The sequence below is a fragment of the Streptomyces sp. NPDC005799 genome (assembly GCF_040630525.1).
In the GTDB taxonomy this organism is placed as follows: Bacteria; Actinomycetota; Actinomycetes; order Streptomycetales; family Streptomycetaceae; genus Streptomyces; species Streptomyces griseorubiginosus_B.
In genome coordinates, this window is record NZ_JBEXXQ010000058.1 from 1 (window position 1) to 54607 (window position 54607).

The 54607-nt window shown below is 72.7% G+C and carries 58 protein-coding genes and 2 pseudogenes (1 of these 60 cut by a window edge); 34 read left to right on the top strand and 26 right to left on the bottom strand.

What is annotated here, in order from left to right:
- Positions 1-45: 45 nt before the first annotated feature.
- The 3 genes from ABZ453_RS40395 to ABZ453_RS40405 form a co-directional block, all read right to left on the bottom strand.
- Positions 46-216, bottom strand: a complete 171-nt coding sequence (locus tag ABZ453_RS40395) for a hypothetical protein (protein ID WP_359023314.1) — start codon at positions 214-216, stop codon at positions 46-48.
- 20 nt (positions 217-236) lie between these two features.
- A complete protein-coding gene (locus ABZ453_RS40400; protein ID WP_359023316.1) occupies positions 237-716 on the bottom strand; it encodes an amidohydrolase family protein in 480 nt (159 codons plus the stop codon).
- Between the two features lie 67 nt (positions 717-783).
- Positions 784-2025: an MFS transporter gene (locus ABZ453_RS40405; RefSeq protein WP_359023318.1), complete on the bottom strand. Its 1242-nt coding sequence runs from the start codon at positions 2023-2025 to the stop codon at positions 784-786.
- 142 nt (positions 2026-2167) lie between these two features.
- Here ABZ453_RS40405 and ABZ453_RS40410 point away from each other — a divergent pair, with 142 nt between their 5' ends.
- Complete coding sequence (locus ABZ453_RS40410; protein ID WP_359023319.1) at positions 2168-3088, top strand: LysR family transcriptional regulator; 921 nt, start codon at positions 2168-2170, stop codon at positions 3086-3088.
- Positions 3089-3092: 4 nt separating this feature from the next.
- On the opposite strand, the gene ABZ453_RS40415 is transcribed toward ABZ453_RS40410, so the two are convergent.
- Positions 3093-3512, bottom strand: coding sequence for a CoA transferase (locus ABZ453_RS40415; protein WP_359023321.1), 420 nt, complete (start codon positions 3510-3512; stop codon positions 3093-3095).
- Between the two features lie 326 nt (positions 3513-3838).
- On the opposite strand from ABZ453_RS40415, the gene ABZ453_RS40420 reads away from it, so the two are divergent.
- The 4 genes and pseudogenes from ABZ453_RS40420 to ABZ453_RS40435 all read left to right on the top strand — a co-directional run bounded on the left by ABZ453_RS40420 (position 3839) and on the right by ABZ453_RS40435 (position 5455).
- A complete protein-coding gene (locus ABZ453_RS40420; protein WP_359023323.1) occupies positions 3839-4087 on the top strand; it encodes a hypothetical protein in 249 nt (82 codons plus the stop codon).
- On the top strand, positions 4084-4626 hold the full coding sequence (locus tag ABZ453_RS40425) for a DoxX family protein (RefSeq protein WP_359023324.1): 543 nt from the start codon (positions 4084-4086) through the stop codon (positions 4624-4626). The genes ABZ453_RS40420 and ABZ453_RS40425 overlap by 4 nt, the downstream gene beginning before the upstream one ends.
- Positions 4627-4667: 41 nt before the next feature.
- Positions 4668-5059: pseudogene (locus tag ABZ453_RS40430) on the top strand (NAD(P)-binding domain-containing protein).
- 9 nt (positions 5060-5068) lie between these two features.
- Positions 5069-5455, top strand: a complete 387-nt coding sequence (locus ABZ453_RS40435; RefSeq protein WP_359023326.1) for an NAD-binding protein — start codon at positions 5069-5071, stop codon at positions 5453-5455.
- An 87-nt stretch (positions 5456-5542) separates the two neighbouring features.
- On the opposite strand, the gene ABZ453_RS40440 is transcribed toward ABZ453_RS40435, so the two are convergent.
- Positions 5543-6754 (bottom strand): MFS transporter, encoded by a 1212-nt coding sequence (locus tag ABZ453_RS40440; RefSeq protein ID WP_359023328.1) that lies wholly within the window; start codon positions 6752-6754, stop codon positions 5543-5545.
- Between the two features lie 178 nt (positions 6755-6932).
- Complete coding sequence (locus ABZ453_RS40445; protein WP_208785055.1) at positions 6933-7391, bottom strand: MarR family transcriptional regulator; 459 nt, start codon at positions 7389-7391, stop codon at positions 6933-6935.
- Between the two features lie 88 nt (positions 7392-7479).
- On the opposite strand from ABZ453_RS40445, the gene ABZ453_RS40450 reads away from it, so the two are divergent.
- The gene (locus ABZ453_RS40450) at positions 7480-8034 is read left to right on the top strand and encodes a 2'-5' RNA ligase family protein (RefSeq protein ID WP_359023330.1); all 555 of its coding nucleotides are present in this window, start codon (positions 7480-7482) and stop codon (positions 8032-8034) included.
- Here the strand turns inward: ABZ453_RS40450 and ABZ453_RS40455 are convergent.
- Both ABZ453_RS40455 and ABZ453_RS40460 read right to left on the bottom strand, forming a co-directional pair.
- Positions 8031-9053: a helix-turn-helix domain-containing protein gene (locus ABZ453_RS40455; protein WP_359023332.1), complete on the bottom strand. Its 1023-nt coding sequence runs from the start codon at positions 9051-9053 to the stop codon at positions 8031-8033. The genes ABZ453_RS40450 and ABZ453_RS40455 overlap by 4 nt on opposite strands.
- Before the next feature lie 362 nt (positions 9054-9415).
- Positions 9416-10387, bottom strand: a complete 972-nt coding sequence (locus ABZ453_RS40460; protein ID WP_359023334.1) for an alpha/beta hydrolase — start codon at positions 10385-10387, stop codon at positions 9416-9418.
- A gap of 110 nt (positions 10388-10497) precedes the next feature.
- On the opposite strand from ABZ453_RS40460, the pseudogene ABZ453_RS40465 reads away from it, so the two are divergent.
- Positions 10498-10725, top strand: a pseudogene (locus ABZ453_RS40465) (hypothetical protein); the annotation flags it as partial.
- Here the strand turns inward: ABZ453_RS40465 and ABZ453_RS40470 are convergent.
- A complete protein-coding gene (locus ABZ453_RS40470) occupies positions 10722-11489 on the bottom strand; it encodes an FkbM family methyltransferase (protein WP_359023336.1) in 768 nt (255 codons plus the stop codon). The pseudogene ABZ453_RS40465 and the gene ABZ453_RS40470 overlap by 4 nt on opposite strands.
- Positions 11490-11604: 115 nt before the next feature.
- Here ABZ453_RS40470 and ABZ453_RS40475 point away from each other — a divergent pair, with 115 nt between their 5' ends.
- On the top strand, positions 11605-12486 hold the full coding sequence (locus tag ABZ453_RS40475; RefSeq protein ID WP_359023338.1) for an LLM class F420-dependent oxidoreductase: 882 nt from the start codon (positions 11605-11607) through the stop codon (positions 12484-12486).
- A gap of 2 nt (positions 12487-12488) precedes the next feature.
- Here the strand turns inward: ABZ453_RS40475 and ABZ453_RS40480 are convergent, their stop codons facing one another.
- Positions 12489-12680, bottom strand: coding sequence for a hypothetical protein (locus ABZ453_RS40480; RefSeq protein ID WP_208785045.1), 192 nt, complete (start codon positions 12678-12680; stop codon positions 12489-12491).
- A gap of 119 nt (positions 12681-12799) precedes the next feature.
- Between ABZ453_RS40480 and ABZ453_RS40485 the strand changes: the two genes are divergently transcribed.
- Positions 12800-13705, top strand: a complete 906-nt coding sequence (locus ABZ453_RS40485; RefSeq protein WP_359023341.1) for a LysR family transcriptional regulator — start codon at positions 12800-12802, stop codon at positions 13703-13705.
- 53 nt (positions 13706-13758) lie between these two features.
- Here the strand turns inward: ABZ453_RS40485 and ABZ453_RS40490 are convergent, their stop codons facing one another.
- Positions 13759-14322 (bottom strand): NAD(P)H-dependent oxidoreductase, encoded by a 564-nt coding sequence (locus tag ABZ453_RS40490; RefSeq protein WP_359023343.1) that lies wholly within the window; start codon positions 14320-14322, stop codon positions 13759-13761.
- Between the two features lie 100 nt (positions 14323-14422).
- Between ABZ453_RS40490 and ABZ453_RS40495 the strand changes: the two genes are divergently transcribed.
- Entirely contained in the window at positions 14423-15103 is a 681-nt protein-coding gene (locus ABZ453_RS40495) for a helix-turn-helix domain-containing protein (protein ID WP_359023345.1), read from the top strand.
- 370 nt (positions 15104-15473) lie between these two features.
- On the opposite strand, the gene ABZ453_RS40500 is transcribed toward ABZ453_RS40495, so the two are convergent.
- Together ABZ453_RS40500 and ABZ453_RS40505 are read right to left on the bottom strand one after the other, a co-directional pair.
- A complete protein-coding gene (locus ABZ453_RS40500) occupies positions 15474-16604 on the bottom strand; it encodes an NAD(P)/FAD-dependent oxidoreductase (RefSeq protein WP_359023347.1) in 1131 nt (376 codons plus the stop codon).
- The gene (locus tag ABZ453_RS40505) at positions 16601-17293 is read right to left on the bottom strand and encodes a TetR/AcrR family transcriptional regulator (RefSeq protein WP_359023349.1); all 693 of its coding nucleotides are present in this window, start codon (positions 17291-17293) and stop codon (positions 16601-16603) included. Before ABZ453_RS40505 ends, ABZ453_RS40500 begins: the two co-directional genes overlap by 4 nt.
- A gap of 118 nt (positions 17294-17411) precedes the next feature.
- On the opposite strand from ABZ453_RS40505, the gene ABZ453_RS40510 reads away from it, so the two are divergent.
- Genes ABZ453_RS40510 through ABZ453_RS40520 form a run of 3 tightly spaced genes read left to right on the top strand, consistent with a single transcriptional unit; the run spans position 17412 to position 21121 of the window.
- Entirely contained in the window at positions 17412-18458 is a 1047-nt protein-coding gene (locus tag ABZ453_RS40510; protein ID WP_359023441.1) for a LacI family DNA-binding transcriptional regulator, read from the top strand.
- A gap of 17 nt (positions 18459-18475) precedes the next feature.
- Positions 18476-19654, top strand: a complete 1179-nt coding sequence (locus ABZ453_RS40515; RefSeq protein WP_359023351.1) for a 4-hydroxybenzoate 3-monooxygenase — start codon at positions 18476-18478, stop codon at positions 19652-19654.
- Between the two features lie 30 nt (positions 19655-19684).
- Positions 19685-21121 (top strand): benzaldehyde dehydrogenase, encoded by a 1437-nt coding sequence (locus ABZ453_RS40520; RefSeq protein WP_208785394.1) that lies wholly within the window; start codon positions 19685-19687, stop codon positions 21119-21121.
- A gap of 624 nt (positions 21122-21745) precedes the next feature.
- On the opposite strand, the gene ABZ453_RS40525 is transcribed toward ABZ453_RS40520, so the two are convergent.
- Positions 21746-21949, bottom strand: coding sequence for a hypothetical protein (locus tag ABZ453_RS40525; protein ID WP_359023353.1), 204 nt, complete (start codon positions 21947-21949; stop codon positions 21746-21748).
- Positions 21950-22139: 190 nt separating this feature from the next.
- On the bottom strand, positions 22140-22526 hold the full coding sequence (trxA, locus tag ABZ453_RS40530) for a thioredoxin (protein WP_359023355.1): 387 nt from the start codon (positions 22524-22526) through the stop codon (positions 22140-22142).
- Positions 22527-22647: 121 nt separating this feature from the next.
- Here trxA and ABZ453_RS40535 point away from each other — a divergent pair, with 121 nt between their 5' ends.
- Entirely contained in the window at positions 22648-24081 is a 1434-nt protein-coding gene (locus ABZ453_RS40535; protein ID WP_359023357.1) for an NAD(P)/FAD-dependent oxidoreductase, read from the top strand.
- A 28-nt stretch (positions 24082-24109) separates the two neighbouring features.
- On the opposite strand, the gene ABZ453_RS40540 is transcribed toward ABZ453_RS40535, so the two are convergent.
- The gene (locus ABZ453_RS40540) at positions 24110-24754 is read right to left on the bottom strand and encodes a peptide deformylase (protein ID WP_359023359.1); all 645 of its coding nucleotides are present in this window, start codon (positions 24752-24754) and stop codon (positions 24110-24112) included.
- 146 nt (positions 24755-24900) lie between these two features.
- Here ABZ453_RS40540 and ABZ453_RS40545 point away from each other — a divergent pair, with 146 nt between their 5' ends.
- A complete protein-coding gene (locus ABZ453_RS40545; protein ID WP_359023361.1) occupies positions 24901-26301 on the top strand; it encodes a PepSY domain-containing protein in 1401 nt (466 codons plus the stop codon).
- 44 nt (positions 26302-26345) lie between these two features.
- Here ABZ453_RS40545 and ABZ453_RS40550 read toward each other — a convergent pair whose 3' ends face one another.
- Together ABZ453_RS40550 and ABZ453_RS40555 are read right to left on the bottom strand one after the other, a co-directional pair.
- Positions 26346-26789 carry a MarR family transcriptional regulator gene (locus tag ABZ453_RS40550; protein WP_359023363.1) on the bottom strand — a complete coding sequence of 148 codons (444 nt, stop codon included), beginning with the start codon at positions 26787-26789 and terminating at the stop codon, positions 26346-26348.
- Positions 26786-27277, bottom strand: a complete 492-nt coding sequence (locus ABZ453_RS40555) for a MarR family transcriptional regulator (RefSeq protein ID WP_359023365.1) — start codon at positions 27275-27277, stop codon at positions 26786-26788. Before ABZ453_RS40555 ends, ABZ453_RS40550 begins: the two co-directional genes overlap by 4 nt.
- Before the next feature lie 75 nt (positions 27278-27352).
- On the opposite strand from ABZ453_RS40555, the gene ABZ453_RS40560 reads away from it, so the two are divergent.
- Positions 27353-28318 carry a pirin family protein gene (locus ABZ453_RS40560; RefSeq protein WP_359023367.1) on the top strand — a complete coding sequence of 322 codons (966 nt, stop codon included), beginning with the start codon at positions 27353-27355 and terminating at the stop codon, positions 28316-28318.
- Positions 28319-28709: 391 nt separating this feature from the next.
- Here the strand turns inward: ABZ453_RS40560 and ABZ453_RS40565 are convergent, their stop codons facing one another.
- The 5 genes from ABZ453_RS40565 to ABZ453_RS40585 form a co-directional block, all read right to left on the bottom strand.
- Positions 28710-29918: an ABC transporter substrate-binding protein gene (locus tag ABZ453_RS40565; RefSeq protein WP_359023368.1), complete on the bottom strand. Its 1209-nt coding sequence runs from the start codon at positions 29916-29918 to the stop codon at positions 28710-28712.
- 25 nt (positions 29919-29943) lie between these two features.
- Positions 29944-32466: an ATP-binding cassette domain-containing protein gene (locus ABZ453_RS40570; RefSeq protein WP_359023370.1), complete on the bottom strand. Its 2523-nt coding sequence runs from the start codon at positions 32464-32466 to the stop codon at positions 29944-29946.
- A 12-nt stretch (positions 32467-32478) separates the two neighbouring features.
- On the bottom strand, positions 32479-33348 hold the full coding sequence (locus ABZ453_RS40575; protein ID WP_359023372.1) for a branched-chain amino acid ABC transporter permease: 870 nt from the start codon (positions 33346-33348) through the stop codon (positions 32479-32481).
- A gap of 163 nt (positions 33349-33511) precedes the next feature.
- A complete protein-coding gene (locus ABZ453_RS40580; protein WP_359023374.1) occupies positions 33512-34855 on the bottom strand; it encodes an FAD-dependent oxidoreductase in 1344 nt (447 codons plus the stop codon).
- A 162-nt stretch (positions 34856-35017) separates the two neighbouring features.
- Entirely contained in the window at positions 35018-36085 is a 1068-nt protein-coding gene (locus ABZ453_RS40585) for an NAD(P)-dependent alcohol dehydrogenase (protein ID WP_359023376.1), read from the bottom strand.
- A gap of 61 nt (positions 36086-36146) precedes the next feature.
- Between ABZ453_RS40585 and ABZ453_RS40590 the strand changes: the two genes are divergently transcribed.
- The 17 genes from ABZ453_RS40590 to ABZ453_RS40670 all read left to right on the top strand — a co-directional run bounded on the left by ABZ453_RS40590 (position 36147) and on the right by ABZ453_RS40670 (position 51431).
- A complete protein-coding gene (locus ABZ453_RS40590; protein ID WP_359023378.1) occupies positions 36147-36941 on the top strand; it encodes an SDR family NAD(P)-dependent oxidoreductase in 795 nt (264 codons plus the stop codon).
- Between the two features lie 118 nt (positions 36942-37059).
- Positions 37060-38196, top strand: a complete 1137-nt coding sequence (locus ABZ453_RS40595) for an acyl-CoA dehydrogenase family protein (protein ID WP_359023380.1) — start codon at positions 37060-37062, stop codon at positions 38194-38196.
- A gap of 92 nt (positions 38197-38288) precedes the next feature.
- The gene (locus tag ABZ453_RS40600; RefSeq protein WP_133049409.1) at positions 38289-39077 is read left to right on the top strand and encodes an enoyl-CoA hydratase/isomerase family protein; all 789 of its coding nucleotides are present in this window, start codon (positions 38289-38291) and stop codon (positions 39075-39077) included.
- On the top strand, positions 39062-39433 hold the full coding sequence (locus ABZ453_RS40605; protein WP_359023383.1) for an OB-fold domain-containing protein: 372 nt from the start codon (positions 39062-39064) through the stop codon (positions 39431-39433). The genes ABZ453_RS40600 and ABZ453_RS40605 overlap by 16 nt, the downstream gene beginning before the upstream one ends.
- Positions 39430-40578: a thiolase family protein gene (locus tag ABZ453_RS40610; RefSeq protein ID WP_359023385.1), complete on the top strand. Its 1149-nt coding sequence runs from the start codon at positions 39430-39432 to the stop codon at positions 40576-40578. The genes ABZ453_RS40605 and ABZ453_RS40610 overlap by 4 nt, the downstream gene beginning before the upstream one ends.
- 10 nt (positions 40579-40588) lie before the next feature.
- Positions 40589-41800 (top strand): acyl-CoA dehydrogenase family protein, encoded by a 1212-nt coding sequence (locus tag ABZ453_RS40615; RefSeq protein WP_359023387.1) that lies wholly within the window; start codon positions 40589-40591, stop codon positions 41798-41800.
- Positions 41797-42768 (top strand): phosphotransferase family protein, encoded by a 972-nt coding sequence (locus ABZ453_RS40620; protein ID WP_359023389.1) that lies wholly within the window; start codon positions 41797-41799, stop codon positions 42766-42768. Before ABZ453_RS40615 ends, ABZ453_RS40620 begins: the two co-directional genes overlap by 4 nt.
- A 12-nt stretch (positions 42769-42780) precedes the next feature.
- Complete coding sequence (locus ABZ453_RS40625; RefSeq protein ID WP_359023391.1) at positions 42781-43995, top strand: acyl-CoA dehydrogenase family protein; 1215 nt, start codon at positions 42781-42783, stop codon at positions 43993-43995.
- The gene (locus ABZ453_RS40630; RefSeq protein ID WP_359023393.1) at positions 43992-44768 is read left to right on the top strand and encodes an SDR family oxidoreductase; all 777 of its coding nucleotides are present in this window, start codon (positions 43992-43994) and stop codon (positions 44766-44768) included. The genes ABZ453_RS40625 and ABZ453_RS40630 overlap by 4 nt, the downstream gene beginning before the upstream one ends.
- Positions 44765-45532 carry an SDR family oxidoreductase gene (locus ABZ453_RS40635; RefSeq protein ID WP_359023395.1) on the top strand — a complete coding sequence of 256 codons (768 nt, stop codon included), beginning with the start codon at positions 44765-44767 and terminating at the stop codon, positions 45530-45532. Before ABZ453_RS40630 ends, ABZ453_RS40635 begins: the two co-directional genes overlap by 4 nt.
- Entirely contained in the window at positions 45529-46368 is an 840-nt protein-coding gene (locus tag ABZ453_RS40640; RefSeq protein WP_359023397.1) for an enoyl-CoA hydratase-related protein, read from the top strand. Before ABZ453_RS40635 ends, ABZ453_RS40640 begins: the two co-directional genes overlap by 4 nt.
- Before the next feature lie 616 nt (positions 46369-46984).
- Positions 46985-47611 (top strand): TetR/AcrR family transcriptional regulator, encoded by a 627-nt coding sequence (locus tag ABZ453_RS40645; protein ID WP_208785009.1) that lies wholly within the window; start codon positions 46985-46987, stop codon positions 47609-47611.
- A 98-nt stretch (positions 47612-47709) separates the two neighbouring features.
- A complete protein-coding gene (locus ABZ453_RS40650) occupies positions 47710-48060 on the top strand; it encodes a nuclear transport factor 2 family protein (protein ID WP_359023399.1) in 351 nt (116 codons plus the stop codon).
- Positions 48057-48437: a hypothetical protein gene (locus ABZ453_RS40655; RefSeq protein ID WP_359023401.1), complete on the top strand. Its 381-nt coding sequence runs from the start codon at positions 48057-48059 to the stop codon at positions 48435-48437. Before ABZ453_RS40650 ends, ABZ453_RS40655 begins: the two co-directional genes overlap by 4 nt.
- A gap of 9 nt (positions 48438-48446) precedes the next feature.
- The gene (locus tag ABZ453_RS40660; protein ID WP_359023403.1) at positions 48447-48767 is read left to right on the top strand and encodes an EthD family reductase; all 321 of its coding nucleotides are present in this window, start codon (positions 48447-48449) and stop codon (positions 48765-48767) included.
- Between the two features lie 82 nt (positions 48768-48849).
- Positions 48850-50382, top strand: a complete 1533-nt coding sequence (locus ABZ453_RS40665) for a class I adenylate-forming enzyme family protein (protein WP_359023404.1) — start codon at positions 48850-48852, stop codon at positions 50380-50382.
- Positions 50379-51431, top strand: coding sequence for an MBL fold metallo-hydrolase (locus ABZ453_RS40670; RefSeq protein WP_359023406.1), 1053 nt, complete (start codon positions 50379-50381; stop codon positions 51429-51431). The genes ABZ453_RS40665 and ABZ453_RS40670 overlap by 4 nt, the downstream gene beginning before the upstream one ends.
- 9 nt (positions 51432-51440) lie before the next feature.
- Here ABZ453_RS40670 and ABZ453_RS40675 read toward each other — a convergent pair whose 3' ends face one another.
- The 3 genes from ABZ453_RS40675 to ABZ453_RS40685 all read right to left on the bottom strand — a co-directional run bounded on the left by ABZ453_RS40675 (position 51441) and on the right by ABZ453_RS40685 (position 54395).
- A complete protein-coding gene (locus tag ABZ453_RS40675) occupies positions 51441-52190 on the bottom strand; it encodes a glucose 1-dehydrogenase (protein WP_359023408.1) in 750 nt (249 codons plus the stop codon).
- Positions 52191-52225: 35 nt separating this feature from the next.
- A complete protein-coding gene (locus ABZ453_RS40680) occupies positions 52226-53059 on the bottom strand; it encodes an SDR family NAD(P)-dependent oxidoreductase (protein WP_359023410.1) in 834 nt (277 codons plus the stop codon).
- 97 nt (positions 53060-53156) lie between these two features.
- Positions 53157-54395 (bottom strand): SpoIIE family protein phosphatase, encoded by a 1239-nt coding sequence (locus tag ABZ453_RS40685; RefSeq protein ID WP_359023412.1) that lies wholly within the window; start codon positions 54393-54395, stop codon positions 53157-53159.
- 199 nt (positions 54396-54594) lie between these two features.
- Between ABZ453_RS40685 and ABZ453_RS40690 the strand changes: the two genes are divergently transcribed.
- Positions 54595-54607: the 5' end (the start) of a 4-hydroxybenzoate 3-monooxygenase gene (locus ABZ453_RS40690; RefSeq protein ID WP_359023414.1), read on the top strand. The gene runs 1208 nt beyond the window's last position; the window shows 13 of its 1221 coding nt (coding positions 1-13); its start codon is at positions 54595-54597; the stop codon falls past the right edge of the window.

Sequence of the window (54607 nt, forward strand, 5' to 3'; positions counted from 1 at the left end):
GCACGTTCTTCGAACCTCAAGCCGTCCCCCAAGCCGCCTGAAACATCACCAATCAACCGCCCCGCCCCTTGACGAAAGAGATAGGGGCACCCCCCATGACGTGAACGCGCCCGCCGCCACCCGTACCCGCTCGGTGAGTTGGGTGAAGAAGAGCCGCAGCGGGCCGTCGACGATCGCCTCGGCGTCACCGAAGCGGTCGGCCGCGCTCAGCACCATCCGGGGGATGGTAGGCCAGTTCATGCCGGTATCAGCCGCGACAGGTTGCCGTCCATGATCTTCGCCTGGTCGCTCTCGCTGAGGCCCTGGATGGAGTCGACGTAGGAGGTCGGCTGGGCCAGGCCCTCGGGGTGCGGGTAGTCGGACCCGAACAGGATGCGGTCCACGCCCATGAGGTCGGCGAGTCCGCCCAGGTCCTCCTCGTGGAACGGGCTGACGTGAATGCTGTTCTTCAGCGACTCGTACGCGGCGAAGGTGTTGGCGAACTCGGTGTCCCCGCCGCCGTCGTCCGATATCTGTCGTGCCGTCAGAACGGTTGCCTTGTTGGGTACTTGTTCCGTCGTGCCGTCGAGTTCGGCCTCACGGTAGATCACCACGCCGCGCCGTTCCAGAGCGGCCAGGCAGTTCTCGGCGACGCCCCGGTCGACCAGCCGGTTCCCGGTGAGGCCGATGATCTCGACGCCGGTGGCGGGGGTGAGTTCGGTGACGGTGACGGGCATTCGCAGGCGGCCCTTCTCTCGAGTCCCGTCAGTCCTCTTCTCCTCGCCGGAGAATGACGTTTTCGGATCAGAGTACTCCGTCCGCGCGCAGCGGCGCCATCTCCGGGGCGGGCTCGATGCGACGGGGGAGGAGCAGCGGTGTGGCCAGGGCGAGGACGCCCGCGATCGCGATCGCCGTGCGAGGGCCGGTGAAGCCGGCCAGCACACCCCACAGGGCCGTCATCCCGGCGGTCGTGGCCTTGGTGGTGACCGACCACGCGGACAGCGTGCGCGCGGCCAGGGCGGAGTCGGTCTGCCGCAGCCGGAGCGTGGAGTACACCGGATTGAAGACGGCGCACGACGTGATCACCCCGAGTTCCACGACCATGACGAGTACCAGTCCCACCGTGCCGGGCCGGACGAAGGCCAGGCCGATCGGCCAGCACGCCCGCAGCCGTCCGGACGCGAGCAGCACCCGCCTCTCCCCGAAGCGCGGCACGAGCCTGCGGGCCAGCCGCGAGCCGATGAGGCCGCCCACGCTGGGCACGGAGAAGGCCAGGCCGTACTGCCAGGCCGTGAACCCCAGATCGCCGACCATCAGCACGGCCAGCAGCGGAAGCGACACCATGATCATGGCGTTGTAGAGCACCGTGTTGCAGAACAGCGGCCGCAGCACCGGATGCGCGAGGATGTACCGCCAGCCTTCGAGGAGACCGCCCGCCCGCGCGGTGTCCGTCCGTGCCGGATGCGTCTCCGTACCGCCGATCGCCCGGATCCCGACGGCCGACAGCAGGAAGCTGACCGCGTTGACCAGGGTGGTCGTCACCGGCCCGAACACGCCCATGGCGGCCCCGCCCAGCGGCGGCCCCAGGATCGTCGCGGTCCACTGTGTCGCCTCGAACCGCGCGTTCGCGGCCAGCAGGTCCTCCGGCGGCAGCAGCGACTTGAGGAAGGCCCCACTGGCCGCGGTGAAGCCGATGTCGGCGGCACTGACCACGATCGACACAACCAGGAGTTGTACGAAGGTGAGGGCGCCGAGTGCGAAAGCGGCCGGAATGGTCAGCAACGCCGCACAGCGGACCAGGTCCATGGCCATCATCACGGGCCGCTTGCGCCGGAACTCCATCCACGGCCCCAGCGGTGTCGCCACCGCAGCCCCGACCGCGAGCCCGGCGGCCGACAGCACCGCCACCTCCATCGCCCCGGCGTGCAGCACGATCACCGCGATCAGCGAAAACGCGTCGAAGGCGAGCCACGTTCCGAGCGCGCTGACGGCGTAAGCCCCCCACAGCCACTCGAACCGCCGCCCCAGCGAACGTCCGCCCCGCATGCCCGTCCCCCGTCCCGCGCCCATCCCGACCGGCGACATCAAAGCCGCTCGGCGGGCGCTGGGGCAAACAACCGACACGCTTGCCCCGCGACAACCACGCGTTGTGGGAAACCGCTCGACCGGACGCGGTAGAAAGGGGGCCGTGGATCTCGACGCAGTACGCACCTTCGTGGCCGTCGCGGACGCCGGACGGTTCCGGGAAGCCGCCCTCGCCCTGTCCGTCACCCAACAGGCCGTCTCCAAGCGGGTCGCCGCGCTGGAGAAGGACCTCGGGGCACGTCTGTTCACCCGCACGGCCCGCGGGGCGCAGCTCACCGTCGACGGGCAGGTCTTCCTGCCGCACGCCCGCGAGCTGCTGCGGGCCGAGGAACAGGCGGCGTCCTCCGTCCGCCCCGGCCGCCGCGCCCTGCGCGTCGACGTCATCGGCCGCCGGCTCGCCCCGGCCGACCTGGTACGGGACTTCCATCGCGCCCACCCCGAGACGGCCCTGGACGTCGTGACGCTCTTCGACGCGGAGGCGGCGGTCGCGGCGGTGCGCGCGGGCACCGTCGACGCGTCCTTCCGCGCCCTCACCCTCCCCGCCCGGCAGCTGCCCGAGGGCATCGAGGCGGCCCGCGTCCACGACGAGCCGCTCCAGCTCCTCACCGGTCCCGGGCACGCGCTCGCCGCCGCCCGCGCCATCACCCCCGCTCAGCTCGCCGGGCACCGGATCTGGATGCCCGGCAACGTCGCCGGCACCGAGTGGGCCGCCTTCTACGACGACCTCGCCGCCGCCTTCGGCTTCACCATCGAGGTCACCGGCCCCGACTTCGGCACCGAGCCCCTCCTCGACACCATCGCCGACTCCCCGCACCTGGCGACCTTCGTCGGCGTCCAGACCCGCATGGTCTGGCCGGCCGACCACGATCTGCGCCGCATCCCCCTGCGCGACCCCACACCGGTCTACCCGCACTCACTGGTCTGGCGCGCCGACAACCCCCACCCGGCGCTCGCCGCGCTCCGCGCCCACCTCGGCACCGCCCGGCGCGACGCGCACAGCTGGACCCCCAAGTGGGCCCGCTGACGGGCTACGTCACCGCCCCCGCCGCCTTCAGCGCCAGGATCCGCTCCCAGCCCAGGCCCAGCTCCATCAGCACCTCCTCGGTCTGCGCCGCGAACTCCGGAGCCGGTCCCACCTCGGGCGCCGTGACGTGGAACTGCACCGGGCTCGCGACCAGTTCGAGCTCCCCGGCCCGCACGATGTACTCGTTCGCCCGCACCTGGGCGTCGGCGGCGACCTGCCGGGAGTCCTGTACGGGGACCCAGGGCCCGGCGAGCGTCGCGAACCGCTCGCTCCACTCGGCCAGCGTGCGGGTCGCGAAGACCTCGCGCAGGATCTTGACGGCCTCCTCACCGATCCCGCACGGCGCGTCGACCTCGCCTACGCGGCCCTGGCCCGACTGCTCGCCTCCCGCCCGACCGGAGCCGGCGTCTTCTTGATGGCTCACTCGGCGGGCAGTGAACTGGCCGTGCGGATGGCCGCGGACAGTGGGGTCTGCGATCGTGTGAGTCGTTGCGTGGACGCGAAATCCTCGGCCTAGAGATCGCCGGCACCGGACGCCACCACCACCCGCGCTCCGTCGCCTTCCTGGACTCGGAGAGCAGGACCTGAACCGGGCCCGCACCCGACTGCGTGAAGCGCTCTGGGGCGCGGGCCACTTGTACCCACCGGAGGTCTTCGCCGGAGCGAGCATCGCCGCCGCCTCCCTACGAGTCCGCGGCACGCGAATGGCGGTACGAGTTCCCGGAGTTGGCGGCGCGCGTACGGATCCCCGTGCGCTACCGCCTCGGCGACCACGAGGAAGTGTGGAGCCCCGGCCCCGAGGCGCCGGCCGACATCGCCTCCCTTTTCACGGCATCCCCTCGCACGCGCATTAACGAACAAGCCGACAGCGGGCACAATCTGAGCCTCGGGCATTCGGCCCGGGCCTATCACCTGAACGTGCTGTCGTTCGTCGAGGAGTGCGCGGTGACCCGAGAGGCCGACATCGCCGCGCCCCCACGAGAGGGGAGAGCGGAATGAACCAGACGGATGTGGTCGCGACTCTGCTGCGCCTGGTCCTGGGCGTCGTCATGATCGCGCACGGTCTCAACCACTGGCGCGGCGGCGGCCGTATCGCCGGCACCGCCCGCTGGTTCACCGGCCTGGGCCTGCGCCACGGCGTGCTCCAGGCCTGGATGAGCGTGGTCACCGAGATCGGCGCCGGCGTCCTCCTGCTGGCCGGCCTGCTCACCCCGCTGGCCTGCGCGGCCGTCATCTCGGTGATGTTGGTCGCCGGCCTCCTCGCCCACCGCCCCAACGGCTTCTTCGTCTTCAAGGAGGGTTACGAGTACGTCCTGACCCTCGCCGTCGTCTCCCTGGCGCTGGCCGTGCTCGGCCCGGGCGGCGCCTCCCTCGACGAGGCCGCCGGCATCGACGTGTCCGGATGGGCGGGCTTCGGGATCGCGCTCGGCGTGGCCGTCGTGGCGACCGGCGGTCTGCTCGCCACGTTCTGGCGCCCCCAGCGGCCCGTGCCGGAACCGGCGCCGAGTCCCGAACCCCTTGAGCAGGAGGCCAGTTGACGCGTGTCCGTTTCATCGGCCTGGGCAGCCAGGGCGCTCCCATGGCCCGCCGGATCATCGACGCGGGCTACGAGACGACCCTGTGGGCCCGCCACCCCGCCACCCTCGTCCCCTTCGCCGGCACCCCGGCCAGGCGGGCCGCCTCCCCTGCGGACCTGGCCGTGGCCAGTGACCTGGTCTGCGTCTGTGTCGTCGACGACGCGGACGTCGAGGAGGTCATCACCGGTGAACGCGGTGTCCTCGCCGGGCTGCGCAAGGGCGGGGTGATCGCCGTGCACAGCACCGTCCACCCGACACCTGCCGCCGCCTCGCCGACCGCGCCCGCACCCACGGCGTCTCCCTCATCGACGCCCCGGTCAGCGGCGGCGGCCCCGCGGCGGCCGAGGGCAGGCTGGTGGTGATGGCGGGGGGCGAGCCCGGAACGGTGGCCTAGTGCCGGCCGGTGTTCGCGACCTACGGCAACCCGGTCGTCCACATGGGGCCGCTCGGCACCGGACAGCTCGCGAAACTCCTCAACAACGGGCTGTTCACGGCCAATCTGGCCACGGCCGCCGACACCCTCGCCCTGGGCCGCGACCTCGCGATCGCCCCGGCCGCCCTCGCCCAGGTCCTCGCGCACGGCAGCGCCGGCAGCTTCGCCCTGAACCGCGTCGCTGCCGCCGGCCGCACCCTCGACCGTCTCGCCGCCCACGCCGGACCCCTGCTGCGCAAGGACGTCCGACTGGTCACCGACGTCGCCGAGGCGGCCGGTGCCGAGCCGGACGTGGTCACGTCGGCCGCGACCGCCGCGCTCGCCCTGATGAACAGGCACCAGCCGACGCCCGGTTGAGGCCTCCACGGCGTTCCTTCGCGAGCCGGCCCGTGACGCGGGGCCGCCAGGTGTCAGTGCCGGGCCGTGACATGAGGCCGCCAGACGTCAGTGCCGTGCCGCGGCCGACACGCTCTCGGGTACGGCGGACGAGGCGACGACCCGCCCGGCAGGCCGTCGGCGGCGGTCCAGGAACGCCGCCAGGACGGAGAGCAGCAGCGCGCTGCCGGCGAGAAGCGCGCCGATCCAGTTCGGGGAGGTGTAGCCGAGCCCGCCCGCGATGGCGACGCCGCCCAGCCAGGCGGCCAGCGCGTTGCCGAGGTTGAAGGCACCGATGTTGGCGGCGGACGCCAGGGTCGGTGCGGCCGCGGCCTGGTCCAGCACCCACTTCTGCAGCGGTGGCACGGTGGCGAACCCGAGAGCGCCGATCAGCGCCAGCGTCAGCGCGGCCGGTACCTTGTCGTGGGCCGTGACCGTGAACAGCAGCAAGGCCAGGGACAGTGCGCCCAGCGCGGTGAACAGCATCGGCATCAGCGCCCGGTCGGCGAACCGGCCGCCCACCAGGTTGCCCAGGAACATCCCCCCGCCGAACAGCACCAGCAGCCAGGTGACGGCGCCGGACGAGTAGCCGGCGACCTCGGTCATCATCGGCGTGATGTAGGTGATCGCGGCGAACACGCTCCCGAAGCCGAGCACCGTCATCGCCATCGCCAGCCAGACCTGGACGTTGCGGAAGGCGACGAACTCGGTGCGCAGGGTGTGGGTCTCGGGCCGGCCCGTCTCCGGCACCAGCCTGGCCACACCGAGAAGGCCCACGACGCCGAGCGCGGCGACGCCGGCGAAGGTGACCCGCCAGCCGGCGGCCTGTCCGACGTACGTCCCCAGCGGGACGCCCACGATGTTGGCGACCGTCAGACCCGTGAACATCAGCGAGATCGCCGAGGCCTTCTTCTCCGGTGCGACCAGCCCGGCCGCCACCACCGATCCGATGCCGAAGAACGCGCCGTGCGCGAGCGAGGCGATCACCCGGCCGAGCAGCATCACCGCGAAGACGGGCGCGAGCGCCGACAGGACGTTGCCCACGACGAACACGCCCATCAGGAACATCAGCATCTTCTTGCGGGAGACCCTGGTGCCCAGGACGGTCAGCACGGGCGCGCCCAGGACCACGCCCAGCGCGTAACCGGAGACCAGCCATCCGGCGGTGGGGATGGAGACCCCGAAGTCACCCGCGACCTGGGGCAGCACGCCCATGATCACGAACTCGGTGGTGCCGATCCCGAAGGCCCCGATGGCCAGGGCCAGAAGGGCGAGAGGCATGGGAGGAACCTTCCAGAAGATTGCTTGTTGCGCTTACGAGCGTCGACAATAGTTGCATGCGCGGGATAAACGCAAGCGCAGAGAATGTCGGGTGCCGATAACACGCGTGTGCATGTATCTGTCCAGGGGAAAGCCCCCGCGACGAGCGTGCTCACGGGGGCTGGGGGGCTCGGGGCTGTCAGACGGGCACGCGCAGGGTCTCGACCGCCTTCACCAGCGGGGCGAGCTCCGGATTCCGGGCGGCCTCGTCGAGGGCCTCGCGCAGGGCCGCCTCGTTGGTGGGGCGGGCCTCCTCCAGCAGCTTCAGGCCGGCCTCGGTGACATTGGTATAGATGCCGCGCCGGTCGGTGGGGCACAGGTAGCGCGTCAGTAGCCCGCGGTCCTCCAGACGGGTGACCAGCCGGGTCGTGGCGCTCTGGCTCAGCACGACCGCGTCGGCGACCTGCTTCATCTGCAGATGGCCGCCCTCGCCGTCGTGCTGCCGGCTCAGCACGTCCAGCAGCGAGTACTCCCGCACGCTCAGATCGTGCCCGGCCTGAAGCGCGCGCTCGATGTGCGCCTCGATCCTGCCGTGCAGCAGCGAGAGGGCGCACCAGCCCTGGGCGAGAGCCGTGAGCGCGGGGTCGGTGGCGGTCATGGCCCCAAGGATAAGTCACCGGTGAAATTACCGGCGGGAGCATGTAGGGCGCGCGTGCAAGCGGCTCCTGCCTGCTACACATCGTGCCGTGGCGGACACTCCCCAGGGATTCCAGGCAGGACAGACGGCCCTCGTCGTACGGGTCCCCGAGGCCGAACCGGCGGTCGGGACCTGGCGCGAACGCCTCGACCCGACCTCCCGGACGGGAGTCCCGGCCCATGTCACCGTGCTCTTCCCCTTCCTGCACGCGGACACCGTCGACGACGCGGTCCGCGCCGCCCTCGAGGAGGTGATCGGCCGGCACCGGCCCTTCCACGTGCGGTTCGGGCGGTCCGGCCGCTTTCCCGGGCTGCTCTACCTCGCTCCCGAGCCCGACGCCCCCTTCCGCCGCCTCACCGAGGAGATCGCCGAGCGCTGGCCGGAAGCGCCTCCGTACGGCGGAAAGTACGAGCCGGTCCCGCACCTGACCGTCGCCCAGACGCACGACGAGAGTGTTCTGGCCGAAGTGGAGGCCGAGTTGGCCGTCCACCTTCCCGTCGCGGCTCGCGTGGCCTCGGTCGACCTCGTGGTCTTCGACGGCAGGGGGTGGCGGCAGCGGGCGGCCTTCGCGCTGGGGCGCCCCGACGCGCCGGGTGACGCCTAAGGCCTCGCCAAGTGGCGCATGGTCAGGGCCAGTTGCAGTCTGAGACGGCCCTGCGGGGTGCGCAGGGGCCAGCCCAGCAGGTGTTCGGCCTGGGTGAGGCGGTCCTGGAGCGTCGAATGGTGCACGTTGATCTCGGCGGCCGCCGCCCGCTGGCTCGCCGTGGCGGCCACGGCGTGCAGGGTGGTCAGCAGACCGGGCACCGCGGCCGCCGCCGCTTCGACGGCACGCACATCGGGCGGCGGTTCGGCACCGGGTACGACCAGATCCGCGAGCAGCGCGATACCGCCCAGCTCATCGGCGTACACCACGCGGGGACCGGGATCGAGCGGGGTGCCGTCGGCCGTGAACCGCAGCGCCGTGCGGGCGGCGGCCGAGGAGGCCGGCAGCTCGAGCACGGGAACGGCCGGTCCGACCCCGAGGCGACCGCCGGGCAGCTCCGACTCCGCGGGACGCCCGCCCCCGGGGGTGACCAGGACGCGGGGCGGCCCGTCACCCGGAGCGACAGCCCGCAGTCGTACGGCGGGATCGGCGGGGTCGACGCCCAGGCGGCGAGCCGCGTGCAGCCGCGTCGGCTCCACGACCGTGCCGTCCAGCAGCGTCTCGATCAGCGCGGGATCATCGGCGGCGGACGCGGGCGCGCGACCCCGGGTACGGTCCAGGACGAGTCGCACCGCGCCCGCCGCCCGTTCCAGGATCACCGCGTCCACCACGCTGGGCACGGTCCCGGCCCGTTCCAGCCACAGGGCGGGGACACCGCCGGGCTCCAGTGCCGCACATGGCCAGTCGGGGTCCGGCTTGGTCTCCGAGTCCTTGCGCGTACCGTCCGGCTCGACCCGCACCCGCACGTGCCGTGCCGCGTCGACCAGCCGCGCCGGGCACCCGGCCAGCACCGCCGCCCCACGCACCAGGGCCTCCAACCCGGCCCTGCTCTCGGCCAGCCGGTCGAAGTAGGAGATGACCTGCACCGCGGCCCCGGCATCCGGGTCCACCGCGGTCAGCCGTCCCGCCAGCTCTTTCATACGCACATGGTGCGCCATCGGAGCGCCGGGTGGGACCCTCGGGACGGCGCTCATGCTCGGTGCGGGCGGCAGGTCACCCGCCGTCGGCCCGTCGCGCGCCCGGCACGGCAATCGAGGACGGAGCCGTGCGCGGGGGATCTGCCGTGCGTGTGTCGGCGGTTGTCCTGGGGTCGCGGCCACCGTGCGTGTGCCCGCCGTCGTCCCGGGGTGGCAGCCACCTCGTCAGTGCATGCCGTCGCCCCGGGGTGGCAGCCACCGTGCCAGGGTCAGCCGCTGCCCCGGGGCGCAGCCATCTCGCCGGTGCCGGCCGCCGCCCCGGAACCAGCGCCGCCCCGCCGCCCCGCCGCGCCGTCCCGGCTCCGTCAGCCGATGAGCCTGCGCAGCCAGTTCACATGGGCCGCTCGGGACGCCTGGGACAGGGACGCCTGGGGGGCGAAGCCGTCGAAACCGTGGAAGCCGCCCGGCCAGACGTGCAGTTCGGCGACGCCGCCCGCCTGCCAGATGCGGGAGGCGTAGGCGACGACCTCATCACGGAAGGTCTCCGCGGAGCCGACGTCCAGGAAGGCCGGCGGCAGGTCGGTGAGGTCCTCGGCGCGGGCGGGCGCGGCGTACGGGGAGACGTCCGGGCCGCCGCGCGCGGCGCCGAGCAGGGCCGTCCAGCCGGTCTCGTTGGCCGTGCGGTCCCAGACGCCGAGGCCCGCCATCTGGTGGCTGGAGGGAGTGTCATTGCGGTCGTCGAGCATCGGGCACATCAGCACCTGCCCGATCGGCCGGGGGCCCTTGCGGTCGCGGGTGAGCAGGGCGAGCGCCGCGCTGAGCCCGCCGCCTGCGCTGGCTCCGGCGATCACGATCCGTTCGGGATCGGCGCCGAGTTCGGCCGCGTGCTCGGCCGTCCAGACCAGTCCGGCGTACACGTCCTCGATCGGTGCCGGGTGCGGATGCTCCGGCGCCAGCCGGTACTCGACCGACACGACGACCGCGTCCAGCTCCTTCGCCCAGGCGAGCGGCACGTCCACGCCGACCCGGTTGTTGCCGATGATCATGCCGCCGCCGTGCACGTGGTAGACGAGCGGGCGCGGCCCGGCCGTCGGCTCGGCGGCCGGGCGGCAGATGAGCAGCGAGATGTCCGGCGCGTTCTCCGGCCCGGGCACGGTGCGGTCCTCGACCTCGAAGAAGCCGTCCGCCGTGAGGTCGAGCTGGGCGAGCATCTCGATGCCCGGTCCCTGGCGGACGGTGTCGATCTCGTCCAGCGTGAGCCCGGGCGAGATCATGTCCTTGATCAGCTCCAGTGCTCCGGCGAGCTCGGGGTCGAACGGGGGCGGCACCAGGGTCATGGCTTTCTCCTCACGCGGGGCGCGGCGGCTCGTGTCCGACATGATCGGGCCACCGGTCGCCGTCCGGACCGCCGCCGTCCGGCGGAACCTGCCCGCCAGGCGGCGGGTCCTTCTGCCTCTTCGGGGCCTTCCTGATCTGGACCGCCTGGAAGCTCGTGCAGGACGCCCGCAAGGAGGAGCACGAGGAGGACGTCTTCACCGGGAACGCCTTCGCCCTGATGGGACTGCGCCGGCTCCACTTCCTGATCGACGGACTGCTCAAGCGCCTCCTGGCGGTCACGACCTGCACCTGCCTGCGCGCCTCCGAGGGACGACAGGCACAGGAGTCCGTCGCCTAACGGGCCCTCTTCGCCCGCATCATCACACAGTCGAACTCGACCACCCGGCCCGTGGCGGGGTCCCGGGAGACCGAGTACAGGCCGGTCGTCTCGAAGCCGGCGGCCTCGTACGCGGCCACGGACTCGTCCATCCGCGGGCTGCCCTCGTACAGCCGCAGCAGGGCGACCTCGGACAGCAGGCCCACGAACTCCGCGATCCGGTCCCCGGCGCCCGTGAAGACCTCCAGGTCGTAGCCCTGGGTGTCCATCTTCAGGAACGGGCGCGGATCGTCGATGCCGTCGAGGGCCTCGTCCAGCACGTCGGCCAGGCGGCGGACGCGGACCTCCTCGGTGCGGGTCTCGGTGAAGCGCTCGTAGCGGGCGCGGCCGTAATCGCTGGGCGGCAGCAGCGAGTTCATGGTGTCCCACCCGGTGTGGACGGCCGTGACGCTCTCCTCGCGGCCCAGGGCGAGCCGGTGCACCCGCCACTCGGGGTCACCGGCCGCCGCCTCGGCCAGCCGCTCGAAGGCGGCGGAGGCGGGCTCGAAGGAGACGATCCGGCCGGTGTAGCCGAGCTCGCGCAGTTCCCTGCCGTACTGACCGGTGTTGGCGCCGACGTCGAACACGCAGTTGACGTCGTACAGGTCCAGCATCTCGCCGACGTGCTGATGGCACAGGAACTCGGAGGCCAGCGACTGCAGATCGCGCCCGGTCTCGTCCGTCGCCCCCGCCCGTACGCCCGACTCGGGCAGCAGGTCGCGCAGTCGTTCGTAAAGGGTCCGCATTCGATCATCCTCGCAGAGACGATCGGACGCGCGCGGCCCCGGTACTTGACTTCGAGAGCGCTCGAAGATCTAGCGTCACCGATGACGTCGAAGACGCGGGCGAACGGAGAACGACATGCGGGTGGGCGTGCACATCAACCGGTTCGACCACGGCGCCGGTGCGCCCGCGCTCGGCGCCGAACTCGCCGCCGCGGGCGCCGCGGCCGAGGCGGCCGGGGTCAGCTGGCTGTCGGTGATGGACCACTACTTCCAGATGGAGTTCAACGGCGGCGCCGAGAACCCGATGCTGGAGGCCTACACGACCCTCGGCTATCTCGCCGCCCGCACCTCCACCCTCCGGCTCGGCGCGCTGGTCACCGGAGTGACCTACCGCCACCCCGGTCTGCTGGCCAAGATCGCCACGACCCTCGACGTGCTGTCCGGCGGACGCGCCACCCTCGGTATCGGGGCCGCCTGGTACGACCGGGAGCACGCCGGGCTCGGCGTGCCCTTCCCGCCGCTGGCCGAACGCTTCGAGCGGCTGGAGGAGGCGCTGCGGATCTGTCTGCAGATGTGGGACCCCGAGAACAACGGCCCCTTCGAGGGCCGGTACCACCGCCTGGCCGAGACCCTGTGCGTCCCGGCGCCGGTCGGCAGCCCCCACCCCGAGATCATGATCGGCGGGGGAGGGGAGAAGAAGACCCTGCGTCTGGTCGCCCGGTACGGCGACGCCTGCAACCTCTTCACGACCTCACCGGAGGAGGTCCGGCACAAGCTGGAGGTGCTGCGCGCCCACTGCGACAGCGAGGGCCGCGACTACGACGCCGTCCGCAAGACCGTCACGTACGGCGGCGAGCCCGCGACCGACGGCGACCTCGACGCGTTCCTGCGGGACATCGGCGGCTACACCGGACTCGGCATCGACACGGTGATCCTCGCCCCGCGCCGGGGCGAGACGGCGGCATGGATGGAGCGGTTCGTCGCACCGCTCGTGCCGCGCCTAGCCGAACTGGACTGACCTCACGCGGGCCGGCTGCGGGAGACGATACGCGTCCCGCAGCCGTCGACCGTCCGGACCTGCAGCGAACCGCACGCGCAACGCGTCCACAGAGTGGTCCCGGCCGCCGTGACGTGCCGGGAGACCACCTGGAAGGGCTCGGCGCCGTCGGGCCAGCCGCAGTGCGGGCAGGCGGTACCGGTGGTGCTGGTCATGGCTGTGTGCTCCTCGTACGTGGTGACAGGCGGACCGTCGCGACACAGCCAAGGGTGCGGCGAGGAATCCGTTCACGTCCAGGTTGACTTTCCGGACGTCACCTTGAAGCGTGGGCTTCATGATTGACCTGCGCCGGCTCCATGTCCTGCGGGCGGTCGCGCACTACGGCACGGTCACCGCCGCCGCCCAGGCCCTCCACTTCACCCCGTCCGCGGCCTCCCAGCAGATCCGTCAGCTCGCCCGCGACCTGGGCGTCGACCTGCTCCAGCCGCAGGGGCGCGGGGTACGACTGACCCCGGCCGCCGAGAGTCTGCTCGCGCACGCCGACGCGATCCAGGCCCGCTGGGAGCAGGCCGAGTTCGATCTGCGGGCCGACCACGGTGACCCGGCCGGGCCGCTGCGTGTGAGCGGGTTGTCGGTGGCCGCCTCGGTGCTGCTCGCCCCGATGGCGGCCCGGCTCCAGAAACGGCATCCCCGGCTCTCCGTCCGCATCCGGGAGGCGGGCGTGCCGGAGAGCTTCGACCTGCTCTTCGAGGGGGAGGCGGACCTGGCGATCGTCGAGGCCACCCCGCACAACCCGCCGCTGGGCGACGCCCGCTTCGACCAGCGGGCGCTGCTGGACGACCCGTTCGACCTCGTCGTACCGGACGGGCACGAGTTGGCCGGGCGGGCGCGGGTCGATCTCGCGGACGCGGCGCGGGAGGCCTGGATCGCGCCCATGCCGGAGAGTCCCTGCCGTACGCATGTGATGTCCGCGTGCGGCGAGGCCGGGTTCAACCCCGACGTGGTTCACCTGGCCCAGGACTGGAACGTCACGGCCCACCTGGTCGCGGGCGGGCTCGGCGTGGCATTGATCCCGCGCATGGCGCAGCTCACCCCGCGGCTGCCGATCACGCGCGTGCGCTGCGCGGGCAACCCGCACCGCAAACTGCTGACCTGCACCCGCCGGGGCGGCCGGGAGCGGCCCGCGGTGGCGGCCGCCCTCGGGGAGCTGCGCGATCTGGCGGCGACGGCGGTGGCCTGACGCATGGAAGGGCCGCGGCCTCTCGGCCACGGCCCTTCCGTGCGGGGCCTGGGTCAGGCGGCGACGGCCTCGCCCGCGTGGCCGTGCAGACGGGCGACGACCTCGGTCAGCTGGGCGGCGACCTCGGCGTCGTCGGCCGGGTGGGTCTCGGCGAAGCGGGTCAGCGAGCCGGGGATGGACAGCTTGAGGTCCTCGATGACCTTGCCGCCGGCGATGCCGACGGCCTTGCGGGCCTCGTCCTGCGCCCACACGCCGCCGTACTGGCCGAACGCGGTGCCGACGACGGCGACCGGCTTGCCACCGAAGGCGCTCGCGCCGTAGGGGCGGGACAGCCAGTCGATGGCGTTCTTCAGGACGGCCGGGATGGTGCCGTTGTACTCGGGGGAGAAGAGCAGGAACGCGTCGGCGGCCTGGGCTGCGGCACGCAGACGGGCGGCGGCGGCCGGGACGTCGCCCTCGACGTCGATGTCCTCGTTGTAGAACGGGATCTCGGACAGGCCCTCGAAGATCTCGACGTCCGCGCCCTCGGGCGCGAACTTGACGGCCGCCTCGGCGAGCTGGCGGTTGGTCGAACCGGCGCGAAGGCTGCCGACGAGCGCGAGGATGCGGACAGACATGGGGGACTCCAAAGTGCTGAAACATTGCCGTTACGATCCGGACCGAGGTCCGTTTTATTTTCTAGCACCATAACCGGACCGCGGTCCAGTTTTCTTCCCGATGCTTTACGCTGTCTTCATGTCCGCCTCCCTGCCGCCGTTCCCGACGCCGCAAGAGCCCGTCGGTGAGCCCGAGTTGCTGCAGCTCGGCACCGCCGAGGAGCACCCCTGCCTGCGCGCCGACGCCGCGCGCAACCGGGCCAGGCTGCTGGAGGCCGCGGCGCGGCTGATCGCCGAGCACGGTGTGGCCGGGGTGACGATGGAGGCGGTCGCCGCCGCGGCCGATGTCGGCAAGGGGACCGTCTTCCGCCGCTTCGGCGACCGGACCGGGCTGCTGATGGCCCTGCTCGACCACTCCTCGCGCACCCTGCAGGCCGACTTCCTGGGCGGTCCGCCGCCGCTGGGCCCCGGGGCGCCGCCCCTGGAGCGGCTGCGGGCGTTCGGCGTGGCGGTGCTGTACCGCTCGGCCGAGCAGCTGGACCTGCAGTTGGCGGCCCAGTCGGAGCCGACCCGGCGCTTCGGCCACCCCTCGGCGCGGGCGATGGCCATGCATGTCACCGTCCTGCTGCGGCAGGTCGTGCCCGACGCCGACTGCGAGCTGCTCGCCCAGACGCTGATGAGCTACCTCGACCCCGCGCTGATCCACCACCGCACCCGGCAGTGCGGCATGCCGCTGGAGCGGCTCGAGGCCGGCTGGGTGGACCTGGTCGCCCGGGTGACGGGCACGGAGCCGCCGCGTTGAGCCGGGCTTCGCTTGCCCGGTGAGGCGACGGGGGCGCCAGCGCTGGGTCGGGTGACTGGTTGCCAGAGGGGCGGTGCGGAACGCCGCCCGGAGCCTCGCTCTACCGTGCGTGCGGTTGGTCGGCCCGGTGGGGCTATGAAAGCCGCCGCGCTGAGCCGGACTCCGCTTGCCCGGTGAGGCGGTGGGGAACGCCGGCGTTGGGCGGGGTGGGGTCGTGCGGGTGGCTGGTTGCCCGAGGGGCGGTGCGGAACCGCCGCCCGGAGCCTCGCTCTAGCGTGCGTGCGGTTGGTCGGCCATACGTTCGGTTGCTCTCTCGCGGGTGCGGTTGGTCGGCCGGGGGACGGTATGAAAGCCGCCGCGCTGAGCCGGCTCAGTTCTGCGCGGTGAACATCTCGACCAGGCGCCGGGGGGCGTCGGCGCGGAACAGCAGCTCGCCCTGGTGCGCCGACCCCGTCGCCGAGAACTCGCTGCGGGGGAACATCTTCTCCTCGTAGGCGGCGAGTGCCTTCTCGGTGTCTTCCGGGTGCGCCACCAGCGCGAGGCCGAGTTCGGCCCCGTCCAGCAGGGCGAGGTTGGCGCCCTCGCCGGCGAACGGGGACATCAGATGCGCGGCGTCGCCGAGCAGCGTGACGCCCGGGACCCGGGCCCAGCGGTGGCCGACCGGCAGGGCGTGGATCCGGCGCGGCACCAGCGCGCCGTCGGCCTCGGCGACCAGCGCCCGCAGGCCCTTGTCCCAGCCGGCGAACTCCTCGAGGACCCGCGTCCTGGCCCCCTCGACGTCGGTGAAGTCGATGCCGTCGAGCCACTCCTCGGCGCACTCCAGCGCGGCGTAGACATGCAGACTGCCGTCGCTCTCACGGTGCGCGAGGAGGCCCCGGCCCTCCCCGAGCGCGAACAGCATGCCGCCGCCGACCACTTCGGCGCCCACCGGATGCCGTACGTCCGCGTCCCGCAGGTCCGCCTCGACGAAGGAGACGCCCGTGTAGCGGGGCCGGGCGTCGGACACGAGCGGACGTACCGTCGACCAGGCGCCGTCCGCGCCGACCAGCAGATCCGTGGTGAAGGCGGTGCCGTCGGCCAGGGTCACCTCGTGCCGGCCACCGCCCACCGGCCGCGCGCCGACGACCTTCGCCCCCCAGCGGACGGTGTCCCGCGGCAGCGAGCCGAGCAGCAGGTCGCGCAGATCGCCGCGGTCGATCTCGGGACGCCCGCCGTCCTCGTCGGGCCGGTCCAGGAGGACCGTCCCGTCCGGCTCCAGGACCCGGGTGGCCTGCCCGCCCTGATGGACGCGGGCCAGGAAGTCCTCGTACAGGCCCGCGGCGCGCAGCGCCACCTGGCCGGAGTCCTCGTGGATGTCGAGCATGCCGCCCTGCGTACGGGCGGCGGGGGAGGCGTCCAGTTCGTGGACGACCGCCCGGACGCCGTGCACGTGCAGCACGCGGGCCAGAGCGAGGCCGCCGAGACCTGCGCCGATGATCGCGACGGGGTGGTGGGTGGTCATGTCGTGTCTCCTTGGGGTCGGTCGGGTACGGCGGTCCGCTCGATGCCCGCGATCAACGCCCGGAACGCCCAGGACAGGCGCTCCTCGGGGGCCCCGGCGAGCAGTGCGCCGCCGAGTGCGGCGATGCGCGGGTGGGTGCGGTCGGACAGGCCGGCCAGGGTGCGGCGCAGGGCGTCCCAGTCCTCCTCGGATGCCTCCTCGACATGCTCGGCGGCCGTGGCGGTGGCGTGCTGCAGCAGCAGATCCACGCCCCAGGCGGCCTGCGCGGGCGGCACACCGCCCTCGTCGAGCAGGGCCAGCAGGGTCTCGATCAGGTTCAAGTAGTGCGGTCCGCTCGGCCGGGCGGTGAGGGCGGAGCGGGCCAGGGTCGGGTGCTCGAAGAGCATCGCGGTGTACGCGGTGAGCACCCGCTCCAGCCGCTCGCGCCAGTCGCCCCCGGCGGGGGCCGGCCCGACGGTGCCCAGCAGCTCGTCCAGCACGGCCGCGTGCAGCTCGGCGGTGTTGCGCACGTACACGTAGAGCGATGCCGGGCCGGTGTCCAGCTCCTGCGCCAGGCGCCGCATGGTCACTTTCCCCAGGCCCTCGGCCCGCAGAATCGCCACGGCTGCGGCGACGATGCCCTCCCTGGTCAGGGCGGGCTTGGCGGGCCGCTCGCGACGGCTGCGGGGGGTGTCGGGTCGGTCGGTCATGATGGGAACTGTAACGAACATGTTCGTCGCGAGCAAGTTCGTGACGAACATGTTCGTCCATGCGTGGCGCCGGCTCCGTTCCGCCCCCACCGGGGCAGCCGCCTCCGCTTCTGCGAAGATGCGGTACGTCATGGTGCAGATACCGAAAACGCCCGAGCCCGCGTTGCCCGCACCGCGCTCCGTGCCCACGAGCGCCGATGTGGCCCGCCTGGCGGGCGTCTCGCGCGCGACCGTCTCCTACGTCCTGAACAACACAAGCGCCGTCCGCATCAGCGAACCGACCCGGCGCCGCGTCCAGGAGGCCGCCAAGGAACTCGGCTACGTGCCGCACGCCGCCGCCCGCAGCCTGCGCGCCGGACACAGCCGCATGGTCCTGATGCCGGCCCCGACCATCCCGGTCGGCCCGCTCTACAGCCAGTTCATCAACGAACTGCAGTGGGCGCTCGGCCGCCTCGACTACACCGTCGTCCAGTACGGCACCGTGGGCCTGCACGGCGACGAGGCGGCCCGGGCCTGGGCGGAACTGCGCCCCGTCGCCGTCCTGGTGCCCGGCGCCGGCCTCGGCCCGCAGGGTGTCGCGGTGCTCAAGGGTTCCGGCGCCCGCGCCGTCGTCACTCTCGGCCCCGAGGCGGTCGAGGGCGCCCACGCCCTGCTCATGGACCACGAGACCGTGGGCCACTGCGCCGGCGGTCACCTCTTCGACCGGGGCCGGCGCCGCATCGGTGTCGTCGTACCCGAGGAGGGCGGCCTGGAGGTCTTCTCCCAGCCCCGTCTCGAAGGGGTGCGCCGCGCCCTGGACGGCACCGACGCCACCGTCACCGAGCTGTCCCTCGCCTACGCGGAGGAGTCCGCCGCGCGCCTCGCCGCCCGCTGGCGCGAACTCGACCTGGACGCCGTGTTCGCTTACAACGACGAGTACGCGATGCTGTTGATGCGGGCCCTGCAGGACGTGGGCGTGCGCGTTCCGGAGGAGACGGCGGTGATCGGTGCCGACGACCTCATGCTCGGCCGGCTGCTCAGGCCCCGTCTGAGCACGGTCCACATCGAGCTGCCGTCCGGCCGCGACCTCGCCGAACTCGTCGACCGCGCGGTGCGCAACCCCGCCGCCGCGCCCGAGACGCACAAGGTGCTCGGAGCCACGGTGGTTCACCGCGACTCCAGCTGAACCCAGGGGAGGCGTCCATGCGCACCACGGTCGGCATCATCGGCGGCGGCCCCGCCGGGCTCCTCCTCGCCCGGTTCCTGCACCGCGCCGGGATCGACTGCGTGGTCCTGGAGGCCAGGACGCGTGCGTACGTCGAGCACCGCCAGCGCGCCGGAATGCTGGAGCAGGGCACGGTCGACGCCCTGCGCGAGGCCGGCGCCGCCGAGCGGCTGAACGCCGAGGGCCTGGTGCACCAGGGCATCGAGCTGCGCTTCGACAGGGAACGCCACCACATCGACTTCCCCACCCTCACCGGCGGCCGCACGGTCACCATCTACGCCCAGACCGAGATCGTGAAGGACCTCGTCGCCCTTCAACTGGCCGACGGGCCACCGCTGTTGTTCGAGGCCGAGGCGCTGGGCATCGAGAAACCCGAGAGCGCCTCACCCGTCGTACGGTTTCTGCACGAGGGCCGCGAGCAGACGCTGACCTGCGACTGGGTGGTCGGCGCCGACGGCTTCCACGGCATCTCCCGCGACACCTTCCCCGCCGCCGTGAGCCGCACCTACGAACGCGGCTACCCCTACTCCTGGCTCGGCATCCTCGCCGACGTCGCGCCCTCCTGCGAGGAGCTGATCTACGCCCGCGGCCGGGGCGGCTTCGCCCTGCACAGCATGCGCTCCCCGCACGTCTCCCGTCTCTACCTGCAGGTTCCCAACGACAGCGACCCCGAGGACTGGCCGGACGACCTGATCTGGGACGAACTCGCCGCCCGTTTCGCCATCGACGGGGACTGGACCCTCGGCCGCGGCCCGATCACCGTCAAGTCCGTGACCCCGATGCGCAGTTTCGTGCACGAGCCGATGCGCCACGGCCGGCTGCTGCTGGCCGGCGACGCCGCCCACATCGTCCCGCCGACCGGCGCCAAGGGCCTCAACCTCGCCGTCTCCGACGTCCGTGTCCTGGCCCGGGCCTTCGCCGAACTGCACCGCACCGGATCCGAGCGGCTGCTCGACACGTATTCCGACACGTGCCTGGAGCGTGTGTGGCAGGCCACGCGTTTCTCGTACGACATGACTAAGATGTTGCATGCTCAACCAGATGGGGATGTCTTCGAGAACCGGATGCAGCTCACCCGGCTGCGCCGTATCACCGCATCCCGCCACGCGGCGGCCGAACTGGCCGCGAACTACGCGGGACTTCCGCTGACGACCTGAGTCCCGCCGGTGACGAAACGGAGAGCCGCCATGCCGTTGCTCGACCCGAAGACCTGGCAGTCCCACCCCTTGTCGGGGCCCGAGTACGCCGTTACGGAGCCCGCCACCGGGGACACGCTCGCCACCGTCACCCTCGCCTCCGCCGAGGACGTGGACAGGGCCGCCGAAGCGGCGCGCGCCGCCCAGACGGAATGGGCCCGTGCCCCGCACTTCGTCCGCGCCGCGGTCCTGCGCAAGGCCGGCGACCTGTTCACCGCTCACGCGGAAGAACTGCGGGAGTGGCTCGTCCGCGAGTCCGGTTCCATCCCCGGCAAGGCCGACTTCGAACTGCACGTCGCCGCCCAGGAGTGCTACGAGGCCGCCGCCCTCGCCTCCCGCCCCGCCGGCCAGGTCCTGCCCTCCGAGGCGCCCCGCCTGTCCTACACCCGGCGCGTCCCGGTGGGCGTGGTGGGTGTGATCTCCCCGTTCAACGCGCCGCTGATCCTGTCCATCCGCTCCGTCGCCCCGGCCCTGGCGCTCGGCAACGCGGTCGTCCTCAAGCCGGACCCGCGCACCGCCGTCTGCGGCGGGCTCTCCCTCGCCGCGGTCCTCGCGGAGGCGGGGCTGCCGGAGAACCTCTTCCACGTCCTGCCGGGCGGCCCGGACGTCGGCCAGGCCCTGGTCGCCGACCCGCGCGTCCCCGTCATCTCCTTCACCGGCTCCACCGCCGCCGGACGCGCTGTCGGCGAGGCCGGCGGACGCCACCTCAAGCGCGTCCACCTGGAACTCGGCGGCAACTCCGCCATGGTCGTCCTGGAGGACGCCGACCTCGACGCCGTGATCTCCACGGCCGCCTGGGGCTCCTTCTTCCACCAGGGCCAGATCTGCATGACGACCGGCCGCCACCTCGTCCACCGCTCCCTCTACGAGGAGTACGTCGAGCGCCTCGCGGCCAAGGCCGACTCGCTCGCCGTCGGCGACCCGCACCGCGAGCAGGTCCACCTCGGCCCGATCATCGACGACGCCCAGCTCACCAAGGTGCACGGGCTCGTCGAGGCCAGCACGGCACGCGGCGCCAAGGTGGCCGCCGGCGGCACCCACGACCGGCTCTTCTACCGGCCGACCGTCATCGCAGGGGTGGACGACCAGAGCCCCGCCTACGCCGAGGAGGTCTTCGGCCCGGTCGCCCCGGTACGGCCCTTCAGCACCCCCGAGGAGGCGGCGGCCCTCGCCTCGGCCGGCGAGTACGGTCTGTCTCTCGGCATCGTCACCCGTGACACCGCCCGCGGCCTCGACCTCGCCGAGCGCATCCCGACCGGCATCGTCCACATCAACGACCAGACGGTCAACGACGAGGCCGTGGCCCCCTTCGGCGGCGTGGCCGCCTCCGGCACCGGCGCCCGCTTCGGCGGCGAGGCCAACCTGGAGGCGTTCACGGACGTGCGCTGGACGACCGTGCGCGGCGACGTGGCGCCGTACCCCTTCTAGCCCCGGGCCCGCGAGGGCGTGTTGCGAAAGCGGCGCCGGCGAGGCCGCCCTTCGGCGACGACGCCGCCTTCGCAACCGGTGCCGGCGTGCGCCAAGCGCTCCGCTGGAAGTGCCGCGCTGTGCCGTCGGTCGTCCGCGGCGCCGTCGTGGCCGGTCGCGCAGTTCCCCGCGCCCCTTCGGGGGCGTTACCGAACCGCTGCGGACTTCACCATGTCCGCTTAGCCGTGCGCTAGCCGGTGTACAGCCGGTAGAGACGCTCGATCCGCGCCGCCTGCCGGTCGCGGCGTTCGGCGACGGACGAGTTCGTCATGGTGCTCGCGCATCGCGGCCCGCTGGCACGCGGACTCCACGGCGAACCAGATGCCCACCAGGTTCGTCCGCGTCTTGCACGCGACGTCTGCCTCGGCCTGCGCGATCTCGGCGTGGGTCGCGGCCGGCGGGTCCGTCGACGGGTCACGCCGGCCGCGCCACGGCCGGTATTGGCCCAGGCGTCGTAAGGCCGCGAGGTGTCGTACAACAAGAAGTCGCCCTCGCCGAGACCGGTCTCCTGCCGGCAGCCCGACATGCCCATGGTGCCGCGGGTGACCAGGGCGAGCCCGAACAGCTCCGGGTCACCACGGCGGATCAGCGACGGAGAGCGGCGCGAGCGCGGCGCCGGGTCGAGAGCGAGGACACCCGGGTCGCCCCCAGGTCCAGGAACAGGGCGCTCGCCCGGAAGTCGTCGGCGTACGCGCTCGTCACCCGCGTCGGCGCCAGAGCGCGGTCCACCAGTTCGCACCACCGGGCGAACCGGTCCCCCCGCGGTAAGTCCTCGCTGCGTAGGGTCATGGCGGTCACCCTGCGTCACTCTCCCCCGGCCGCCCCTGCGGCACCCGCACAGCATGACCACAGGCGGGAGCCGGGGAAATCGACCACAGGGTAGACAGGACTGTGAACCTCCGCGGTAGTCGCGCAGGGCCTACGCCGCAGGGCGGATCGCTTTCAGGTCAGTCCGCATCGGTGCCGGGCACCGCGTCCGTCACTGACCGTTCTGCTCGGCCTGCGCCTGCTGTGCGGCGACGGCCTTGCGGACCTCGTCCATGTCCAGCTTGCGTGCCTGCCCGATGACGTCCGCCAGCGCGGCCTCGGGCAGGGCGCCCGGCTGCGCGTACACGGCGACCTGGTCACGCACGATCATCAGCGTGGGGATGGACTGGATGCCGAAGGCCGCGGCCAGCTCCGGCTGCGCCTCCGTGTCGATCTTGCCGAACACCAGGTCCGGGTTGTCCTCGGCCGCCTTGTCGTACACCGGCGCGAACTGACGGCACGGCCCGCACCAGGACGCCCAGAAGTCGATGAGAACGAATTCGTTCTCCGTGACCGTCTGGTCGAAGTTCTCCTTGGTGAGCTCCACGGTGCTGCTCATGACCTGAATTCCCTCTTCCTGCTGTCGGGGCGAAGCCGACGGCACAACACGGCCGGCCCATCACGTATTCCGCGCCCCTACCCGTGTGGCCTCAACGCACACCACCCACCAGACTGACCCCATGACGGAAACGGAAACCAACGCGTACGACGTCGTGGTGCTCGGGGCCGGGCCCGTGGGGGAGAACGTGGCCGACCGCACCCGCGCGGCCGGCCTGTCCACCGCGGTCGTGGAGAGCGAACTGGTCGGCGGCGAGTGCTCGTACTGGGCGTGCATCCCCAGCAAGGCCCTGCTGCGCCCGGCCATCGCCCGCGCCGACGCCCGACGCGTGCCCGGTCTGCGCCAGTCGGTGCAGGGCCCCCTCGACGCGGCCGCGGTCCTCGCGCATCGCAACTACTACACCTCCGACTGGCACGACGACGGCGCGGCGACATGGCTGGACGGCATCGGCGCCGACCTCTACCGCGGCAAGGGCCGGCTGACCGGCCCCCGGACCGTCACCGTCACCGGCTCGGACGGCGCGGAGCGCGTGCTCACCGCCCGGCACGCCGTCGCCGTCTGCACCGGCACCGACGCCGTACTGCCCGATCTGCCCGGGCTTGCCGAGGTGAAGCCGTGGACCAGCAGGAACGCCACCAGCGCGCAGGAGGTCCCGGGCCGTCTCGTGGTGGTCGGCGGGGGAGTGGTGGCCACCGAGATGGCCACCGCCTATCAGGCCCTCGGCTCGAAGGTCACCCTCCTGGTGCGCGGCAAGGGCCTGCTGCCGCGGATGGAACCCTTCGCCGGGGAGCTGGTCGCGGAGGCGCTGGCGGAGGCCGGCGCGGAGGTGCGGACCGGTACGTCGGTGGAGTCGGTCGTCCGGGAGAACGGCACGGTCGTCGTCATGACCGGCCAGGGCGACCGCATCGAGGCCGACGAGATCCTCTTCGCCACCGGCCGCAAGCCGCGCACCGCCGACATCGGCCTGGAGACGGTCGGCCTGGAGCCGGGCGGCTGGCTGCCCGTCGACGACAGCATGCTGGTGTCCGGCAGCAGCTGGCTGTACGCGGTCGGCGACGTCAACCACCGCGCGCTCCTCACCCACCAGGGCAAGTACCAGGCGCGCATCGCCGGTGCCGCCATCGCCGCCCGTGCCTCCGGCGTGCCGATCCTGGAGTCGGACCCCTGGGGCGCGCACGCGGCCACCGCCGACCATCACGCGGTTCCCCAGGTCGTCTTCACCGACCCGGAGGCCGCGGCCGTAGGTCTGTCCCTCGCGGAGGCCGAGCAGGCCGGTCACCGCGTGCGTGCCGTGGACGTCGAGATGTCCTCCGCGTCCGGAGCGGGCCTGTACGCCGACGGCTACCGGGGCCGGGCCCGCATGGTCGTCGACCTGGACGAGGAGATCCTGCGCGGCGTCACCTTCGTCGGCCCCGGCGTCGGTGAGCTCATCCACTCGGCGACGGTCGCGGTCGCGGGTCAGGTCCCGATCAGCCGGCTGTGGCACGCCGTTCCGTCGTTCCCGACGATCAGCGAGGTGTGGCTGCGGCTGCTGGAGGCGTACCGGGACAACTGACGACGCCCGCGCCCGGACGCCTTGCGGCCTACGGGAGTTCGAAGCCCAGCGCCTCCGCGGCCTCCTGCGGTGTGGGCCGCGTCCAGCGCTGGGCCATCGCCTCGTTCGAGGACAACGACCGCAGCTCCGCCCGGTCGAGGTAGAGCGTGCCGTCCAGGTGGTCCGTCTCGTGCTGCACGATCCGCGCGGGCCAGCCGGTGAACACCTCGTTCACCGGCCGTCCGTGCTCGTCCTCGCCCGTCAGCCGTACCTCGGCGGCCCGGGCCACCACGGCCTGCCAGCCCGGCACGCTCAGACAGCCCTCGAAGAAGGCGGCGCGAGCGGCGCCGACGGGTTCGTACGACGGATTGACCAGGACCCGGAACGGCTGCGGCACCCGCCCCCGCGCCACCCGCACCTCCTCCGGCACCGGCGCCGGGTCCTCGATCACCGCGATCCGCAGCGCCACGCCGACCTGCGGCGCGGCCAGGCCCACGCCCGGCGCCGCGTGCATGGTGACACGCAGGGCCTCGACGAAGCGGGCCAGCAGGGCGGAGTCGAGCTGTCCGTCGAAGCGCTCGGTGCCACGCCGCAGGACGGGATCACCGGCCGTGACGATGGGCAGCGGGCCGTCGGCGGCGAGGAGTTCCTCGACCTGCTCGGCAAGTGACGGGTGGTTACGGGGAGTTGCCATGCGGTCAGCATGCCATGAACGGTCGGGGACGGACGTAGTGCCGTGTGACGCACGCCACTTGGCCCTCCGGGAACTCGGCGTCCGCCTCCCCCGACTACTGGACCGTCACAGCACCACACCGTCCCGTCCCCCGGAGAAGCCCGCCGATGTCCACCGCTCCCTCACCCACCAAGGACGAGGCCCCGAAAGCCGAACCGGCCCCCACGGCCTCCCCAGGCCCGTGGGCCTCTCTGCGGCCCCTCGTCCTGCGGCTGCACTTCTACGCCGGAGTGCTCGTCGCCCCCTTCCTGCTCGTCGCCGCCGTCACCGGTTTCCTCTACGCCGGCGCCTTCCAGGCCGAGAAGCTCGTGTACGCCCACGAGATGACCGTCGCCGAGGTCGGTGACACCAAGCTGCCGGTCTCCGAGCAGGTGAGCGCCGCCCGCAAGGCCCATCCCGAGGGCACCGTCTCCGCGGTACGGCCCTCCCCGGAGGCGGACGCCACCACCCGGGTGCTGCTGTCCGGTGCGAAGGGCGTGGATCCCGACCACGCCCTCGCCGTCTTCGTCGACCCGTACACCGCGAAGGTGCGCGGGGCCCTCGAACAGTACGGTTCGACCGGCGCGTTGCCGCTGCGGACCTGGATCGACGACTTCCACCGGGACCTGCGCCTCGGCGACACCGGCCGCCTCTACAGCGAGTTCGCCGCCAGCTGGCTGTGGGTGATCGCGGCCGGCGGCCTGGCGCTGTGGTTCTCCCGCCGCCGAGCCCTGCGCAAGGTCCGCGGCACCAGCGGCCGGCGCCGCACGCTCGGCCTGCACGGCACCGTCGGCCTCTGGACCGCCGCCGGCTTCCTCTTCCTGTCGGCGACCGGACTGACCTGGTCGACGTACGCCGGCGCCAACATCGACGAACTGCGCACCTCGCTCGGCCAGGCCACCCCGTCCGTCTCGGCCACGGCGGGCGGCGACCACGCGGGCCACGGCGCCGCCGCCTCCGCGGGCGGGGGCGAGCACGGGGTCGGGCTCGACAAGGTCCTGTCCGCGGCCCGCGCCGAGGGATTGACCGACCCGGTGGAGATCGTCCCGCCCGCCGACGCCGACTCCGCATACGTGGTGCGGCAGATCCAGCGCAGCTGGCCCGAGAAGCAGGACTCCGTGGCGGTCGACCCGGGCACCGGCGAGGTCACCGACGTGCTGCGGTTCGCCGACTACCCGCTGCTCGCCAAGCTGACCCGCTGGGGCATCGACCTGCACACCGGGATCCTGTTCGGCCTGGTCAACCAGCTCGCCCTGATGGCCCTGGCACTCGCCCTGGTCCTGCTGATCGTCTGGGGCTACCGCATGTGGTGGCAGCGCGGCCGCGGTTCCGCCTTCGGCCGGCCGCTCCCACGCGGCGCCTGGCAGCAGGTGCCCCCGCAGATCCTCGTCCCGTGCGTCGCCGTGATCGCCGTACTCGGCTGTTTCGTCCCGCTCCTCGGCATCCCCCTGGCGGCCTTCGTCGTCGCGGACGTGCTCTACGGCGAGATCGCGCACCGGCGCGCCCGCGCCTCGGCGAGCCCTACGTAGAACACGACCGGGCCCGGCTCCTCGGGGAGCCGGGCCCGAGGTGTTCAGGCGGACAGCGCGGCCAGTTCCGCGTCGGCCCGCTCGGTGACGGTCGCCAGGACGCGACCGGCCGCCGCGAGGTCCTCGGCCGGGATGCCGCCCCAGATCCGGGCGCTGATCTCCCCGCTCTCGGCGCTCACCCGGGTGTAGAAGTCACGTCCGGCATCCGTGACGCGCACGTCGGACCCGTCCACGGTGACCAAGCCCTTGGCGCCCAGTTCCGCGATGACGCCCCGCGCCTCGGCGGCCTCGACCTTGAGGGAGCCGACGACCTGGGCCACGAGGACCTCGTGCTCGACCGGATGCCCGGCGACGACGACGAGCCGGAGGGTGATCTGCTGCTGGAAGGTGGCGCCGTGCCGGTCCAGGACGCTCTCCAGGACGGCGCGGGCGGCGTAGTGCGCCAGGCCCAGGGCGCGGGCGTCGGCGACGGGTTCGGTGGTGGTCATGACTGCTCCTTCTGGTTCTGGTCGTTCTCGTTGAACGGATCAAGAGGTGCGTCGAGCAGGGCCACGAGGTCGCGGGTGAACTCCTGGGCCCGCGGGGCGTCGAGGCCCCCGAGCGGCGCCAGGAACTGCCGCAGCAGACCCTGTACGACCGTGATGGCGCGCCCGGTGACCTCGCGTCCCTGGTCGGTGAGGGCCAACTGAACCGCGCGCGGGTCCCGTGGGTCGCGGGTGCGTGCCACGAGGCCGGCCGACTCCAGGCCGCGGGCCAGCTTGGAGACGTACAGCGGCTCCAGGCCGGTGTGGTCGGCCAGCCGGCGCTGGCTGGGGCGTTCGCCGGTGCGCTGCATGCCGTGCAGCGAGGCGACCAGCGAGTACTGGGCGTGGGTGAGGCCCAGCGGGACCATCGCCCGGTCGACGGCGACCCGCCATTTCATCGACAGACGCCACACCAGGAACCCGGGCGTCGCGTTCTCGTAACCGCTGATCATGAGAGATACAGTACATGGCTACTATGTCCATGGCTACTATTTTAATGGGACGGCTACGGGACTAGGTTGTGCGCCATGAGCAATCTTGATCGCGAGGCGGTTCCCGCCCTGTGCGGCGGCCGTGGCTTCGTCGTGGCGGAGCCGGTGCGCGAACTCCTCAGTCCTCGCCGGGTCCCGCTCGGCGAGTCGAGCGAAGTCCGCCGGCTGCTGCCCAACCTGGGCCGCCGCATGGTCGGCGCCTGGTGCTTCGTCGATCACTACGGCCCCGACGACATCGCCGACGAACCCGGCATGCAGGTCCCGCCGCACCCCCACATGGGCCTGCAGACGGTCAGCTGGCTGCACGAGGGCGAGGTACTGCACCGCGACTCGACCGGCAGCCTCCAGACCATCCGCCCCCGCGAACTCGGGCTCATGACCTCGGGCCGGGCCATCAGCCACTCCGAGGAGAGCCCCCGCCCGCACGCTCGCTTCCTGCACGGCGCGCAGCTGTGGGTCGCCCTCCCGGACGGCCACCGCCACACCGACCCGCGCTTCGAGCACCACGCCGAACTCCCGCGCGTCACCGCGCCCGGACTCACGGCCACCCTCATCCTCGGCGATCTGGACGGCGCGACCTCACCCGGCACGACGTACACCCCGATCGTCGGCGCCGACCTGGCACTGACCCGCGGCGCGGAGGTACGCCTCCCGCTGGAGCCGGACTTCGAGTACGCCGTGCTGTCCATGTCCGGCGAGGCCCAAGTCGACGGCGTGCCGGTGCTGCCGGGCTCGATGCTCTACCTCGGCTGCGGCCGCACCGGACTCCCCCTGCGCGCCGAGTCGGACGCGGGCCTGATGCTCCTGGGCGGCGAGCCGTTCGAGGAGGAGCTCGTGATGTTCTGGAACTGGATCGGACGGTCTCAGGAAGAGATCGAGCAGGCGCGCCGGGACTGGATGGAAGGCACCCGGTTCGGCGAGGTGAAGGGCTACGACGGCGCCCCGCTGCCCGCCCCCGAGCTGCCGCCGCTGCCGTTGAAGCCGCGGGGCCGGGTGCGCTGACCCGCGGCCACTCGCGGCGACGCCGAAATGCGGACGGTCTCCGTCGTCACAGGGTGTCGAAGTCGGTCGGGACGCCGAGCAGGAGGCGGCCGGTGATGTCCCAAGTGGTCGCCGCGACCTGCATGTGCGCCGTGATGGCGTCGGCGTCCCGGAGCCGGCGCTGCAGGGGGAGTCCTCGTGAATCGACGAAGCGCCGCCGAAGCCGTGCATGGCCCTGACCACCTCCGCCCGAGCGAGATCGGCACGCTCATGATCCCGGCCCCTCCCCGGCACCACCGGACCCAATCCGCGCGGGGACCGGTACCGCGGTACTGCTGCGGTGGGCGTACGGCGGGCACACGGGAACGCCGTGTCCCCGTCAGGGACACGGCGTTCACGGCGGCCGGCGTGCTCAGTCGCGGGTGGGAGGGGTGTAGAAGGAGCCGACGGAGGTCCAGACGCCGTTCTTGACGACCACGCGCTGCACGCTGCGGGTGCCGAGGTGGTCGTCGGCGCCGAACTTCATCACCGGCGACACCCCGGGGTCCACCGAGGACGCCTTCTGGTACGCGGCGATGAGGGCCTGGGACGTGACCGGCCCCTTGACGGTCTTCGCGATCTGGGCGAACACCTTCGCGTTGCTCCAGCCCCACAGGGCGAGGAACCCGGCGTCCTGACCGGGCTCGTACTTCGCCATCGCGGTACGGAACTCCTTGACCGACGGATCGGGATCCGAGGGCGCCTTCACCAGCTGCACCGCCTTGAGGCCCTCGGCGGCGTCCTTGGCCAGCGAGATCGTCGACTCGGCGGCGACGGGCGCGTAGGCGTAGGTGGGCAGGGAAAGCCCCTGCAGCTTGGCCTCCTTGACGAAGGCCGCCGCCTCCGGCGAGGTGAGGACCAGGATCACCGCCTGGGGTTTCGCCGCCTTCACCTTGCTGATCACCGGCGTGTAGTCGGTGGTCTGGTACTTGACCGGCAGCCGGTCGACCGAGACCGAGGGATCCACCTTCTTCGCGACGGGCTCCACCTGCTTGGCGACGTTCACGAACGCGGCCGGGTCGCTGTGCACGACGAGGATCTTCTTCGCGCCGTCCTGCACGGCCCAGGCGGCGACCGCCGCGGCCTGGTCCTCGTAGAGGGTCTGCGTGCCGAACAGGCCGGGGCGCGGCGGCTTGTACCAGTTCTCGGCGCCACCGACCTCGTTGAGGATCGGGACCCTGGACTGGTTGAGGACGAACGGGAAGGCCGCCTCGGCCTGGGAGGTGCCGTTCGCGTTGACGATGGCCACGACCTTGTCCTGGCCGATCAGTTCACGGGCGATCTGCACGGTCTGCTGCGGGTCGGCCGCGTTGTCCTTGACGGTCCACCGGATCTTGCGTCCGTTGACGCCTCCTTGGGCGTTGACCATCTTGAAGTAGGCGTCGGCTCCCGCCTTCTGGGGCACGCCGTAGGCGGCGGTGGAGCCGGTCAGCGGCAGCCACGCGCCGATGTGTATCTCGGAGGAGCTCGCGGCGGCTCCCGCGGAGTCCTGGCCGGCGCACGCGTTGGCGGTCAGCGCCACCGCGGCCAGGACGGCCGCCGTTCCCGCGGCGCGGCGGAGTCTTCTTACGGTCCGGAACATGGTCCACCTCGTATCGCTACAGGAATCAGTTCACTCGTGAGGTCCGGGCGGGAGCCGCCGCGTTCGGGGCGGCCTCCAGGCCGCCGCTGAAGTACGCCGCCTCCGCCTGTGCCGCGAACGCGGGATCACCCGGCCGGCCGTGGGCGGCGACGACGCCCTCGTGCAGCACGGCCACCTCGTGGCACACGGACATGGCCCGGCTGAGCAGTTGCTCGAGCAGGACGACGGTCAGACCCTCCCGGGCCAGGCCCGTCAGCCGGTCGTAGACCTCGTCGACCAGCGCCGGGGCCAGCCCGAGCGCCGGTTCGTCGACGATCAGGACGTCCGGCCCGACGATCAGGGCCCGGGCGATGGCGAGCATCTGCTGCTCGCCGCCGGACAGCCCGCCGGCCGGCGCGGACATCCGGTCGCGCAGCCGCACCGGCAGCCACTCGACCGTCTCCTCCAGCCGCTCGCGCAGTCGCGCGCCGGTGACACCGCCCGCGTACGCGGCGACCTCGAGGTTCTCGCGCAGGGACAGCGTCTTGAACAGGGCCCGTCCCTCGGGCGCCAGGCTGATGCGGACGCCCGCGCCCGCCTCCCTGACCCCGTGCGCGGGTGGGAGGGAGCCGTGCAGGACGCCGGCCAGGGTGCTCTTGCCCGCGCCGTTGGCTCCGGCGACGCCGAGCACGACGCCCTGGCGGACGTCGAGGTCGACGTCGCGCAGGGCGACCACGCCGCCGTAGCCGTGGCCGATGCCGTGCAGGCGGATCATGCTGCGTTCGCCGGTGTGCTCGGGCGGCCGGGTCCTGCCGTCGACCGTTCCCAGGTACGAGGAGCGCACCTTCGGGTCCTGCAGCACGGTGTCCGGGGCTCCCTCGCCGATCGTGCGGCCGAAGTCGAAGGCGAGGACCCGGTGGGCGACCGAGAAGAGGTCGTCGAGGACGTGGTCGATGACCACCACGGCGGTGCCGCCGGCGTGCAGCCGCCTGATGTGCCCGGCGAGCAGGGCGCGTTCACTCGCGTCGAGGCCGCCGAACGGCTCGTCCAGCACCAGCAGTTTCGGGTCCTCGGCCATCGCGCGGGCGAGGTCGAGGCGCTTCTGCAGGCCGAACGGCAGCTCCCCGGGGCGGCGGTCGGCCACCTCCGCGAGGCCGACGGAGCGCAGCAGCCGCGCCACGTCGGCCCGGTCCCGGGCGGTGATCCGGCGACGGGTGCACAACACGTTCTCGGCGACGGTGAGTTCGGAGAAGACCTCCGCGTGCTGGAACGTACGGCCGATGCCCAGCCGTCGGCGTGCGGTCGCCCTGGTCCGCAGCAAGGGCCGGCCGGCGAAGTCGGCGGTTCCGCTCACCCGGCCGTTGCCGGTGAGTCCCGACAGGGCGTTCAACAGGGTCGTCTTTCCTGCCCCGTTGGGTCCGATGACCGCCAGGATCTCGTTCTGCCGCAGGGTCAGTGAGGCGTCCTGAAGGGCCTGGAGTCCGCCGTAGGAGACCGACACGTGCTCCAGGCGCAGCAGGACGGAGTCGTCGGTGGGGGGCCGGAGGGGTGCGGGGGCGGTCGACTCCTCGGCGGGCAGGGGGAGCCGGGTGTCCGGTCGGCGCAGCAGGCGCCGCGCGACACCGCGCAGGGGTTTGCCGAGGAACGGCACGACGCCGCCGGGCAGGAAGAGGAGCACGCAGATCAGGACGAGGCCCTGCACGACCGGCTGGGGCAGCCCCACGGCGGAGGACAGCGAGGGGTTCCACGTGAGATAGACGCCTCCGGCGACGGCGCCGACGATGGTGCCGACCCCGCCGAGCACGCACGCCGCGATCAGCGAGATGCCGAAGGACAGCGAGAACGGGTCGGGGCTGACGAAGCCGGTGAGCAGCCCGAGCAGCACGCCCGCGAGGCAGGTGCACGCAGCGCTCACGGCGAAGGACAGCGACGACTGCGCCTCCGGGGCGATGCCGATCGTACGGGCGGCCAGGGGGTGGGACTTGGCGGCCACGAGCCGCATCCGCAGCCCCGAGGCCGCGGCCGGCACCGCCAGCGCGAGCACCACGGCGGCCGCCCCGACCGCGAGGTACTGGGCTTCGGTACTGCCGCCCAGGACCGTGCCGAGCCCGAGCGCGCTGCGCAGCTGGACGACCGGCACACCCTGGTCGCCGCCGGTCACGCTGCTCCAGCGGTTGACCAGTTCGAGGGTGACCATGGTGAAGGCGAGGGTCAGCAGGGCGATGTAGAGCACCGAGAAGCGGGCGCCCGCGTATCCGAGGAAGGCGCCCAGGACGGCGCCGGTGGCGACGGCACCGAGCACCACCGCTTCCAGGGGCCAGTCGTGGGCACTGCCGTACGCCGCGAAGTACGCGCCGATGGCGAAGAACGCGGGGTGGCCCACCGACCAGATGCCGGACCAGCCGGCGAGCAGGCCGACCGAGAGCACGACGACGGTGTACACGGCCGCGAGCCCGACGGAGTACATCTGGTACGCGGGGATCGCGCCGGAGGCCATGAACACCATCAGCACCGCGCCGGCGGCCGGACCCAGGGCGGCCCTGGCCAGGAGGGAACGGTTGAAGACCATGGATGCGACCCCTCAGACCCGTTGGAAGGTGCGGGTGCCGAAGATGCCCTGCGGACGGATCAGCAGGACCAGCACGGTGAACGTGAACACGAACGTGTCCCGGAAGCTGGCGGAGACGTAGTTGGCCGCCAGGTTGTCCAGGACGCCGATGGTCAGCCCGCCCAGGACCGCCCCGTACATGCTGGTCAGACCGCCCAGGAAGATCCCGGCGAAGGCCCGGAACAGCGGGGCGACCAGCGCGGTGGGCACCAGACCCGAGCGCGGCGCGTACAGGGAGGCGGCGAGCGCGGCCAGCCCCAGGCCGAGCGCCCAGGAGATCCGTGCAAGACGCTGGGCGCTCAGTCCGACCACGCGGGCGGTGTCGGCGGACTCGGCGACGGCGCGCATGGCCGAGCCGAGCGTGGTGCGGGTGAACAGATAGCCCACCAGGGTCATCGCCACGGCGGCGACGCCGATCGTGACCAGGCTCTGCACCGGCACCGCGGCACCCGACCAGCGCACCGTCCCGTCGACCAGGCTGGGGAAGGCCTTGGGCTGGTCGCCCCAGATGGATCCGGCGGTGCTCTCGGCGATCAGGGACACGCCCATCGTGACGACGAGCGCGGAGAACAACTGGCCCTGCCCCAGGGGCCGGATCACCGTCTCGCGGACGAGCAGGCCGGACGCGACGGTGACGGCGACGGCGGCGAGGATGCCGAGCACCGTGGCCACACCGCGGTCGTGCAGTGAGACCGCCACGTACAGGCCCAGTGTCGCGAGCGACGCCATCGCGAAGTTCACGACGTCCGTGGCCCGGTAGATGATGACCAGCCCCAGGCCCATGAGGCCGTAGACGGCTCCACTGGCCAGACCGCTGACCAGGACAAGCAGGAACTGACTCATAGTCCCTCCCCCGAGGAAGGGCGCGTTCGCGCCACGCATGCAAGCGGCATGATCACCTCACGGACCGCGAAGTTAAAGTGAACTCAATTCAGTAAGCTAGGCACTCCGGTGCCGGGCGGGCAAGCCTCGTGCACGGGATTTGTGCGCGGCGGCCCGATCGGGCTCAGTGGGCGGCGGTCACCGGCGCCCCGGCGAGCGCGGTCCGTGCCGCCGCCAGACCGAAGACCAGGGCGGGGGCGAGGCCGCCCGCGTAGGCGCGTCGGTACAGGCCGCCGGCGTCGGCACCCGCCGCCAGCAGCCCCGGGATCGGACCGGCCCCGCCCGTGTCCGCGGACCGCACGCGTGCCTCCGCGTCGATCAGCAGACCGCCGAAGGCGAACGTGATCGCGGGGGCCGCCTCGACGACGTAGAAGGGCGGTTCGTCGAGCGGCCGCCGGTCCAGCAGTCGGCCGGGTGCCGTCGTGGCGCCCGCGCGCACGGCCGCGTTGAACTCCTCCACGCGGTCGCGGATCGTGGCCCCGGGATAGCCCCACTCCTCGGGCATCGACGCGAAGTCCTCCAGGCTGTCGGCCACCGCGCTGCGGGCGCCGGCGCGATGGCACAGCTGGAACTTGTCCACTCCGGGGATGCCCTCGACGTAGGAGGCGCTGATCCACTCCCGGTGCACGCGCGCGTCGGCGACCAGCAGGCCGCGGGCCTCGGGCCGCTCCAGCAGCGCCATCGCGGTCAGATGATCCCCTACCGTCTCGTCGACGAAGCGCTCGCCGGTCGTGTCGAAGAGCAGGGCGTGCTCGCTGTAGTACAGCGCCAGGTCGACGAAGCGCGCGGGGTCGGCCAGGGAGACGCCCGCCGGCATCAGGTGGCCGTAGAAGCCCGCGTCCTTCTTCCCGAACGCGGCGCCGGCCGACCGGCCGAGCGTGAGGCCGTCGCCCCGGCTGTGCGGGTTGGCCCGCAGTCCGATGTCGGCGGCCCGCGGGTGGACGTGCTCCGCGCGCAGGCCCGGATCGCCCTGGAAGCCGCCCGTCGCGAGGAGGGTCCAGGTGGCCTCGATCCGGCGCGCCGATCCGTCCGGCAGGACGCACTCCGCGCCCTTGACCACGCCGTCCTCCGTCACGAGGGCGTGGGTCCAGGTGTCGGTCAGCACCTCCTGGCCCCGGTCGCGGATCAGCCGTTCGCACGTGTCGAGGTAGTGGTTGGTGTCGACCTGGTGCCCCCGGCCGAAGCCGAGCACGGGCACCGGCGGCCGGCACTCCACGCCGAGCGACCGGATCCAGGCCACCCCGTCGGCGAATCCGTCCACCAGGGCGGTCGCCAGCTCGGGGTCGCCGTCCGGGTTGACCCGGCGCATCTCCTCGACCGACGGGGTCGTCCAGACGAAACCGGCGAGGCGTGCGGAGCCGCCGGTGCGTTCCGCCTTCTCCACCAGGACCACCGTGCCGCCCTCGGCGGCCACCCTCGCGGCGGCCGAGAGACCGGCCATGCCGCCGCCTATCACCAGAAGATCCACTGTCTCCGCATCCATAGCGGGTCCCACCGCCTTTGTGTCGCCGAGTGGGACAGACGCTAATTGAACTCACTTCTGGAGTCGAGAGGGTGGATGGCGCGAGGTGGGACGGTACGGGTTCCGGCCGCTCGGAGGCCGTGCCGGACGGGTCGGCAACCGGGCACGTCAGTCGAGAACCAGGACCGCGCGCCCCCGTACGTCGCCGGACCGGAGCCTCGCGAGGGCCCGTGGCGCCTCCGACAGCGGGAACCGCTCGACCCCCACCCGCAGGACGCCCTCGCGCGCCAGGGAGACCACCGTCCGCAGTTCGGGCAGGGTTCCCCAGAACGGCAGCGAGATCCGTGTCCCCGGAGGCAGCGCGCCCGGTTTGCGGACCGTCAGTTCTCCGCCGCCGCTGCCCACCACGGCCAGCTCCCCGCCCGGCCGCAGCACGTCCACCGCCAGCTCCAGGCTGGAGCGGCCGCCGACGAAGTCGAGCACGGCCGCCGCACCCGCGCCGGCCGTCCGGTTCCGCAGGGCCGCCGCGGTGTCGGGCCGCAGGAGGGTGGCGAAGTGCGCGCCGCACTCCTCGGCCAGGGCGAGCGCCTCCTCGCGTACGTCGACGGCCAGCACCCGCGCGGTCGTCGTGGCCCGCAGCAGCTGAACGGCCAGGTGCCCCAGGCCGCCGATGCCGATGACGACCACGCAGGCGTCCTCGTCCAGCGCGCCCCGGACCGCCGCCACGGCGTGACAGGCCGTGAGCCCGGCGTCGGACAGGGGTGCCGCCTGTACGGCCGGCAGGTCGCCCACCGGCACCAGCAGCCGCCCGGACGGCACGAGCAGCAGGTCGGCCATCCCGCCGTCCCGCCCGAGGCCCGCCCCGGTCCCCACGCGGTCCGCGTCCAGCGCCGGGCGCCGGTCGCAGTAGTTGTCGGCTCCCGCCGCGCAGCGCGCGCAACTCCCGCAGCCCCAGGGGCCGTACACGACCACGCGCTCGCCGATCGCCGGGCCCGTGGCGAGCGGGCCGCGCTCGACCACACGGCCCGCGGTCTCGTGCCCGAGGGTGAACGGCAGCCGGTACGGAAGGGCGCCCGGCGGCGCGTCGATGACATGGAGGTCCGAACGGCACACACCCGCCGCCTCCACCTCGATGAGGACCTCTTCGCCCGTCGGGCTCGGCCGGGGCACCTCGGTCAGTTCCGGTGGACCGCCCCAGCGGGTCAGCCGGACCGCTCTCGTCCTGCCTGTTGACATACCCGGGACATTAACAAAAATGAAGTCAGTTCAGTAGTCGGCCGTGGGGTGGTGACCGTACGTGGAGGGTGAGCACGCGGGGCGCTTCGGCGGGCGGGTCGCGCTCGTCACCGGCGCGGGATCCGGCATCGGCACGGCGGCCGCCCGGCGACTCGCCGCACAGGGTGCCCTGGTTCTCGTGGCGGACATCGACGGCCAGGCGGCCCGGGCCGTGGCCAAGGAGCTGCCGCGGGCACACCCCCTGACCGTCGACGTGGCCGAACCGGCCCAGGTCGACGAGGCGTTCGACCAGGCCGTACGGCGGCACGGGCGGCTCGACGTCGTCCTGCACGCGGCCGGCGTCGACGACCCCGCCGCCAAGGAGTGGATCGCCGAGGCGCTGCTCGCGGACCGGCCGCCGGAGGTGACGACGCGGCTCGGCGACGAAGCGTGGCGCCGCGTCATGCGCGTCAACCTCGACGGCACCTTCCATGTGCTGCGCGCGGCCGTGCGGGTCATGGCACCGCGCCGGTCCGGGACCGTCGTCACCGTCGGCTCCTCCTCGGCCTTCGACACCCTGGCCGGCTATCCGCACTACGCGGCCTCGAAGGCCGGGGCCCACGCACTGAGCCAGTCCGTCGCCAAGGAGGCGATCGCGTTCGGCGTCCGCGTCAACACGGTGGCACCCGGGCCGACCGAGACCGGCATGGCGGCACGAACGCCCGCGGTGCTGCGGCAGGGCTTCGCGGACGGTCGGGTACGGCCGTACGCCACACCGGAGGAGATCGCCGACGTCGCCCTGTTCCTGGCGAGCGAGGAGGCGGCGAATCTCGTCGGCGCGGTGCTGCTCGCCAACGGCGGGCGGTTCACGGTGTGAGCACCGAACCGCCCCGGGCGGCCGCCCGATCCCGGCGGACGGCGGGGCCCGTCCCGCACAGCCGCACGATGTCACACCCCCGCGCCCCCTGGGGCGGGCGCGGCCGAGGGAGGTACGCATGTTCCGGCTCGACGCCGACCCCGCGCTGTTGCGGGAGACCGAGGAGCAGCGCCAACTGCGCTCCGTCCTGCGGGACTTCCTCGCGGAGACCTGCGGACCGGAGGAGGTCCGCAAACAGGCCGACAGCCCGCGGGGCCACGACGAGGTGTTGTGGCACCGGCTCGCGGGCGAGATCGGCGTCCATGGGCTCGCCGTCCCCGAGGACTACGGCGGCGCCGGCGGCACGTTCGCCGAACTCGCCGTGGCGATGGAGGAGACCGGACGTGTGCTGTGCCCGGCGCCCCTGCTGAGCACCGTCGTCCTCGCCGGGCACGCCCTGCTGGACAGCGGTGACCGGCAGGCCTGCGCGCGCTGGCTGCCGGGCATAGCCGACGGCACGCTCACCGCCACGGTCGCCGGATTCCCGCATCCGGGCGGTGTCACGGCCGAACAGGGCGCCGGCGGCTGGGTGCTGCGCGGCGAGGCCGATTTCGTGCCCGACGGAGCGGGCGCCGATCTGCTGCTGGTCGCGGCCCGGGCGCCGGACGGGGAGCGGTTGTTCGCCTGCGAACCCGACCCCGCGACCTGTGAGCGCACGGCTCGTCGCGTCCTGGACCCGACCCGCCGGCAGGCGCTCGTCCGCTTCCGGGGAGCACCGGCCGAGGCGGTCGGCGATCCCGGACGGGCGCCGGACACGGTCTCCGGGGTCCTCGACGCGACACGGGCGGCGCTGGCCGCCGAGCACGTCGGCGGGAGTGCGCACGCCCTGGACGCCGTACTCGCGCATGTGGTGCGCAGGACCCAGTTCGGGCGCCCCATCGGGTCGTTCCAGGCGGTCAAGCACCGGCTGGCCGACCTGCTCGTCGAGGTCGAGGGCGCGCGGTCGGCGGCGGCGTACGCGAGCGCCTGTCTGGCCGGGCGGCGGACGGAGGAGCTGCCGGTGGCGGCGAGCGCGGCCGCGGTGGCCTGCACCGCGGCCTACCGCCTGGCCACCGCGGAGTACGTGCAGCTGCACGGCGGCATCGGCTTCACCTGGGAGCACTCGGCCCACCTCTATCTGCGCCGGGCCCGGGCCGACGAGGCGCTGTTCGGCACCGGCGACGACCACCGTCTGCGTCTGGCCGGGCTGCTGGGGCTCACCGGCCGCACCGGCTGACTTCCCGGGCCGACCGGCAGCGGCCGGTCCATTGACAGGGGCTTCCACTGCCCACAGAATCGAACTCAATTCAGTTCAGTTTGGAGGAACTCATGGCAGTCGAGGACGAGATCCAGTTCGAGCGGGACGGGCATGTGGCGCGGGTCTGGCTGAACCGCCCGCACAAGAAGAACTGCGTGACCGTGCCGATTCTCGAGCGGCTGGACGAGATCATCACCGAGGTCGACGCGGACCCGGAGCTGCGCGTGCTGATCCTGCGCGGACGCGGCAACACCTTCTGCTCCGGGTTCGACCTGGACAGCCTCAAGGCCGACTTCGTCGGCCGCTCCAACGCCATCGACGTCGCGGTGCTGTCGGCGAAGGTCTGCGACCGGCTGTACTCGATGAAGACGCCGTCGATCGCCGTCCTGGAGGGCCACGTCACCGCGGGCGGCTTCGAGCTGATGATCTCCTGCGACTTCGCGATCGCCGCGGACGACGCACTGATCGGCGACTTCCACATCCGGCGCGCGCTGTTCGGCGGCGCCGGCCCGATCTACCGGGTGCCGCGCATGATCGGCGTCCGCAAGACCAAGGAACTCATGCTCACCGGCAAGCTGCTCACCGGCGTCGAGGCGGCCGACTTCGACCTCATCAACGCCTCGGCACCCGCCGACAAACTCGACGCCACCGTCGAGGAGTTCGCCGACCAGCTCGTCGACAAGAGCCCGTTCACCATGTGGATCACCAAGATGACCATCGACCGCAGCCTCGACGCCGACATCCAGTCGCTGATGGTCATGGAGCACCTCGCGGTCGGCGTGATGCTCAACTCCGAGGACGCCGCGGAGGGTGTGTCGGCGTTCCTGGAGAAGCGGGAGCCGCAGTGGAAGGGCCGCTGAGCGAAGTGCCGGGGACCGGGGGCCGGCTGCGCGGCTCCCGGTGCGCCGACTGCGCGGTGGCCGTCTACCCCGCCGACCCGGCGTGTCCACGCTGCGGGGGACCGGCCGGACCGGTCGTGCTCTCCGCCACCGGCACCCTGTGGACCTGGACCGTGCAGCGCTACGCGCCCAAGTCACCGCCCTACGTCCCACCCGCCGCCGGCTTCGCGCCTTTCACGGTCGGGTACGTCGAACTGCCGGAAGGAGTACGGGTGTTGGCCCGGCTCGACATCCGTCCCGAGGACGCGGAGATCGGCATGCCGGTGACGCTGACAGCCGGCGACGGGGTGCCCAGGGCCGCGGGAGCCGCCGTATGAGCGGCGAGGACGTGCTGATCTGCGGTGCCGGGATCACCTCCTTCGCCCGTACGGAGGCGAGCGGCCGGCACCTGGCCGTGCAGGCCGTGCGGGCCGCCCTCGCCGACGCCGGACTGCCGTGGTCCCGGGTGCGGGCCGCGTACGGCGGCAGCGACGCCGCCGGCAACGCCGACACGCTGGTCGCCGAACTCGGCCTGACCGGAGTGCCATTCACCAATGTGCGCAACGGCTGCGCGACCGGCGGCAGCGCGCTCGTCTCGGCCGCCCACGCCATCCGCTCCGGCGCGGCGGACGTGGCGCTCGCCGTCGGCTTCGACAAGCATCCGCGCGGCGCCTTCGACCCACGGCCCGCCGACTGGGGGCTCGACGAGGCCTACGGTCGCGACGGGCTGATGGTGACCACCCAGTTCTTCGCCATGAAGATCCAGCGGTACATGCACGACCACGGCATCAGCGCCCGCACCCTCGCACTGGTCGCCGAGAAGGCGTACGCGAACGGCGTGCTCACCCCGCACGCCTGGCGCCGCAAGCCGCTCGACGCGGACGAGATCCTGGCGTCCGGGATGGTCAACGACCCGCTGACCCGCTACATGTTCTGCTCGCCCGGCCAGGGCGCGGTCGCCCTGGTCCTGTGCAGTCCAGCGGTGGCCCGCGAGATCGAGGCGAGGGCCGTCACCCTGCGGGCGGCGGTCGTGCGCACCCGCCGGTTCGGATCCTTCGAGGTGTTCAGCCCGTGGGCGCCCCCCGGAACCCCGACCAGCGTCAGCGCGGACGCCGCCCGCAGCGCCTTCGAGCAGGCTGGGCTGGGACCGCGGGACATCGACGTGTGCCAGTTGCAGGACACCGAGAGCGGCGCCGAGGTGATGCACCTGGCCGAGTGCGGGTTCTGCGAGCACGGCGAGCAGGAGTCGCTCATCCCGTTCGGGGCGACCGGGATCGGCGGCTCGCTGCCGGTCAACACCGACGGCGGATGCATCGCCAACGGCGAGCCCATCGGCGCCTCCGGACTGCGCCAGGTCCACGAGATCGTGCAGCAGCTGCGCGGCCGGGCCGGCGAACGACAGGTGCCCGGCGATCCGCGGACCGGCTTCACCCATGTGTACGGGGCGCCCGGCGTCAGCGCCTGCACGGTGCTGACCCGTTGAGAGGAGGAGCATGGATGGCATATCCGGCCCGGACGAGTTCCGGGCGCAGGCCCGCAGCTGGCTGAGGACCGTGGCGCCGGCCCGCGCCACCCACCTGGAGTGGGGCCGAGGCGACGACTCGGTGGCCGTCTTCGAGAACTGGACCGAGGACGAGGAACGCGCCCACACCGAGCGGACACAGGACTGGGAGCGCATCCGTCACGACCAGGGCTGGGGTGCGCTCTCCTGGCCGGCGGAGTACGGGGGACGCGAACTCCCCGCACATTACGAGCAGTTGTACCGAGCCGAGGAGTCGGCGTTCGACGTACCGCGGCGCACCGAGATCTTCCCGGTCACCCAGCAACTCGTCGCCCCCGCCCTGCGTATCTGGGGCAACCCGGAGCAGAAGCGGCGCCTGTTGCGCCCCCTGCTGCGCACCGACGAACTCGCCTGTCAGCTCTTCTCGGAGACCGAGGCGGGTTCCGACCTCGCCGCCGTCCGCACCCGGGCCGCGCGGGAGGACGACGGCTGGAGGCTGAACGGCCACAAGATCTGGACCTCCGGAGCCCGGGTCGCGACCTGGGGCGTGGCCGTCTGCCGGACCGACCCCGAGGTGCCCAAGCACGCAGGCATCACGGTCTTCCTGGTCCGGATGGACGCGCCGGGCGTGACCGTACGGCCCATCCGGCAGATGACCGGCGGCTCCAGCTTCAACGAGGTCTACCTGGACGACGTGTTCGTCCCCGACACCGACCGGCTCGGACCCGTCGGAGAGGGCTGGCGGGTCGCCCTCACCGTGCTCGCCGCCGAACGCCTCGACTCCGGCGGACTCGGCCTGGACAACGCCGACCGCGCCCTCGACCTCGCCCGGCACCTGCCCCGACCGCTGACCGACGGCGAACGGCAGCAGGCGGCCGACCTGTTCGTCCGCGCCCTGGTCCAACGGCTCATCGCCGTGCGGGTCACCTCGGCGCTGGCGGCCGGCCGCGCACCCGGTGCCGAGGCCTCCGTCGGCAAGCTCCACGCCACCGCGACCATGCGCGCGACCACCGACCTCGTCCAGCAACTCCTCGGGCCACGGCTGGCCGCCGACACGGGGGAGTGGGGCACGTTCGCCTGGACCGAACATCTGCTCGGCGCACCCGGCTACCGCATCGCGGGCGGCAGCGACGAGATCCAGCGCAACATCCTCGCCGAACGCGTCCTCGGACTGCCCAAGGAGCCGAAGGGAGCCGGGCGTTGAGCACCACGACCGAGGTGAGCGAACTCACCGGCAGGGTCCGCGGGCGACTGGCCCCACGGCACCCCGGCACGCCCCTCGGTGACCTGCGCACCCTGCCGGGCGGTCACTCCGGGCTCACCTACCGCATCGCGGCGGGCCCGGTGTCGTACGTCATCAAGGCGGTGCCACCGGGCCGGCGTCCCGTCGGTCGCAACGACGTGCTGCGCCAGGCCCGGATCCTGCGCGCCCTCGCCGGATCATCCGTCCCCGTACCGGAGATCGTGGCCGTCGACGAGACCGAACCGGCCTGGTTCGCCATGGAGTTCGTGGACGGCGAGGCGATCGAGCCGGTCCTCGACGAGCACCGGCTCGACCCGGGGCTGTGCCGGACGAGGATGCTGGCTCTGGCCCGCGTACTGCGCGATCTGCACGACACGAAAGCGCCGGACGCCGCCGAAGCGCTCGATCCGGCAGCGGAGTTGGACAGATGGAGCCGCACCATGCGCGCGGTGCCGGCCGAACTCCGGTCCGGAGCCGAGGATGTGCTGGAGGCACTCGGCTCCCGCGTCCCGGACGGAGTCCCTCCGGTGCTCACCCACGGCGACTTCCGTCTCGGCAACGTGCTGTGCCGGGGCGAACGGCCGGCCGCCGTCGTCGACTGGGAGATCTGGGGACTCGGCGACCCGCGCATCGACCTCGCCTGGTTCCTCCTCTTCGCCGACCACCGCAACTTCCCCCGGCTGGGCCGCGCCGTCCCCGGCCTGCCCACCGAGCGGGAACTGCTCGACGCCTACCTCGACGGCCGCCCCGCACCCCCCGCCTTCGACTGGTTCCGTGCCCTGGCCCGCACCAAGATGGCCGCGATCATGGGCCACAACCTGCGACGGCACCGTGAGGGCACCCACCTCGACCCCGACCAGGAGCGGCTGCCGCCGACCATCGCGGCGATGATCCGCTCGGCCCACGGCATCCTCGCCCGACGGCCCTGAAGGAGCGCCACCATGGATTTCGCACTCTCCCCTCGGGCCGACGAACTCCGTTCGCGCATGGCCGCGTTCATGGAGGAGTACGTCCTGCCCGCCGAGCCGGTCCACGACCGGCAGCTCGCCGAGGCCGACGACCCGCATGAACTGCCGCCCGTCATGAGGGAGTTGAAGGAGAAGGCCCGAGCCGAAGGGCTGTGGAACCTCTTCCTCGCACACGGAGACTGGGGCGCGGGCCTCACCAACCTCGAGTACGCGCCGCTCGCCGAACTCGCCGGACGCTCGGTGATCGGGCCCGAGGTGTTCAACTGCTCCGCCCCCGACACCGGCAACATGGAACTGCTCGCCCTCTTCGGCACGCCCGAGCAGCACGAGCGCTGGCTGCGACCGCTGCTCGCCGCCGAGATCCGGTCGTGCTTCGCCATGACCGAGCCCGAGGTGGCCAGCTCCGACGCCCGCAACATCCGCACGCGGATCACGCGGGACGGCGACGAGTACGTCGTCAACGGGCACAAGTGGTACACGTCCGGAATCCTCGATCCGGACTGCCGGCTGATCATCCTCATGGGCGTCACCGACCCGGACGCGCCGACGTACCGGCAGCAGAGCATGCTGCTCATCCCGCGCGACACCCCGGGCATCACCGTGCTGCGTGATCTCCCCATGTTCGGCTACACCGACCGCTGCGGCCACGGAGACGTGCTCTTCGAGGACGTGCGCGTGCCGGTCTCGGCGCTCCTCGGCGGTGAGGGCGAGGGATTCGCCCTGGCACAGGGGCGGTTGGGGCCGGGGCGGATGCACTACGCCATGCGGGCGGTCGGATTCGCCGAGCGGGCACTGGAGTTGATGTGCCGCCGGACCCTGACCCGCACCGCATTCGGCGGCAGGCTCGCCGAACAGGGCGTCGTACGGGAGTGGATCGCCCGCAGCCGTATCGAGATCGAGCAACTGCGGCTGCTGGTCCTGAAGTCGGCCTGGCTGATGGACACCTCGGGCAACGCGGCCGCCCGGACGGAAGTCGCCGCGATCAAGGTGGCCGCGCTGGAGGTCGCGCACCGGGTGGTGGACCGCGCGGTCCAGGCGCACGGGGCCGCGGGGGTCAGCGACGACACCGTCCTGGCCCGGCTGTACGCCATCACCCGGGCTCTGCGGATCGCGGACGGACCGGACGAGGTGCATCTGCGGACGGTGGCACGGCGTGAACTGGCCAAGTACCCGGAGGAGTCGGCGTGAACGGACGACAACTGGACGGCCGGGTCGCCGTCGTCACCGGCGGCTCGCGGGGTATCGGCCTCGGGATCGCCAAGGCGTACCGGGAGGCGGGCGCCCATGTGGTCATCGCCTCCCGGAAGGCGGACGGGCTGGCCGCCGCACGCGAGGAACTGCTGCGGATCAAGGGGGACGGCGAGGTCCACGAGGTGGTCGCCAACGTCGGCGAGCCCGAGGACGCCGAGGCCTGCGTCGAGCAGACCATGTCCCGCCTGGGCCGACTCGACGTCCTGGTCAACAACGCGGCCACCAACCCCTACATGGGCGACCTCCTCGGCCTCGACCTGCCGCGCGCAGAGAAGACCGTACGGGTCAACCAGTACGGCATGCTCGCCTGGACCCGGTACGCGTGGCAGGCGTGGATGAGCGAGCACGGGGGAGCGGTGGTCAACATCGCCTCCGTCGGCGGGCTGATCGTCGATCCGCACATCGGCTGGTACAACGCCACCAAGGCCGCCATGCTGCACATGACTCGGCAACTCGCCTACGAACTCGGGCCGATGGCGCGTGTGAACGCCATCGCGCCCGGACTGATCAAGACGGAGCTGGCCCGCGCCGTGTGGGAGCCGCGCGAGCCCATCCTGACCGCGAGGCTGCCGCTGCGCAGGCTCGGGACGGTGGAGGACGTGGCGCACGCCGCCGTCTTCCTGGCGTCCGATGCCTCGGCCTGGATGACGGGACAGACCCTGGTCCTCGACGGCGGGGCGACCGTGCTGCCGATCGGGGTGGACGCGTGACGCCCGCCGATCTGTTCTCGCTGCGGGGGCGCACGGCCGTGGTCACCGGGGCCTCCTCCGGGCTCGGGGCCCGGTTCGCCACGGTCCTCGCGTCGGCCGGCGCCAGCGTGTTCGCCGCCGCCCGGCGACCGCACAAACTCAAGGAACTCGCCGCCGACGACCCGCGCATCCACCCCGTCGTCTGCGACGTCTCGCGCGAGGAGGACCGCGTCCGGCTGATGGGGACCGCGCTCGACGCGACCGGCCGGATCGACGTCCTGGTCAACAACGCGGGCGCGCCCGGCGCCGTACGCGCGCAGGACGAGAGCGCGGAGGACTTCGCGGGGGTGCTGGACGTGAACCTGGTGGCGCCCTTCCACCTCGCGCGGCTCCTGGCCGAGGCGCCGGTTGCGGTCGGCGGCCGTACCCGCTCGGTCGTGAACGTCTCCTCCGTCCTGGGGCTGGTCTCCGGCGCGCCGCTGGGAGGCGCGGCCTACGCTGCGTCCAAGGCCGGGCTCGTCGGGCTGACCCGGGAGCTGGCGGGACAGTGGGGGATGTCGGGGGTGCGGGTCAACGCGCTCGCACCCGGCTGGTTCCGCTCGGAGATGACGGACGAGCTGTTCTCCGACGACCGCTCTCGGCGCTGGGTCGAACGCGGCACCATGCTCGGACGCGGCGGCGAGCGGGGCGAGCTGGACGGGGCGCTGCTCTATCTGGCCTCGGACGCGTCCTCGTACTGCACCGGGCACGTGCTCACCGTGGACGGCGGGTGGACGGCGCGATGAGGGTTACGGTCGAGGTCGACGACGAGGGGCTGGCACGGGTCGAGATGTGCCGGGAAGCGGGCAACGCCATCGATCTGGCGATGGCCCGGGCGCTGCTGGAGGCCGCGCGGGAGTGCGAGAAGGCGCGGGTCCGGGCGGTGCTGCTCACCGGGCGAGGGCGGTCCTTCTGCGTCGGCGGCGACCTGAAGGAGTTCGCCGGGCTGTCGGGCGGCCGTCTGGCGGAGCATCTCACCGAGGTCACCGACGCGCTCCACGGGGCGTTGCGCCTTCTCGCCGGCCTGGACGCTCCGCTGGTGGTCGCCGCGCAGGGGGCCGTCGCGGGGGCGGGGCTGGGCCTGCTCGCGGCGGCGGACGTCAGCCTCGCGTCGTCCGACGCGGGTTTCACTGCCGCCTACACCGCGATCGGGTACACGCCGGACGCCGGGGTCAGCTGGGCCCTGCCCCGACTGGTCGGACCCCGGCGGGCACTGGACCTGCTGCTGACGAATCGCCGCGTGACGTCCGAGGAGGCGCTGCGGCTGGGGCTGGTCGGCCGGGTCGTCGCCCCGGAGCGGCTGACCGAGGAGGCCGTGGGGACGGCCAGGGCCCTGGCCCGTGGAGCCACATCGGCGTACGGCGTGACCCGACGGCTGGTCACCCGGGCACTCTCGGCCGACCTCGCCGAACACCTCGACGAGGAGTCCCGCCACCTCGCGGCCGCGGCGGCGTCGGCGGAGGGCAGGGAGGGCGTGGCGGCGTTCGTCGCGGGACGCCGACCGGACTTTCGGGGGCTCGATGGGGGCGGGGCCGAGTCTGGGGGGCGGGACTTCCCGGGGGCCGAGGACCGTGTCATCTGACGGGGCACGGCGAGGGGCATGGTGCCGGCGTCGGGCCGCGACCGGCAGCAACGCCGTAGCGCGGCGCTCGCTGGCGACCGGGGTGGGCGGCGTGCGGTGGTGATGTCGTGGGGTCGTGTCCGGTGGCGACCGGGGTGGGCCGTGTGCGGTGGCGGTGTCGTGGGGCGGCGTGCGGTGGCCGTGCCCTCCCGGGTGGCCCCCGGAAGGCGGCCTTTTCCGGCGGCGCTCGAGGCCACGCCCTCCCCCGGCGGCGGCCTGATCCGCACCGGTGGCGGCTCCGCGACGCGGGCTCGCCCGCTGCGCTCGACCCGCTCGTGGGGTCGGCGCCGCCCGAGTCCGCCTCAGCCGACGTTTGAAACGCCCCGCCCGCAGCCGCAGCGCCTGCTACCGGCACCCCGGCCCCCGAAAGCCGGCCCGAGTGCCCCGCGCCCAGTGCGCTCAACCGCGTACCCCCGGCCCAGAAACCCGACCCCGGCGCCCTGCCCCAGCGCCCTTCCCCGCGCCCCCGGCGCGCGCACACCCCGCCAGATCCCGATTCGTGACCGACTTGAACTTGGGTCTACTCTCGGACGACCGGGCGGTGATCGGAATCGTCCGTGGAGGAGAGGGAGAGGCGATGGCGAGGGCGCGGATCGTGGATCCGGAGGAGGGGCCCAGGTCGAAGCGCGGCGCGATTCTCGTGGCCGCCGTGGAGCGGTTCGGCGAGGACGGCTACGAGAACACCAAGTGGTCGGAGGTGGCCGACCGGGTCGGCATCGGGCAGACCGCTCTCTACCACTACTTCGAGTCCAAGGCCCACTGCCTGCTCACCATCATGCGCCTCGAACTCCAGCGCTCACACGACCAGTTCGTCGAGGCCACGAAGGACGAGACGGAACCGGTGGAGGAACTGCGCGCCGCCGTGCGCACCGCCTTCGCCGTCACCGAGCAGGAGATCCGCCAGATGCGCATCCTGCAGGCGAACATGTCGCTGCTCGCCACCCCGCGGAAGTCCAAGCGCGAGGAGACCGAACGCGTCGCCGCCCGTCAGCTGGTGCAGATGGTCGAGCGGGACTGGACGAACCTGCTGATGCGCGGCATGTCCAAGGGCGCCTACCCGGTCCGCGACGCGCACACCCTCGGCCTGGCCGTCCTCGGCATGATCGTCAGCGTCTGGCGCTGGTACCGCCCGAGCGGGGCGATCCCCCTGTCGGAGATCAGCGAGATGATCGAGGGCTGTGTGGTGCGGATGGTCGCGGAATAGGCCGCGGCCCCGCCCCTTGTCGGCGGCGGGGCGGCTGCCTTACAGTCAAACTGAACTGAACTCAGGTTGTTTATGGCGCTGAGGGAGAGCGATCGGCAATGGTGATTCGCGAATACATGGCCCGGATGGACGGCCAGGACCCCGACAAGGCACTCGAACTCCTGGAACCGGGATTCCGGTTCCTCATCTCCCTCCCTGGCAGTCAGCACACCGGCACCTCCCGCGAGGACTTCATCGCATACCTCGCCGGCCGCCACGCGGTGGACCGCCGGCATGAGATCGTGCGGTACACGGTCGACGGGGACGTTGAGACGGCGTACGGCTTCGTCGTCGATGAAGGCGTGAAGACCGGGGCCTTCCTCTCCGCCGCGCAGGTCTCGCCCGCCGGCCTGATGGCGCGCTACCAGTCCTTCTTCACCCCCGACTTCGACCTCGTGGACCGGCCGTGAGCGCGCCGGCCACCTCCGCCGCCCCGTTCCTGACCACCTGGTTCGGGATCCTCGACAGCGACGACGCCGACCGCATCCTGGACCTGATCAGCGAGGACTTCTCCTTCTCGATCCTCTTCTCCACCGGGGGCGACGCGGGCACCGACTTCCACGGCGGACGGGCCGAGATGGAGGGCTACCTCGCCCAGCGCGAGGTGGGCGTGCGCACCCACCATCTGCTCACCGCGTCCGCGGTCGGCCGGGACGAGCTGTATCTCGGCGAGGTGCGCAGGTCGGGCGCACCGGAGGCGACCTTCGTGGCCTCGGCCCGGCTGGACGACGACGGCAGGGTACGGCGGCTGCTGATCGGGCGCTCGCCCGCGGTCCTGTTCACCTGAGGAGGCACGATGTACAACCTGGTCCTGCTGGCCGCCCGGCCGCCCGAGTGGACCCACGAGCGGTTCATCGCCTGGTGGCGCGGCGATCACGCCGAACTCACCCGGCGGCTGCCCGGTCTCAGATCCTGGCGGCACACCGACCTCGACGCCGCCCTCGAACCGCGCTCGGAGGGCTGGGACGGCGTGTCCGTGCTGAGTTTCGACACCTCCGAGGACCTGCGCACGGCACTCCGGAGCCCCGAGTGGGCGGCGGCCGTCGCCCAGGTCGGCGACATGCGCGGACGCCGGATCGCCGTCATGGGCGGCGAGATGGAGATGTACGGCGGCTGAGCACGCCCGGGGCGCGTCCCCGGGCCGACCCCGCCCACCCTCCTACGCGCGGTGGGCCCTTCGCGACGAGGCGAGGAAGCGGATGCGACAGACAGTGCGGGAGTTCCAGGAACGGTCCGAAGAGGCCGACTTCACGGCCGTCGTCGACGATCACGGACGTCACGGCGCGCGCGACCTGCTGCGGCGGGCGAGTGAGCTGGCCGAGGCGATGACCCCGGGCGGCACCCCGGGCGGCACCGTGCTGCTCCAGGCCGACAACTCGTGGCGCACGGTCGCCGCGACGCTCGCCGTCGGACTGACCGGCGGGGTCCTGGCCCTGGTCAACCGGCACACCACCCGCGCCGAGTTCGCCGCCGCCCTGGAGGACATCCGGCCGGACGTCCTGATCGCCGAACCGTCGGCGATCGAGGACTGGGGCGGCGCGGCAGCGCTGCCGGGCGCGCCGGCCACGGCGGCTCTCGACGGCTGGACCGTCCTGGCCGACCGGGGCCCGCGCGATGTCTCCCGGTGGTCCGGTGGAGCCGTCATCGGTCTGACCTCCGGCTCCACCGGACGTCCCAAGGGTGTCGTCCAGTCGGAGAGCGCCCTGCGCTACGCATGCTCGTGCACCGTCGAGGTCAACGGTCTGCGCGAGGGCGACGCGGTGGCCGCCGTCGTCCCGCTCTCCTCCACCGCCGCCTACTGCTTCGGGGTCTGCCTCGCGCTGATGCTGGGCGGGCCGCTCGTGCTGTCCGGGCGGTGGGATCGCGAGGAGGCGCTCGCGCGGATGGCCGCCCATGACGTCCGGTGGACGATGTGCGTGCCCACCATGGCCCTCCAGATGGGCTCCGCGGCCGCCGGTTCCAAGGTCCTCGACGGGGTCCGCTCGATCACCGTCGGCGGCGGCCCCATGGACCGCGGCGCCCTCGCCCGTGCCGAACGCTCCCTGGGGACGACGATCCTGCGCGTCTTCGGCATGTCGGAGTGTCTCGGCCACACCTCGCCCCGGCCCGACGACCCCGAGGAGGTCCGCCTCGGCCGCGACGGACGGCCCTTCCCCGGCACCGACCTCCGGGCCGTGGCCGCCGACGGCACCGTCCTGGGGCCCGGCGCGACCGGTCGCGCCCAGGTGCGCGGCCCGTCCCTCTTCCTCGGCTACGCCCGCGACGGCAAGGTCGAACCGCCGACCCTCACCCCGGACGGCTTCTTCCCCACCGGCGACCTGCTGATGACCGCCGAGGACGGCACGGTCACCGTCATGGGCCGGGAGAAGGACGTCATCATCCGCGGCGGACGCAACCTCGACATCACCGAGATCGAGCGCGCCGTCGCCGCCCACCCTGCGGTGGCGCGCGCCTGCGTGGCCCCCTTGCCCGACCCGCTCCTCGGCGAACGCGCCGCCGTGCTCGTGGTGGTGGAGGACGGACACGACGGACTCGGCCTCGACGAGATCACCGCGCACCTCGCCCGCACCGGCCTGTCCAAGGCCAAGTGGCCGGAGTTCCTCTTCACCGTCCACGAACTGCCGCAGACCACCGTCGGCAAACTCGACCGCTCCGGGGCCCGTGCGCTCGTCCACGACCTGCACGCGGGGCTCGCCCCCCACCCCGAACCGCACCGCCGAGGAGATGCATGACCACCCCCACGACCCACACCCCCCGTTTCGACCGCGGCCGTTGGGCGCACGCCGGACCCGAGTCCGTGGGACCCGGCGTCCACCGCATTCCGCTCCCGCTGCCGGACGACGGACTGCGCGCCGTCAACGTCTACGCGCTGGAGGGGCTGACGGAGGGGCTGGTGCTGGTCGACGGAGGGTGGTCGATCCCCGAGTCCCGCACGGCACTTGAGAACGCGCTGGGCGAACTCGGTCACGACCTCGGCGAGATCAGCCATGTCCTGGTGACCCACATCCACCGGGACCACTACACCCAGGCCGTCGAACTGCGCAGGCTGCTGGGCTCCCGGGTCTACCTCGGCGCGGGCGAGCGGCGGGGCCTGGAACTGCTGGGCGAGTTGCGCACCGACGAGCCGGTCGGCTCGCTGGCGACCCTGCGCCGGGCCGGTGCCCACGAACTCGCCGAGCGGGTCGCCGCGATGTACGACGGAGACTTCGACGCCACCGTCTGGGAGGCACCCGACCGCTGGCTCCAGGCGGAGGAACTCCACTTCGGGGACGTGCGCCTGACGGTCATTCCGACCCCTGGCCACACCCAGGGCCATGTCGTCTACCTCGACCGGGCACGCGGACTGCTCTTCTCGGGTGACCACGTCCTGCCGCACATCACCCCCTCCATCGGCTTCGAACTCGGCGGCCCCGCGCTGCCGTTGGGCGACTACCTCGACTCACTGCGGCTGATGACCACACTCGCGGACGCCCGACTGCTGCCCGCGCACGGCCCGGTCGGCGACAGCGTGCACACCCGGGTCGGGGAACTCCTCGCCCACCACGACGACCGTCTCGCCGAGACGCTGGCCGCCCTCGACGGCCGTACCCGGACCGCGTACCAGGTGGCGGGGGAGCTGGGATGGACCCGCCGAAGGGTCCCCTTCTCGAAGCTCGGAGCCTTCGACCAGATGCTCGCCGTCAACGAGACGGCGGCGCACCTGGACGTGCTGGTGGCCCGGGGAAGGGCCGACCGCACACGGACCGACGAGGTCAACCGGTATACACCCGTGGGTGGTTGACGGGTCCGCTCACCGGGCGGTCCAGCCGCCGTCGACGTAGAGCTCGGATCCGGTCATGAAGCTCGACTCGTCCGAGGCGAGGAAGGCCACGGCGGCCGCCACCTCCTCGGGTGTGCCGAGCCGGCCGAGCGGCGTCCCCTCGAGCATCGCGGTCAACCGGGGCGTGCCGCGCCACAGTTCGCGCGAGCGCGGTGTCTCGATGAACCCGGGATGCAGGGAGTTCACCCGGACGCCCCGCTTCGCCCAGTGCAGCGCGGCGTTCTTCGTCATCAGACGTACGGCGCCCTTGGCCGCGTGGTACGAGAACTGGGCGCCGAACCCGCCGACCGTGCCGAAGATCGACGCGACGTTGACGATGGAACCGCCGCCGGCCCGCTCGATGGACGGCCCGGCGTGTTTCATGCCGAGCCAGACACCGGTCTGGGTCACCCCGATGACCTGCTCCCAGGTCTCCACGGTCTCGGTCACGACGGTGTTCATGGCGGCGATGCCGGCGTTGTTCACCAGCACGGACAACTCGCCCCGCCGGGCGGTCGTCTCGGCGACGGCCTCCTGCCAGGCCGCCTCGTCCGAGACGTCCAGGGCCATCCCCAGGGCGCCGCCCCCTACCTCCTCCGCGAGCTTCTCGCAGCGGTCGGCGTCGAGGTCGGTCACCACGACCGCCGCGCCCTCGGCCGCGAGCCGGCGCACGACGGCGTCGCCGATGCCTCCCGTGGCACCGGTCACCAGCGCGGTCTTTCCTGCCATCCTGGAGCGCATCGGATTCCCCTCGCGTCTCGGCGTGTCGGTGGTGGTCAGTTCCGTACGCCTCGCCAGGCGAGGGCCCCGCCGTCGATGACGTACGACGACCCCGTGATGAACGCGGCGTCGTCGGAGGCGAGGAAACACGCCAGCGCGGCGACCTCCTCCGGGCGGCCGAGCCGCTCCACCAACTGGGGCGCGGTCAGCTCGCGTTCGGCGGCTTCGGGATCCGCGGCGGCGGCGAGGAAGTCCCGGGTGAGCCGCGTCTCGATGACACCGGGACAGAAGCAGTTGCAGCGCACCGGCGCCAGGTCGACGGCGGTGACCTTGGTCAGATGGATGACGCCGGCCTTGGTGACCCCGTAGGCGGGCGCGTTGGCGAAGCCGGTGACGCCGGAGACGGAGGCGGTGTTGACGATGGCGGGCCCGCGCGTGGAGCGGCGCAGAAACGGCGCGGCGAACTTCGTCGTCAGCCACACCGCCTTGAGGTTGACCTCGTAGACCGCGTCCCAGACCTCCTCCGGGAGGGAGTCGACACCGCGGTCCGGTGCGGTCGTGAACGCGGTCTCGATCACCCCGGCGTTGTTGACCAGGACATCCAGTCCGTCGAAGCGCTCAGCGGCCCGCGTGACCATGCCGGCGATGTCGTCGCGGACGCGCAGATCGCAGACGATCGACTCCGCGCGGGCCCCGGCGGCGCGCACCAGGGCCGCGGTCTCGGTGACGGTCTCCGCCTCGCGGTCGGCGACGGCCACGGCGGACGCGCCCCGACGGGCCAGCTCCACGGCGATCGCCCGCCCGATGCCCTGCCCCGCGCCGGTGACCAGCGCGGTCCTGCCGTCCAGGGAACCCACGGGTGCGCCCTCCCGCATCACGAGTCGTGACATGAACTGAACTAGTTTCAGTTTATCTGAGTCTACGGTCGGCTGAGCGGGGGCGACAAGCCCCGGGCGGACTGAACCCGATTCCGGCCGTGGCGGCGACTCAGAGCCGCAGGACGACCAGGGCGGTGTCGTCGGTGCTGCCGGTCGCGGGGAGGAGGTCCGCCAGCAGGGCGTCTGCCAGGGGCTCCGGGTCCGCCTTGCGGTGGCGGACGAGGGAGTCGGCGAGGCGGGCCAGACCGACGTCGATGTCCTCGTCACGCCGCTCGATCAGCCCGTCCGTGTAGAGGACCAGGGTGGCGCCCTCGGTGAAGGACGCGGTGGCCTGGGAGCGGGGGAGATGCTCCGGGCGAGCGCCGAGCGGCGGGTCGGTGGCCTGGTCCAGGAAGGTCACGGTGCCTTCGCGGTCCACCAGGGCGGGCGGCGGATGACCGGCGCTGCTGTAGGTGATGGTGTGGCTGTCCCAGTCGACGAAGGTATTCACCGCCGTCGTCGACTCGGCGCCCTCGACGTAGCGCGCGTACAGCCCGAGCGCGTCCAGCGCCTGCGCCGGGCCCTCCACGACCCGGGACGCCGAGCTCAGCGCGCTGCGCAGCTGTCCCATGATGCACGCGGCCGCGAGCCCGTGGCCGACGACGTCACCGACGGCCAGCGCGATCCGGTCGCCCTGGGTGGGCAGGTCGACCAGGTCGTACCAGTCGCCGCACACGTTCAGCGCGCCGATGGCGGGCCGGTAGCGCACGGCCGTCCGGTGCTGCTCGATCGGCTGCGGGGCGGGCAGCAGCGCCGCCTGCAGGGCCAGCGCCACCTCCCGCTCCCGGGCGTGCGCCTGGCGCAGACGTTCGTTGACCTCCTGCAGCTCACGCGCCCGCGTGTAGAGCTCCGCCTCCAGCACACGGGCCTGACGGTCACTGCTGCCGGTGCCCCCGCGGGCCCGGATGAGCTCCGTGACCTCCTCCACCCGGTGCGCGATGAGGGCAACTTTCCCGTCCGGGCCGAGGATGGGCGCGTTGACCGGGCTCCAGTAGTGCTCCTGCCAGTGCCCGGGCCGCTCCGGGTCCTCGATGTCGTAGCGCTGCAGGGCCATCGAGTCGCGCTCGCCGGTGGCGACCGCACGCTGCATCGAGGCCTTCACGTCGCGCATGCCGGCGGCCGCCGGGTCGTTCGGGTTCTCCGGGAAGACGTCGAAGATGTAGCGGCCCACCAGCTGCTCGCGGGTGCGTCCGGACAGGCGCTGGAAGTCCTCGTTGGCGTCCGCGTACACCAGGTCGGGAGTCAGCAGGGCCACCATGCCCGGGAGACCTCGGAAGACCGCCGCGTAGTCGATCTGCGGTTCCGTCATGCACTGCCTGCCTCGCCCCGAGCCGTTATATGAGTGATTTTCCACGATAGAGGGGAAAAGGCCGCAGGGGTGAGAGAGTGCGCCGTCCGGGGTCCGCAGGTTGACGCGGTGACGGCGGAACCCGGCGGCCGTACTCACCCGGCCGTCCGCCCTCCTGGGATCGGCCCCGCTCGGCTACCCTGACCCAGGAGGTGGCCAAGTGGCTGAAAACG

Bases quoted from the DNA above. Each gene is read 5' to 3' on its own strand.
- ABZ453_RS40475 (WP_359023338.1), top strand. From the start codon at position 11,605: ATGCGGGTGGGCGTGCACATCAACCGGTTCGACCACGGCGCCGGTGCG.
- ABZ453_RS40680 (WP_359023410.1), bottom strand. From the start codon at position 53,059: ATGTCACGACTCGTGATGCGGGAGGGCGCACCCGTGGGTTCCCTGGAC.
- ABZ453_RS40400 (WP_359023316.1), bottom strand. From the start codon at position 716: ATGCCCGTCACCGTCACCGAACTCACCCCCGCCACCGGCGTCGAGATC.
- ABZ453_RS40395 (WP_359023314.1), bottom strand. From the start codon at position 216: ATGGTGCTGAGCGCGGCCGACCGCTTCGGTGACGCCGAGGCGATCGTC.
- ABZ453_RS40495 (WP_359023345.1), top strand. From the start codon at position 14,423: ATGCTTTACGCTGTCTTCATGTCCGCCTCCCTGCCGCCGTTCCCGACG.
- ABZ453_RS40565 (WP_359023368.1), bottom strand. From the start codon at position 29,918: ATGTTCCGGACCGTAAGAAGACTCCGCCGCGCCGCGGGAACGGCGGCC.
- ABZ453_RS40455 (WP_359023332.1), bottom strand. From the start codon at position 9,053: ATGAAAGAGCTGGCGGGACGGCTGACCGCGGTGGACCCGGATGCCGGG.
- ABZ453_RS40555 (WP_359023365.1), bottom strand. From the start codon at position 27,277: ATGATCAGCGGTTACGAGAACGCGACGCCCGGGTTCCTGGTGTGGCGT.
- ABZ453_RS40610 (WP_359023385.1), top strand. From the start codon at position 39,430: ATGAGCGGCGAGGACGTGCTGATCTGCGGTGCCGGGATCACCTCCTTC.
- ABZ453_RS40460 (WP_359023334.1), bottom strand. From the start codon at position 10,387: ATGACCCTGGTGCCGCCCCCGTTCGACCCCGAGCTCGCCGGAGCACTG.
- ABZ453_RS40545 (WP_359023361.1), top strand. From the start codon at position 24,901: ATGTCCACCGCTCCCTCACCCACCAAGGACGAGGCCCCGAAAGCCGAA.
- ABZ453_RS40515 (WP_359023351.1), top strand. From the start codon at position 18,476: ATGCGCACCACGGTCGGCATCATCGGCGGCGGCCCCGCCGGGCTCCTC.
- ABZ453_RS40685 (WP_359023412.1), bottom strand. From the start codon at position 54,395: ATGACGGAACCGCAGATCGACTACGCGGCGGTCTTCCGAGGTCTCCCG.
- trxA (WP_359023355.1), bottom strand. From the start codon at position 22,526: ATGAGCAGCACCGTGGAGCTCACCAAGGAGAACTTCGACCAGACGGTC.
- ABZ453_RS40625 (WP_359023391.1), top strand. From the start codon at position 42,781: ATGGATTTCGCACTCTCCCCTCGGGCCGACGAACTCCGTTCGCGCATG.
- ABZ453_RS40570 (WP_359023370.1), bottom strand. From the start codon at position 32,466: ATGGTCTTCAACCGTTCCCTCCTGGCCAGGGCCGCCCTGGGTCCGGCC.
- ABZ453_RS40650 (WP_359023399.1), top strand. From the start codon at position 47,710: ATGGTGATTCGCGAATACATGGCCCGGATGGACGGCCAGGACCCCGAC.
- ABZ453_RS40560 (WP_359023367.1), top strand. From the start codon at position 27,353: ATGAGCAATCTTGATCGCGAGGCGGTTCCCGCCCTGTGCGGCGGCCGT.
- ABZ453_RS40470 (WP_359023336.1), bottom strand. From the start codon at position 11,489: ATGCGGACCCTTTACGAACGACTGCGCGACCTGCTGCCCGAGTCGGGC.
- ABZ453_RS40525 (WP_359023353.1), bottom strand. From the start codon at position 21,949: ATGACCCTACGCAGCGAGGACTTACCGCGGGGGGACCGGTTCGCCCGG.
- ABZ453_RS40505 (WP_359023349.1), bottom strand. From the start codon at position 17,293: ATGACCGACCGACCCGACACCCCCCGCAGCCGTCGCGAGCGGCCCGCC.
- ABZ453_RS40540 (WP_359023359.1), bottom strand. From the start codon at position 24,754: ATGGCAACTCCCCGTAACCACCCGTCACTTGCCGAGCAGGTCGAGGAA.
- ABZ453_RS40520 (WP_208785394.1), top strand. From the start codon at position 19,685: ATGCCGTTGCTCGACCCGAAGACCTGGCAGTCCCACCCCTTGTCGGGG.
- ABZ453_RS40670 (WP_359023406.1), top strand. From the start codon at position 50,379: ATGACCACCCCCACGACCCACACCCCCCGTTTCGACCGCGGCCGTTGG.
- ABZ453_RS40445 (WP_208785055.1), bottom strand. From the start codon at position 7,391: ATGACCGCCACCGACCCCGCGCTCACGGCTCTCGCCCAGGGCTGGTGC.
- ABZ453_RS40550 (WP_359023363.1), bottom strand. From the start codon at position 26,789: ATGACCACCACCGAACCCGTCGCCGACGCCCGCGCCCTGGGCCTGGCG.
- ABZ453_RS40615 (WP_359023387.1), top strand. From the start codon at position 40,589: ATGGATGGCATATCCGGCCCGGACGAGTTCCGGGCGCAGGCCCGCAGC.
- ABZ453_RS40585 (WP_359023376.1), bottom strand. From the start codon at position 36,085: ATGTCAACAGGCAGGACGAGAGCGGTCCGGCTGACCCGCTGGGGCGGT.
- ABZ453_RS40485 (WP_359023341.1), top strand. From the start codon at position 12,800: ATGATTGACCTGCGCCGGCTCCATGTCCTGCGGGCGGTCGCGCACTAC.
- ABZ453_RS40440 (WP_359023328.1), bottom strand. From the start codon at position 6,754: ATGCCTCTCGCCCTTCTGGCCCTGGCCATCGGGGCCTTCGGGATCGGC.
- ABZ453_RS40490 (WP_359023343.1), bottom strand. From the start codon at position 14,322: ATGTCTGTCCGCATCCTCGCGCTCGTCGGCAGCCTTCGCGCCGGTTCG.
- ABZ453_RS40405 (WP_359023318.1), bottom strand. From the start codon at position 2,025: ATGCGGGGCGGACGTTCGCTGGGGCGGCGGTTCGAGTGGCTGTGGGGG.
- ABZ453_RS40660 (WP_359023403.1), top strand. From the start codon at position 48,447: ATGTACAACCTGGTCCTGCTGGCCGCCCGGCCGCCCGAGTGGACCCAC.
- ABZ453_RS40600 (WP_133049409.1), top strand. From the start codon at position 38,289: ATGGCAGTCGAGGACGAGATCCAGTTCGAGCGGGACGGGCATGTGGCG.
- ABZ453_RS40675 (WP_359023408.1), bottom strand. From the start codon at position 52,190: ATGCGCTCCAGGATGGCAGGAAAGACCGCGCTGGTGACCGGTGCCACG.
- ABZ453_RS40575 (WP_359023372.1), bottom strand. From the start codon at position 33,348: ATGAGTCAGTTCCTGCTTGTCCTGGTCAGCGGTCTGGCCAGTGGAGCC.
- ABZ453_RS40595 (WP_359023380.1), top strand. From the start codon at position 37,060: ATGTTCCGGCTCGACGCCGACCCCGCGCTGTTGCGGGAGACCGAGGAG.
- ABZ453_RS40425 (WP_359023324.1), top strand. From the start codon at position 4,084: ATGAACCAGACGGATGTGGTCGCGACTCTGCTGCGCCTGGTCCTGGGC.
- ABZ453_RS40500 (WP_359023347.1), bottom strand. From the start codon at position 16,604: ATGACCACCCACCACCCCGTCGCGATCATCGGCGCAGGTCTCGGCGGC.
- ABZ453_RS40510 (WP_359023441.1), top strand. From the start codon at position 17,412: ATGCGGTACGTCATGGTGCAGATACCGAAAACGCCCGAGCCCGCGTTG.
- ABZ453_RS40665 (WP_359023404.1), top strand. From the start codon at position 48,850: ATGCGACAGACAGTGCGGGAGTTCCAGGAACGGTCCGAAGAGGCCGAC.
- ABZ453_RS40645 (WP_208785009.1), top strand. From the start codon at position 46,985: ATGGCGAGGGCGCGGATCGTGGATCCGGAGGAGGGGCCCAGGTCGAAG.
- ABZ453_RS40480 (WP_208785045.1), bottom strand. From the start codon at position 12,680: ATGACCAGCACCACCGGTACCGCCTGCCCGCACTGCGGCTGGCCCGAC.
- ABZ453_RS40640 (WP_359023397.1), top strand. From the start codon at position 45,529: ATGAGGGTTACGGTCGAGGTCGACGACGAGGGGCTGGCACGGGTCGAG.
- ABZ453_RS40535 (WP_359023357.1), top strand. From the start codon at position 22,648: ATGACGGAAACGGAAACCAACGCGTACGACGTCGTGGTGCTCGGGGCC.